This window comes from Flavobacterium sp., from assembly GCF_027533505.1.
GTDB lineage: Bacteria > Bacteroidota > Bacteroidia > Flavobacteriales > Flavobacteriaceae > Flavobacterium.
This window is the reverse complement of the sequence record NZ_JAPZUB010000047.1, coordinates 1-57,671: the sequence shown is the minus strand read 5'-3', so window position 1 is coordinate 57,671 and position 57,671 is coordinate 1. Positions and strand designations below refer to the sequence as shown.

At 41.2% G+C, this 57,671-nt stretch carries 51 protein-coding genes (1 of these 51 running past the window's edge); 39 read left to right on the top strand and 12 right to left on the bottom strand.

Going from position 1 to position 57,671, the window contains the following annotated elements; genetic code table 11:
• The 4 genes from O9316_RS10310 to O9316_RS10295 all read left to right on the top strand — a co-directional run.
• Nucleotides 1-1,117, top strand: partial view of a peptidoglycan DD-metalloendopeptidase family protein gene (locus O9316_RS10310; RefSeq protein ID WP_298205660.1) — the 3' portion only. Its footprint begins 26 nt before the window's first position; the window shows 1,117 of its 1,143 coding nt (coding positions 27-1,143); its start codon lies off the left edge, out of view; the stop codon is at nt 1,115-1,117.
• Between the two features lie 109 nt (nt 1,118-1,226).
• Nucleotides 1,227-2,870 (top strand): glucose-6-phosphate isomerase, encoded by a 1,644-nt coding sequence (gene pgi / locus O9316_RS10305; protein WP_298205662.1) that lies wholly within the window; start codon nt 1,227-1,229, stop codon nt 2,868-2,870.
• 57 nt (nt 2,871-2,927) lie between these two features.
• Entirely contained in the window at nt 2,928-3,392 is a 465-nt protein-coding gene (locus O9316_RS10300) for a hypothetical protein (RefSeq protein WP_298347179.1), read from the top strand.
• Nucleotides 3,393-3,466: 74 nt separating this feature from the next.
• Nucleotides 3,467-3,973 carry a septal ring lytic transglycosylase RlpA family protein gene (locus O9316_RS10295; protein WP_298205666.1) on the top strand — a complete coding sequence of 169 codons (507 nt, stop codon included), beginning with the start codon at nt 3,467-3,469 and terminating at the stop codon, nt 3,971-3,973.
• On the opposite strand, the gene O9316_RS10290 is transcribed toward O9316_RS10295, so the two are convergent.
• Nucleotides 3,965-4,432 (bottom strand): CYTH domain-containing protein, encoded by a 468-nt coding sequence (locus tag O9316_RS10290; RefSeq protein ID WP_298205668.1) that lies wholly within the window; start codon nt 4,430-4,432, stop codon nt 3,965-3,967. The genes O9316_RS10295 and O9316_RS10290 overlap by 9 nt on opposite strands.
• Nucleotides 4,433-4,510: 78 nt before the next feature.
• On the opposite strand from O9316_RS10290, the gene O9316_RS10285 reads away from it, so the two are divergent.
• From O9316_RS10285 to O9316_RS10185, 21 genes are all read left to right on the top strand, one after another.
• Nucleotides 4,511-6,523 (top strand): recombinase, encoded by a 2,013-nt coding sequence (locus tag O9316_RS10285; protein ID WP_298205670.1) that lies wholly within the window; start codon nt 4,511-4,513, stop codon nt 6,521-6,523.
• Between the two features lie 3 nt (nt 6,524-6,526).
• Nucleotides 6,527-7,609: a DNA polymerase IV gene (dinB, locus tag O9316_RS10280; RefSeq protein WP_298205673.1), complete on the top strand. Its 1,083-nt coding sequence runs from the start codon at nt 6,527-6,529 to the stop codon at nt 7,607-7,609.
• Nucleotides 7,610-8,088: 479 nt separating this feature from the next.
• Nucleotides 8,089-8,727, top strand: a complete 639-nt coding sequence (locus O9316_RS10275) for a hypothetical protein (RefSeq protein WP_298205675.1) — start codon at nt 8,089-8,091, stop codon at nt 8,725-8,727.
• 1,147 nt (nt 8,728-9,874) lie between these two features.
• Nucleotides 9,875-11,074, top strand: coding sequence for a HEPN domain-containing protein (locus O9316_RS10270; RefSeq protein ID WP_298347173.1), 1,200 nt, complete (start codon nt 9,875-9,877; stop codon nt 11,072-11,074).
• 190 nt (nt 11,075-11,264) lie between these two features.
• On the top strand, nt 11,265-11,654 hold the full coding sequence (locus O9316_RS10265) for a hypothetical protein (RefSeq protein ID WP_298347172.1): 390 nt from the start codon (nt 11,265-11,267) through the stop codon (nt 11,652-11,654).
• Between the two features lie 447 nt (nt 11,655-12,101).
• Entirely contained in the window at nt 12,102-12,959 is an 858-nt protein-coding gene (locus O9316_RS10260) for a sce7726 family protein (RefSeq protein WP_298347170.1), read from the top strand.
• 4 nt (nt 12,960-12,963) lie between these two features.
• Nucleotides 12,964-13,899: a sce7725 family protein gene (locus O9316_RS10255; protein WP_298347168.1), complete on the top strand. Its 936-nt coding sequence runs from the start codon at nt 12,964-12,966 to the stop codon at nt 13,897-13,899.
• Nucleotides 13,900-13,903: 4 nt separating this feature from the next.
• Entirely contained in the window at nt 13,904-14,929 is a 1,026-nt protein-coding gene (locus tag O9316_RS10250) for an RES domain-containing protein (RefSeq protein ID WP_298347166.1), read from the top strand.
• A gap of 321 nt (nt 14,930-15,250) precedes the next feature.
• Nucleotides 15,251-15,700 carry a hypothetical protein gene (locus O9316_RS10245; protein WP_298347164.1) on the top strand — a complete coding sequence of 150 codons (450 nt, stop codon included), beginning with the start codon at nt 15,251-15,253 and terminating at the stop codon, nt 15,698-15,700.
• A gap of 98 nt (nt 15,701-15,798) precedes the next feature.
• Nucleotides 15,799-16,155, top strand: coding sequence for a hypothetical protein (locus O9316_RS10240; protein ID WP_298347162.1), 357 nt, complete (start codon nt 15,799-15,801; stop codon nt 16,153-16,155).
• A gap of 117 nt (nt 16,156-16,272) precedes the next feature.
• Nucleotides 16,273-16,560: a hypothetical protein gene (locus O9316_RS10235; RefSeq protein WP_298347160.1), complete on the top strand. Its 288-nt coding sequence runs from the start codon at nt 16,273-16,275 to the stop codon at nt 16,558-16,560.
• A gap of 280 nt (nt 16,561-16,840) precedes the next feature.
• Complete coding sequence (locus O9316_RS10230; protein WP_298347158.1) at nt 16,841-17,701, top strand: YicC/YloC family endoribonuclease; 861 nt, start codon at nt 16,841-16,843, stop codon at nt 17,699-17,701.
• 24 nt (nt 17,702-17,725) lie between these two features.
• Nucleotides 17,726-18,301: a guanylate kinase gene (gene gmk, locus O9316_RS10225; protein WP_287784735.1), complete on the top strand. Its 576-nt coding sequence runs from the start codon at nt 17,726-17,728 to the stop codon at nt 18,299-18,301.
• Nucleotides 18,302-18,769: 468 nt separating this feature from the next.
• Nucleotides 18,770-19,132, top strand: coding sequence for a four helix bundle protein (locus O9316_RS10220; protein WP_287784738.1), 363 nt, complete (start codon nt 18,770-18,772; stop codon nt 19,130-19,132).
• A gap of 129 nt (nt 19,133-19,261) precedes the next feature.
• On the top strand, nt 19,262-19,840 hold the full coding sequence (nadD, locus tag O9316_RS10215; protein WP_298347154.1) for a nicotinate (nicotinamide) nucleotide adenylyltransferase: 579 nt from the start codon (nt 19,262-19,264) through the stop codon (nt 19,838-19,840).
• 19 nt (nt 19,841-19,859) lie between these two features.
• Nucleotides 19,860-20,090: a hypothetical protein gene (locus O9316_RS10210; protein WP_287785385.1), complete on the top strand. Its 231-nt coding sequence runs from the start codon at nt 19,860-19,862 to the stop codon at nt 20,088-20,090.
• A 51-nt stretch (nt 20,091-20,141) separates the two neighbouring features.
• Complete coding sequence (locus O9316_RS10205; RefSeq protein ID WP_298347151.1) at nt 20,142-20,828, top strand: hypothetical protein; 687 nt, start codon at nt 20,142-20,144, stop codon at nt 20,826-20,828.
• A 10-nt stretch (nt 20,829-20,838) separates the two neighbouring features.
• Nucleotides 20,839-21,069: a hypothetical protein gene (locus O9316_RS10200; RefSeq protein ID WP_298347149.1), complete on the top strand. Its 231-nt coding sequence runs from the start codon at nt 20,839-20,841 to the stop codon at nt 21,067-21,069.
• Nucleotides 21,070-21,087: 18 nt separating this feature from the next.
• Nucleotides 21,088-21,615 (top strand): hypothetical protein, encoded by a 528-nt coding sequence (locus O9316_RS10195; RefSeq protein ID WP_298347147.1) that lies wholly within the window; start codon nt 21,088-21,090, stop codon nt 21,613-21,615.
• Nucleotides 21,616-21,683: 68 nt separating this feature from the next.
• Nucleotides 21,684-22,847 (top strand): iron-containing alcohol dehydrogenase, encoded by a 1,164-nt coding sequence (locus O9316_RS10190; RefSeq protein ID WP_298347177.1) that lies wholly within the window; start codon nt 21,684-21,686, stop codon nt 22,845-22,847.
• 227 nt (nt 22,848-23,074) lie between these two features.
• Nucleotides 23,075-24,070 carry an NAD(P)H-dependent glycerol-3-phosphate dehydrogenase gene (locus O9316_RS10185; protein WP_298347145.1) on the top strand — a complete coding sequence of 332 codons (996 nt, stop codon included), beginning with the start codon at nt 23,075-23,077 and terminating at the stop codon, nt 24,068-24,070.
• 51 nt (nt 24,071-24,121) lie between these two features.
• Here O9316_RS10185 and O9316_RS10180 read toward each other — a convergent pair whose 3' ends face one another.
• Genes O9316_RS10180 through O9316_RS10170 form a run of 3 tightly spaced genes read right to left on the bottom strand, consistent with a single transcriptional unit; the run spans nt 24,122 to nt 28,829 of the window.
• Nucleotides 24,122-24,568 carry a hypothetical protein gene (locus tag O9316_RS10180; protein ID WP_298205366.1) on the bottom strand — a complete coding sequence of 149 codons (447 nt, stop codon included), beginning with the start codon at nt 24,566-24,568 and terminating at the stop codon, nt 24,122-24,124.
• Nucleotide 24,569: 1 nt separating this feature from the next.
• Nucleotides 24,570-25,940, bottom strand: coding sequence for a DUF5689 domain-containing protein (locus O9316_RS10175; RefSeq protein WP_298205365.1), 1,371 nt, complete (start codon nt 25,938-25,940; stop codon nt 24,570-24,572).
• A gap of 18 nt (nt 25,941-25,958) precedes the next feature.
• Nucleotides 25,959-28,829 carry a TonB-dependent receptor gene (locus O9316_RS10170; RefSeq protein WP_298205364.1) on the bottom strand — a complete coding sequence of 957 codons (2,871 nt, stop codon included), beginning with the start codon at nt 28,827-28,829 and terminating at the stop codon, nt 25,959-25,961.
• Nucleotides 28,830-28,965: 136 nt separating this feature from the next.
• Here O9316_RS10170 and O9316_RS10165 point away from each other — a divergent pair, with 136 nt between their 5' ends.
• The 3 genes from O9316_RS10165 to O9316_RS10155 all read left to right on the top strand — a co-directional run bounded on the left by O9316_RS10165 (nt 28,966) and on the right by O9316_RS10155 (nt 32,296).
• Complete coding sequence (locus O9316_RS10165) at nt 28,966-30,078, top strand: endonuclease/exonuclease/phosphatase family protein (RefSeq protein ID WP_298205363.1); 1,113 nt, start codon at nt 28,966-28,968, stop codon at nt 30,076-30,078.
• Between the two features lie 76 nt (nt 30,079-30,154).
• Nucleotides 30,155-30,685, top strand: a complete 531-nt coding sequence (locus tag O9316_RS10160) for a 3-hydroxyanthranilate 3,4-dioxygenase (RefSeq protein ID WP_298205362.1) — start codon at nt 30,155-30,157, stop codon at nt 30,683-30,685.
• Between the two features lie 57 nt (nt 30,686-30,742).
• Nucleotides 30,743-32,296, top strand: a complete 1,554-nt coding sequence (locus O9316_RS10155) for an aldehyde dehydrogenase family protein (RefSeq protein ID WP_298205361.1) — start codon at nt 30,743-30,745, stop codon at nt 32,294-32,296.
• An 80-nt stretch (nt 32,297-32,376) separates the two neighbouring features.
• On the opposite strand, the gene O9316_RS10150 is transcribed toward O9316_RS10155, so the two are convergent.
• From O9316_RS10150 to O9316_RS10130, 5 genes are all read right to left on the bottom strand, one after another.
• A complete protein-coding gene (locus O9316_RS10150; protein ID WP_298205360.1) occupies nt 32,377-32,949 on the bottom strand; it encodes an alkylphosphonate utilization protein in 573 nt (190 codons plus the stop codon).
• 14 nt (nt 32,950-32,963) lie between these two features.
• Nucleotides 32,964-33,458 (bottom strand): DUF6646 family protein, encoded by a 495-nt coding sequence (locus O9316_RS10145; RefSeq protein WP_298205359.1) that lies wholly within the window; start codon nt 33,456-33,458, stop codon nt 32,964-32,966.
• 59 nt (nt 33,459-33,517) lie between these two features.
• Nucleotides 33,518-34,255 (bottom strand): metallophosphoesterase family protein, encoded by a 738-nt coding sequence (locus tag O9316_RS10140; RefSeq protein WP_298205357.1) that lies wholly within the window; start codon nt 34,253-34,255, stop codon nt 33,518-33,520.
• Nucleotides 34,252-35,400: an ATP-binding protein gene (locus tag O9316_RS10135; protein WP_298205356.1), complete on the bottom strand. Its 1,149-nt coding sequence runs from the start codon at nt 35,398-35,400 to the stop codon at nt 34,252-34,254. Before O9316_RS10135 ends, O9316_RS10140 begins: the two co-directional genes overlap by 4 nt.
• A gap of 134 nt (nt 35,401-35,534) precedes the next feature.
• Nucleotides 35,535-36,404 (bottom strand): aldo/keto reductase family oxidoreductase, encoded by an 870-nt coding sequence (locus tag O9316_RS10130; RefSeq protein WP_298205355.1) that lies wholly within the window; start codon nt 36,402-36,404, stop codon nt 35,535-35,537.
• Nucleotides 36,405-36,567: 163 nt separating this feature from the next.
• Between O9316_RS10130 and O9316_RS10125 the strand changes: the two genes are divergently transcribed.
• The 11 genes from O9316_RS10125 to O9316_RS10075 all read left to right on the top strand — a co-directional run bounded on the left by O9316_RS10125 (nt 36,568) and on the right by O9316_RS10075 (nt 47,612).
• Entirely contained in the window at nt 36,568-37,572 is a 1,005-nt protein-coding gene (locus O9316_RS10125) for a MoxR family ATPase (protein ID WP_298205353.1), read from the top strand.
• Nucleotides 37,573-37,659: 87 nt separating this feature from the next.
• On the top strand, nt 37,660-38,529 hold the full coding sequence (locus O9316_RS10120) for a DUF58 domain-containing protein (RefSeq protein ID WP_298205352.1): 870 nt from the start codon (nt 37,660-37,662) through the stop codon (nt 38,527-38,529).
• A complete protein-coding gene (locus O9316_RS10115) occupies nt 38,529-40,202 on the top strand; it encodes a hypothetical protein (RefSeq protein WP_298205351.1) in 1,674 nt (557 codons plus the stop codon). The genes O9316_RS10120 and O9316_RS10115 overlap by 1 nt, the downstream gene beginning before the upstream one ends.
• The gene (locus O9316_RS10110; RefSeq protein ID WP_298205350.1) at nt 40,195-41,196 is read left to right on the top strand and encodes a VWA domain-containing protein; all 1,002 of its coding nucleotides are present in this window, start codon (nt 40,195-40,197) and stop codon (nt 41,194-41,196) included. Before O9316_RS10115 ends, O9316_RS10110 begins: the two co-directional genes overlap by 8 nt.
• 3 nt (nt 41,197-41,199) lie before the next feature.
• Complete coding sequence (locus tag O9316_RS10105) at nt 41,200-42,246, top strand: VWA domain-containing protein (protein WP_298347143.1); 1,047 nt, start codon at nt 41,200-41,202, stop codon at nt 42,244-42,246.
• A complete protein-coding gene (locus tag O9316_RS10100; protein ID WP_298204673.1) occupies nt 42,233-42,961 on the top strand; it encodes a tetratricopeptide repeat protein in 729 nt (242 codons plus the stop codon). Before O9316_RS10105 ends, O9316_RS10100 begins: the two co-directional genes overlap by 14 nt.
• A 17-nt stretch (nt 42,962-42,978) precedes the next feature.
• On the top strand, nt 42,979-44,730 hold the full coding sequence (locus O9316_RS10095) for a BatD family protein (RefSeq protein ID WP_298204674.1): 1,752 nt from the start codon (nt 42,979-42,981) through the stop codon (nt 44,728-44,730).
• Nucleotides 44,727-45,479 carry a tetratricopeptide repeat protein gene (locus O9316_RS10090; protein WP_298204675.1) on the top strand — a complete coding sequence of 251 codons (753 nt, stop codon included), beginning with the start codon at nt 44,727-44,729 and terminating at the stop codon, nt 45,477-45,479. The genes O9316_RS10095 and O9316_RS10090 overlap by 4 nt, the downstream gene beginning before the upstream one ends.
• A 62-nt stretch (nt 45,480-45,541) precedes the next feature.
• Nucleotides 45,542-45,898 carry a hypothetical protein gene (locus tag O9316_RS10085; protein WP_297515095.1) on the top strand — a complete coding sequence of 119 codons (357 nt, stop codon included), beginning with the start codon at nt 45,542-45,544 and terminating at the stop codon, nt 45,896-45,898.
• 213 nt (nt 45,899-46,111) lie between these two features.
• Nucleotides 46,112-47,131 (top strand): phenylalanine--tRNA ligase subunit alpha, encoded by a 1,020-nt coding sequence (gene pheS, locus O9316_RS10080; protein WP_298204676.1) that lies wholly within the window; start codon nt 46,112-46,114, stop codon nt 47,129-47,131.
• Between the two features lie 73 nt (nt 47,132-47,204).
• Nucleotides 47,205-47,612 carry a hypothetical protein gene (locus O9316_RS10075; RefSeq protein WP_298204677.1) on the top strand — a complete coding sequence of 136 codons (408 nt, stop codon included), beginning with the start codon at nt 47,205-47,207 and terminating at the stop codon, nt 47,610-47,612.
• Nucleotides 47,613-47,847: 235 nt separating this feature from the next.
• On the opposite strand, the gene O9316_RS10070 is transcribed toward O9316_RS10075, so the two are convergent.
• Genes O9316_RS10070 through O9316_RS10060 form a run of 3 tightly spaced genes read right to left on the bottom strand, consistent with a single transcriptional unit; the run spans nt 47,848 to nt 57,652 of the window.
• Nucleotides 47,848-49,716 carry an OmpA family protein gene (locus tag O9316_RS10070; RefSeq protein ID WP_298204678.1) on the bottom strand — a complete coding sequence of 623 codons (1,869 nt, stop codon included), beginning with the start codon at nt 49,714-49,716 and terminating at the stop codon, nt 47,848-47,850.
• A 20-nt stretch (nt 49,717-49,736) separates the two neighbouring features.
• Nucleotides 49,737-50,657, bottom strand: coding sequence for a type IX secretion system membrane protein PorP/SprF (locus tag O9316_RS10065; protein ID WP_298204679.1), 921 nt, complete (start codon nt 50,655-50,657; stop codon nt 49,737-49,739).
• Between the two features lie 32 nt (nt 50,658-50,689).
• Nucleotides 50,690-57,652 carry a fibronectin type III domain-containing protein gene (locus tag O9316_RS10060; RefSeq protein ID WP_298204680.1) on the bottom strand — a complete coding sequence of 2,321 codons (6,963 nt, stop codon included), beginning with the start codon at nt 57,650-57,652 and terminating at the stop codon, nt 50,690-50,692.
• Nucleotides 57,653-57,671: the final 19 nt, after the last annotated feature.

Sequence of the window (57,671 nt, the reverse complement as noted above, 5' to 3'; positions counted from 1 at the left end):
TTTCGGGTTCAATTTTGACGATTTTAATGTCCATTTTGATACGATTCGTAGCCAAGATACTTTTGAGCGCATCTTAAAAAAGCAAAACCTTAACGGACGCAAACCGGCTGAGATTATCGCCAAGGTTAAGGATTCTTTTCCTACTTCTGTGCGGTTTATGAAACCCTACATTTGTTTACGCTCCAAAGACAAGTACCACAAACTACAGTATCTCATTTACCAACCCAACAAAATCGATTACTATTTGGTTGATTTAACCGATTCCATTGTTGGCTACAAAAAATCACGTCCGCTTACGTTTAAAGTTCGCACAATTGCCGGAAAATTAGACGGCTCGCTTTCCACCACCTTACGCGGGATGAAAGTCGACCCTTCGTTATCCAATAAATTGCTAAAAGTATACGCGTGGTCGATTGACTTTTTTAAACTGAAAAAAGGAGACCGTTTTGCCGTTAGTTTTACCGAGCGCTATATTAACGATACGATTTATGATGGAGTCGACAGTTTGCGCTGTGCTTTTTTTGAATACAAAGGCGACAAAATCTATGCTTTCCCTTTTCAACAAGAGCGCAAAGGACGCACCGATTATTATGATGAAAACGGAAAAGCACTTAAGAATTTCTTCCTCAAAGCGCCGCTGAAGTATATTCATATCACGTCGCGTTTTTCCAAAAGTAGGTTCCATCCTGTGCAATTGCGTTGGAAAGCACATAACGGCACCGATTACGCGGCTCCCACCGGTACACCGATTATGACGACCGCTTCGGGGGTTGTCGAGCAAGCAGGATACACCGCCGGAAATGGGAATTTTGTCAAAGTCAAACACGACCGAACCTATGCTACCCAATACCTTCACATGTCGCGCATCTTGGTGCGACGGGGCCAGCGGGTAAAGCAAGGGGATGTGATTGGAAAAGTGGGCAGTACCGGCTTAGCAACAGGACCGCATGTGTGTTACCGTTTTTGGAAAAATGGCGTACAGGTCGATCCACTTCGCATACAACTGCCCAACGCGCAACCTATGGAAGGAAGGAATTTGCCGCGATTTAAGGAACAAATGCGTCCGTTGAAGCGCGAATTGGATAGTGTGGCCCAAGTGGTTTTCAAAGGACGTTAATTTTTTTCCAACGAAAACGATTTCTTAACCTTACCGTTCCCTTTTTTGAAAGACTTTAACGATTTTTCCCCTATTATTTTAGTTAATTTTGTCGGGCAAAAAATCTCTTATGGCATTACAAGCAATTAATCCAACGCACACCGCTGCCTGGGCAAAGTTACAATCGCATTACGATTTCATGCAGCAGCAATCGATCAAAACGTTGTTTGCGGAACAACCCGATCGCGCGCATACATTTCATATTCAATGGGAAGACTTTTTGGTCGATTATTCCAAAAATGCTATTACCCGTGAAACACTACAGTATTTGTTGGAGCTCGCTGACGCAGTGCAACTCAAAGAAGCCATTGCCGCTTATTTTGAAGGGGATTTAATCAACCAAACGGAACAACGAGCGGTATTGCATACGGCATTGCGCAATCCAGCCTCAGCTTCGGTTATGGTTGAAGGTCAAAATGTAATACCCGAAATTTATGCCGTCAAACAGCGCATCAAAACCTTTGCCGACGCGATTATATCGGGAACGCACAAAGGGTATACGGGAAAATCGATTACCGATGTAGTCAATATTGGTATTGGAGGCTCTGATTTGGGTCCGGCCATGGTGGTAGAAGCCTTGCAGTTTTACAAAAACCACTTGAACGTCCATTTTGTGTCTAATGTGGATGGCGATCATGTGCAAGAAGTTTTGAAAAAAATCAATCCCGAAACAACCTTGTTTGTAATTGTTTCCAAAACGTTTACCACACAAGAAACCCTCACCAATTCGGAAACCATTCGCCATTGGTTTTTGCAATCGGCCCAGCCTGAAGATGTGGCCCGTCATTTTGTAGCGGTGTCCACCAATATTCAACGGGTAACGGCTTTTGGAATCCATCCGGAGAATATTTTCCCGATGTGGGATTGGGTTGGAGGTCGTTTTTCGTTGTGGAGTGCTGTGGGACTGTCTATCGCCTTGGCTGTGGGATACGAGCATTTTGATCAACTGTTATCGGGGGCGCATGCCATGGATACGCATTTTAGAACCACTCCATTCGATCAAAATATTCCGGTAGTACTTGCGCTGTTGAGCATTTGGTACAATAATTTTTACGGGGCCGAAAGTGAAGCGTTGATACCGTATACCCAATACTTACAGAAACTTGCTTCCTACTTGCAACAAGGGATTATGGAGAGCAACGGGAAAAGTATTGGTCGTGATGGAAATCCGGTCAATTACCAAACGGGAACCATCATTTGGGGGGAACCCGGTACGAATTCGCAGCATGCCTTTTTTCAATTGATTCATCAAGGAACCAAGTTAATTCCAACCGATTTTATTGGTTTTGTCAAAGCCTTGCACGGCGATCAAAACCATCATGATAAATTGATGTCCAACTTTTTTGCCCAAACTGAAGCGTTGCTCAATGGAAAAACGGAGGAACAAGTTTTGACCGAGTTTGCACAACAAGGGATTTCGGGTGACAAAGCTGCCTTTTTGAAACCGTTTAAAGTGTTTTCGGGTGACCGTCCTACCAATACCCTTCTTATTCAGCAGTTAACCCCAGCCTCATTAGGAAAATTAATCGCGTTGTATGAGCATAAGATTTTTGTTCAAGGCGTTGTGTGGAATATTTTCAGTTATGATCAATGGGGAGTAGAACTCGGGAAACAGTTGGCCAATTCAATTTTGGATGAAATCGAATCGCAACAGGTAAAAACCCATGACAGTTCGACCACCTTCTTGCTGAAACATTTCTTAAAGAACCGCTAAAAGAAGTATAATTTCATGATAAATAACCGTATTCTCCAAGGAGGGTGCGGTTTTTTTATGGTTTTTGCCTATTTTTGTTATCCACTAAAACTAAAATGTAAGTACGAATTTATACAAAAGTTCCACTCTGGGTGGGCTTATATTGTCTTAGCCTTATTGGTTTTCACCGCGATTAACGCCGTAATGGGCCTTAGTTCGGGAAGAGCATTTTCAGCACGCGACCGCAAAATCGGATTGTTTACGTTGATTGCTTCACACGTGCAATTGTTGGTTGGGTTGGTGTTGTATTTTATATCTCCCCTAGGAAAAGCCTTGTTAGGCGATATGTCTAATGCGGAGGCGCGTTTAACGTCTTTAGAGCATCCGTTGACCAATATTATAGCGATTGTGTTGATTACCGTAGGCTGGTCAACCCACAAAAAAGCCACGGAATCGGGCGTTAAGTTTAAAAAATTCGCCATTTTCTATACCTTGGGATTGGTGTTGATTTTATCGCGTATTCCTTGGAAACTTTGGTTGTAAGGCAACCGTTTAGAATGTAATCGATGGCAAGATTTTAAGCTATAGAAGTCTTGAATCGCCCAAAAACAAGTCACATGCGCACAAAATCAATACTTATTTACGGGATTACGCTCGGCATAGGTCTTTTCTTTAGTACCTCATTTTTGGCTCAAAATACGGTGAATCCCGAATTAAAAAAGCAAAAAAATGATACCGTCAAGAAAGAAAAAGTACCAACGGATGTCCCTGTAACCGATACTTTACCCGTAGTCAACGGGAAGTTTAAGCTTTTTAAAAAGAAAGCGCACGCCTCGTATTATTCTGATCGTTTTCATGGCCGCAAAACGGCTAGTGGGAAGCGCTATGATCGCAACAAACTCACCGCGGCGCACAAAAAATTACCTTTGGGGACCTTGGTTCGGGTTACCAATGAAGCCAATGGGAAAACGGTTATTGTTGAAATTACCGATCGAGGTCCGTTTGCTCGTGGTCGAGAAATCGACTTGTCTAAACGCGCTTTTTTCTTGATTTCGGGATCTCGAAATTCCGGTTCGGCTACCGTTACCCTCGAAGTGATTGAAGTCGAGAAGAAATCACCATAATTGAAAAGGATGTTGCGATAGATAGGCGTTGTAATACCGTTTATCGTGCGTCACTTCTTCGCCTAGCCATTCGGGTTTTAGGTAGGTTTCGTTTTCCGATTGCAGTTCAATCTCAGCGAGTATAAGTCCGGCATTTTCACCCTCAAAAACATCCACTTCAATAATATGTTGCCCCGATACCACTTCGTATCGGGTTTTTTGTATCGTTCCTTTTTCACACAACGGCAAAAGCAATTGCGCTTCGGCTACCGTAATCTCCTTTTCCCATTCCAACCGACTGGCACCCGAGGCACTGCTTTTTCCTTTGATGGTTAAAAATCCTTGATTTCCTTTAATGCGCACCCGTACGGTTCGTTCAGGAACAGAAGAGAGGTAGCCTTGGGCAATCGGAATAGCGGCCCGACTTTCGGCTTTGAATTGCTCGTTTCGCACTAGGAATTTACGTTCAATTTCGATCATCGTATTCGAATTTAGGAGCAAGTTAAGAAAAAAATCCCCCGTAACCTGTATCTTTACGTAACGTCAAACACGCCATTTATGCACGAAACCGCCTCGATGACTTCTTTACACAATTGGTATCAACGCCATTTTCAATCGGAAAATACTTCAGATTCTTTGGCTTCTTTGGTTGCCTTGGTGGCCATGTTTCGACCTGCACAACCCAAGCAGGCAGATACCGTGTCAATTGCCCCGCTTTTAGACTTTTTAAGCCAAGAAAATGACAAAGCACAACAAATTGCGCATAGCGTTCAAAAAACACTGCAAAAGCGAAAATTTGCACGCATGTTGTCGGATTCTGGGATTTTAAAAGATTCTGATTTTTGGTATGAAATCAAACAGCGTGCGTGGGCCAAACTATTACCCTATCAACCGGAAGGTGACACTTTAGAGTTTGTATTAAACCAAGTGTTTTACAAAAGCACCGACCCTATTTGGTTGGCCAAAATTCCACTCGAAGAATACCGCGCCTTGTTTACGCATCTTCAACTGCAACCCATATATACTTCGCTCGACGACCAATCGCCTTTGTCGGAATTGCTTACCGCGATGGCTTTATTAATGCAACGCATGAGCGGGCGCGCCATGGAGAATCAAGTGATACAGATGGTTCCCGAATACGACGATTTAGAAAGTCCTTTTCTCGCGTTGGAAACCGAATTTGAAGCCTTGCATCATCGACTTCATGCGCAAGAGGCCCCTTACATTACTCCCGATGATATGCATTATCGGCAGATTTTGGTCTTGCAAAAACAATGTGAAGCCTATGTGGCAAAAGCCTTTCAAAACAGTAGCAAGTTTGGTATTTCTTTGAAAGTCAATCAAAGTTTGTTGCGCATACGACAGCAATTGCAGCGCGTTAAGGCTTTGTTGGGATACTTGGTGGTACCCAAGGTAGCCGATGCCCAATCGCAAACCATTTTGTTGGCGTTGCGCCTCATACGGTACAATTGCCACAAAAACAATATCCGTCAATTGTTTAATGAGAGCACCCAACTATTGGCGTACGAAATAACGCAGCACACCGCACGCACAGGCGAGCATTATATTACCGAAACCCGTTCGGAGTATTTTTTAATGCTTAAAGCAGCGTTGGGCGGTGGTTTTATTGTTGGGTTCCTGTGTATTTTCAAATTGCTTTTTTCCAAAGTCGAGGCCAGTGCCTTTGGTCACGCCTTTTTATATAGCCTAAATTATGCGGCTGGATTTATCTTGATTTATCTTTCGGGGTTTACGCTAGCTACGAAACAGCCTGCGATGACGGCGGCGACCATTGTTCAGGCGATTGAAAATGGGATGCGAAAACCGCGTCAAAAAGACGATCAGAAGCACGAGGCGTTTGCGTTGTTGTTTGCCCGGTTGTTTCGATCGCAATTCATTGCTTTTTTAGGCAATGTGCTCATGGCGTTTCCGGTGGCTTTTGGGTTGATTTGGGGCATTGATTTTCTGTGGGAGACCAATATTGCCGAGGAAAAGGCGTATAAATTATTGACCGATTTATCGCCTATTGATTCACTGGCTGTTTTTCATGCAGCCATTGCGGGCTTTTTTCTCTTTTTGTCGGGAATCATTTCGGGGAGTATTTCCAATAAAAACAAGTACAATAAGATTGCTTACCGTATCCAAGAACATCCCGTGTTGAAGCAAACGTTGGGCACCGCCAAAACAACGCGATTGGCGCAATGGATTACCGACTTTTGGCCGGGAGTGGCCTCCAACGCTTGGTTTGGGGTTTTTTTGGGGAGCACTGCTTCGTTGGGGATATTTTTTGGCCTTGCGTTGGATATCCGGCATATCACTTTTGCGGCAGGTAATTTTGCCCTGGGGTTGTACGGTGCCGATTTTCAAGTGGCAGTTCCCATGATTTTGTGGGCGGTTATCGGAATTGGAGTTATCGGATTTGTAAATTTTATGGTAAGTTTTTCACTTTCCTTGGGACTGGCTTTACGTTCGCGTAATATCCCATTGGTCGAGTTGCGCTTGCTGGTTTGGGCCACGTGGAATTATTTTAAGCGACGACCGATTGCGTTTTTTGTCCCAGTACGCGAGTAAGTTATGGAAACAGAGTGGCGGCAACGAAAAATAATTCACATCGACATGGATGCGTTTTATGCCTCGGTGGAGCAAATGGATTTCCCGGAGTTAAAGGGCAAACCCATCGCCGTGGGCGGAAGTGAAGTGCGCGGCGTGGTGTCGGCGGCCAGTTATGAAGCCCGAAAATTTGGGGTGCGCAGTGCCATGAGCGGCGTACAGGCCAAACGGTTGTGTCCGGACCTGATTTTTGTGCGACCGCGGTTTGATCGCTACACCGAAATTTCCAAGCGCATACGGGCTATTTTTCGGGAATATACCGATTTGGTGGAACCCTTGTCGTTGGATGAAGCCTATTTGGATGTGACGGTAAATAAAAAAGGGAATCCGAGTGCCACCTTAATCGCGCAAGAGATCCGGCAGCGTATTTTTGACGAAATCGGGTTGACGGCTTCGGCAGGGATTTCCAACACCAAGTTTGTCGCCAAAGTCGCCAGTGATTACAACAAGCCCAACGGACAAAAAACGGTGCCTCCCGATGAAGTGGAAGCCTTTTTGGAGGTATTGGATATTAAGAAATTTTATGGGATTGGCAAAGTTACCGCCGAGAAAATGTACCATCACGGGATCTTTACGGGTGCCGATTTGAAAGCACGTTCGCGGGATTATTTGGAGGAGCATTTTGGCAAAAGTGGGGGCTTTTATTACCAAATCGTGCGGGGCATTCATTACAGTGAAGTCAAACCCAATCGGGTATCCAAATCGGTGGCGGCAGAGCATACGTTTGAGGAGAATTTGACTTCGGAGTTGTTTATGGAGGAAAAGCTCACGCATATTGCCGAAACCTTGGAACGGCGGTTGAAAAAATACACGATTTCAGGCAAAACGGTCACGTTAAAAATCAAATACAGCGACTTTACGACCCAAACCCGCAGCAAGACCTTGCCCTATTTCATTAGTGATAAGGGCTTGTTATTGGAAACGGCCAAAGAATTATTGTACCAAGAACGCCTGAAAGAATCGGTGCGCTTGTTGGGGATATCACTCAGCAATTTGAATACCGAGGTCAAAAAAACGGTCGTAGTGCAGTTGAAGTTTGCGTTTTAGAACGGGGTTTGTCGGTACTTCAAGAGTGGATAGACAGGCATGGTGCACTTTGAGTCGTTAGACATTAGTCGTTAGACTTTAGAGTGATTAGTGATTAGTGATTAGTGACTAGACATTAGTCGTTGGACGTTAGAAAAGAAGGTCCTGTAAGCACGCTCATTTATAATTTAAAATGCAACATTTAAAATAACTCCAAAAGGGGTCTTTGCTCTTGCTTCATTGTGTTCGTTTCTTTCGGACCTTGTTCGGACGTTCTTCGGGACTTGTTCGGCAAAATGCCGTTTTTCGGGGGTTTTTCCGAACAAGTCCCGAACAAGTCCCGAAGGAGGTGGTGTAGTTTTAGACGTTAGTCGTTAGACGTTAGAAAAGTCGTAAGTCGGGTTTGGACGAGAATCTTCAAACCGGCAGGCAGGCAGGCGCATCGACTTAAATTCGGACGTTAAGTAGAAAACTGTAAAAATCAATGTTTATATTTGTAAATGCAAAATCATTTAAAAAATGAAATATACAATGTCCTTTCAGGAAAGAGCGAAGTTAGCTATGGAACAATTATCCAATCAATCACCTGTTACCTTAACAATGGCCAGAAAGCAAGCCCAACTCTTGAAAACGACAAGCATCGCAAAAAACAAGAAGCAGAGAGGTTAGAAAATTTTAGCTCTGAACATAATCTTTGGATCAAAGACATCGATTTTTCTCAATATGTTAGTGAAGGTGCCGAACAAAAAGTCTATTTAAGAGATAGTGAGCATGTATTAAAATTGAATGATAGTATTTATTACAGTTCATGGAAAGATTACTTTTATAACTTATTACTTCACAATTATTTTTTTCCAGACACTGCATACGAACTTATTGGATTTACTAAAGACGAAAGCATATTATATGCCATTGTCAAACAGAATTATGTCTCAATAACTTCAAATACAAATCTTGAAAACGTGAAAACATTTCTAACATTGAACGGATTTGAAAACGTGCGTAACAATGATTATTACAATTCAGATTTGGGAATAATATTAGAAGATTTACATGACGAAAATGTTTTGACTAGAAATGAAATATTATACTTCATTGATACCGTATTCTATTTGACGGATAATTTCTGGGAAATTTAAAACCTCCGCTAACAGCCTTTACCCACTTCAGCTGGTTTTCTTGGGTTGCACTTCTTTCTTTACGTAAAATATTATCTTAGCAGATATGGTGATAAGCCCCCTAGCCCCGAAACTTCGGGGGGAATGGTTATTAGTGATTAGTGAATAGTGACTAGTGATTAGTCGTTAGACATTAGACGTTAGACGTTAGAGTGATTAGTAATTAGTGACTAGTGATTAGTCCCGAAACTTCGGGGGTAACTGGTTGGTTAGAACACATTTTCAAATTGCCACATTGACTCATTGCCACACCTGCCTGCCGGCAGGCAGGTCGACACATTGCCACATCGGCACACCTTCCTACCGGCAGGCAGGTTGGCACATTGATAGTCGTTAGCCATTAGACGTTGGACGTTAGAAAGTCGTAAGTCAAAAAGTCGTAAGTCGTAAGTCATTTTTGCGGTCAGCTATCAGCGATTAGCAATTAGTTTCAACATCAATCAACACTTCTTTGCTCTTGCTTCTTTACTCTTTCTTCTCAACTTAAAAGTCGTTAGACGTTAGTCAAGGAGGACGTGTTAGCACGCGCATTTATAATTTAAAATTCAACATTTAAAATAACTCCAAAGCGGTCTTTTTTCTTGCTTCTTTCCTCTTGCTTCTGTAAGGTTGGGGGAAAAAACCGGACCATCTCCGGAAAAATACTTTGAAAAAAGGGGAAAAACCCTAAAGGACATTTGAAATGGATTTTTTATTTTAGTGCACAGGGTTGGCCACGGGCAAAATCGTGTATCGTGGACAATTGGTATAGCTGGGCCTGAAGGGGCCAAAAACGGCAAAAAAGCCCCTTTTTTGTAAGAAATAGTATCGATTTATGGCCTTTTTGGGGTTTTAACAGTGATACTTTATCCATGCTTTAGCTATGCTTTATCTATGCCTTTGCTAGGGCGATGCCCTGAAGGAATGGATTTTTGAGGGGGATTTTGGGGATTTGGTATACATGGAGGGGGAGTTTTGTACGAATGGGAAGCGGTGATGAAGAATTTTTGAAAGTAATAGAAATAATATTAATTAAAGCCTTAGAATTTAGACGTATGCGGCCAATGGGTTGGGTAGGGTTGAAGATTTCAGAGGTGTTAACTAGTTGTGTGAAATTTAAAAAAACGATATGCTAAAATTAGAATACTTAATTTTTATAGATAACGAAGGAATTAAATGCAATGATGAAAAATCATTTAATCATTTGTTGCAATCTAATCCTGATATTGAGGTCAAAAACAATAAAATAAAATATAAAAGTATAACAGTAGATTATGAGTTGACATTTGGTCAAATAGCAGATACTAACAGAACATATTTTCACCTAATTTTTAATTATAATGAAATCGACAAAATTGATATTTATGTTAGTCTTTTAAAGTCAGTAAAATCGGTAATTCATATAATTACAAAAACTCCACAAACTCTATATGACGGAATAAGCATTTATTATTCTAATTTAGCTTATCCGATTATTTCAGACATAGAAAATGTAATGAGGAGACTGATTACTAAATTTATGTTGACTAAAGTCGGTGTTGACTGGATTAAAGATAGAACTCCCGATGATGTAAAAAGTTCGATTAATTCAAGTAATAAGGATTTGACTTATTTACATAATGTTGATTTCATTCAGTTAAAAAACTTTTTGTTTAGTGAAAATTACCCTGTACATAAAGAAAACTTGGTTAAAAAACTAAAAGAAGCAAAAGATATAAGCGAACTTAATCTCGATGATATAAAGGTTTTAATTCCAAACTCAAATTGGGAGAGATACTTTTCAACAAATATATCAATTTCGAAAGAAAAACTTATAAAAAGTTGGGATGATTTATACGATTTACGCTGCAATGTAGCACACAACAAAACATTCAATAAAACCGATTACGAAAAGGTTAAAAGTTTATGTGATGAAATAAGACCACAATTAGTACAAGCTTTTGATAGTTTGTCGAAAATTGAAATTGATAAATCAACACGTGAAATGTTGAAAGAGGAAATAGTTAATAATTTCAATGTTTTATATGGTGAATTTATTTCAAAATGGCGATTAATTGAAAAATGGGTATTTGAAAGTTCAAAAATGTTTATTGATGATGAGGAAAATAATAAAAGACCAACTTTTACATTAGACTTGAGAAAATTAATGCAAACAGGTTACATGGACAGAGAAACATACCAGAGAATTAGAGAATTATACTCTGTAAGAAATGATATTTTTCATAACAGTAGAAATCTGACTGAGAATGAAATTCACGAGGCAATATTTGACTTGTTCCTTGTAATAAGTGAATTAAATATTGATGAAACGAACGAAATAATAAAATAAACTTTACACAATAGTACTTTGGCAAAATGGCGGGTTTAGTGCTAAATTCAACAACTATTATTAGATTAAACATATGTAAAAGAATGAATATATATGCATCGATTTCATTCACTTAGCAAATATATAAATGTAATTCCATTTTATACTAAGATAGTAAAAAGAACCAAAAACGACGAAAACTAAATCGATTATGAAACTTAAAATCTTACTAATTTTTGTGTTTTTAAACATTAATACAAACCTTATTTCACAAGAAAAAGCTAAACCAATGACCAATACTGAAATTATGCGCAATGTTTCGAAAATAGATATTGAGGGTAAAGAGTATGAAAATGTTAAGATAACTTTCAAATCCATATCGCCGGATTATTATTTTTCTGACATTGAAAAAGTAAAAGTCAGTATTGTTGATATGGAAGGTAAAGAAATATGGAAGAAAACTCTCAAAAATGTTTATCTCTATGTTTTTTCAGATGGCCAAATTCAGGTTGGAAAACCTAATTTCAGCAAGATTCTCATTAAGAGAAATGAATCAGGTACATATAATGGAATTATTAGGGAGAAAGAAGGTGTATATTAATATCAATTTAGAAAAAGCTAATAATAGCTACATCAATTGTACGTAACTATCATTTTTTATAAAAATATTGCCTAAAAAATGAAAAACTTAAACCTTTTTTCAAGCTACAGAAAAATTGAGTAAATGAGGTTTCTTTATTTTATAAATAATAATTAAACGAGCTAATTAAAGCGTTTATCAATTGTAAAAATCTTGTCTTTACAACAAATTGAAGCTAAAAAAAGTTAAAAACTCAAGTTAACAAACGAATTTTAAGCGGGGCTGAAGTACAGTTTGGAAGTTTGCTTCGATTTGGCGACTTTGGCTCTAGGACGCTAAAGTAACGATAAATTCCTTCAACATTCAGCGAAACCGTTTGTGCAATTCAAAAAGACAAAATTTCAACTAAAGTAGAAGGAATAAAACAAGATTATAGTAACTTTGAATCAAATACATTTTAGTAAAATAATGAAATACCAAATTAACCAGTTAAGAGATTACTCATCCTTGTTTTCAAGGAGTGAAGCTCTTTCATGGCTAAAAATGGACTTCACTTCTATCAATTATAAAATTGAAAGATATGATGAAAAATGGTTGAAACACCAAAATTCGACTTATTTAGACTATTTAAAATACATATATTCTATTCTAGCAGACAATTATCAAAATGAATACATTTTTAAAAATGAATTCTTAAATACTTGGCTAATAAAAGAACTTGGTGAGACAAATTCTCAAATATTTAGTGAGTTTAGAGTTGGTAACTCTATAGCAGATTTAGCTATGTTCAACGGTTGCTCAAAAATTTTTGAAATAAAAACAGAATTTGATAGTGATTCCCGATTGACTTTACAACTTCAAAACTACGAGAAGGCATTTAATCAGATATATCTAATTATTCCTAAATCAAAGTTAAACATCTACGAGAAACAAGAAGCTTCAATTGGAATTATAATATATGACACAAAGAGCGACAATTCATTTTCACTTTATCGTAATGCAAATGCAAATTTTGAAATAGAGCCTTCAACTATTATGTCAATATTGCACACAAATGAATATAAATCCATTGTTAAAAAACATTACGGTTCTCTGCCTCAAATGACAAGCTTTAATCAGTATAAAGTTTGTAGCGAATTAATTAATGAAATTCCTTTAAATGAATTAAATAAGCTTTTCATTTATACAATGAAAAAAAGAAGCTCAAGCAATGCCTTATCATCTAGATATTACAAAGAGTTTAATCAGTTGTTTTTAGCTCTTAGAATGAATCGAAACTCAAAAGATAAAATGATAGAATCATTAAAAACAACTATTCAAATTTAAATATATGTACTATCCATTTTTACGAGCAAGACAATTTGAACTAATAGCTTTAAGGGAGTTAGCTACAGAAGGGGCTACACAAGGAGTCATAGTTCCAATTTTAGAACCTGTAAAAGAAACGCACAACAATTTAAATTTAGCACATAAGGTTTTCCAAGAAAAAGGTCAAAGTGCATATCTAGTTGTTAACCCAAAGTTCGGTGAACTTGCAGGAGATAGCCAATTTTATATTGAATATCTCGCTACGTTTAATTATGAAGTATTTCTGCCAGCATTTCATTACAGGAATAATGCTGAATATATAAATCAAAGCATTGAGCAATTTGGTCTAACCAATTGTATGCTTATATGTGAGAACGACATTGAAGGAGATGATACAAATTTTAAATCTATAGCAGAATTACAGGCAGTAAGTCTTATTACAGTTAACGATCCTGGAAGAAATAGGTCATTAAATAGGTATATAAGAGGTTTACAAAAAGGTTTCGTTAGACTTGATGACTTATTTGAGAAAAAAGATAGAAACAGCGATTTCCTTGACGTAACAGAACATAGGTTTTCAGAGGAACATATTCATTATTCCACCGAAGGTTTTGAAGGGTTTTCAGATTATACTGTTTTACCAAGTGAATATGTTGAAGGAGGTAGTACACCTAGAGCAGTTGTAATTCATTTGACGTATTTAAATATTCAAAATGAAATTTGGATTAGACATTTCACATCAGAAACCAATGACTCAATTGCCAATGTTCAAGGTAAGTTTGCAGAAGCTGCAGCCAAGGCAGTAAATTATTGTAGGCAGAATGGGCTATCTAATTCAGCAATTACTGAATTAGAAACATATTTTGACACTCAACATTATCCCGGGTTAGGAACTGTGAAAAAATTATCTATCAAGAATCATTTATTGGTTCTAAGTAATTTTTTAAGAAATAGATAATTTTATGAAGGTTTGTGTAAATTGTTTTTCTGACAGAGAGCTTAAAGGATTTATTTCTTCATCATCCGAATTTGGAGACTGTGTTGTTTGCGAATCTAAAAATCAACCGCTTCTAAACGTTTCTGAGCTATTTGATTTTTTCCAAGAATTAATAGATAACTTCAAAGTTTATGAAAATGGAATGCCATTAAGTTCTAAAATTCAATCCAATTGGAGTTTTTTTAGTTCCCTCGGTTCAGCCAACAAAATTCTTAATTATGTTCTTCCAAACTTACATACAGAAATAATTTCATCAAACATAAATGTTGAATACACTGATGATATAATAGAAAATTTTAATCATTGGGAAATTCTGAAAGAGGAGTTAAAGTGGAAAAATAGATTTGTAATTAACATTGAACGATTAGAAGAACTCGGTTGGGATGGATTTTTTAACACACAATTCAAATTAAGTAAAGAAACACCTTTATTTCGTGCTAGACTGCATCATCAAAGTGGTATGGTAGTATTTAAACCTGATGAAATGACTTGTCCTCCGAAAGAATTTGCAGGCGGCGGAAGAGCTAATCCATCAGGAATTCCATTTTTATATTTGAGTGATAATCCAGAGACTATTCTATATGAAGTTAGAGCATCCTATTTAGATGAGTTGAGCGTGGGAACATTTGAATTAAATTCTGAATTGGAATCAATAAAATTAGTTGATTTTACGGAAGACACTACTCTTTTTCAACCAAATTCAAGTTCGATAAACAAAACTATAAAAGCTAAATTGTTGAGACAAAAAATTAGTAGTGATTTATCAAAGCCAATGCGGAGGTATGACAGTGAATTAGAATATATACCTACGCAATTTATCTGCGAATTCATTAAAGTTTTTACAGGTGCTTTTGGTATTCGTTTTAATAGTTCATTACATCCGAAAGGAAACAATGTAGTTCTGTTTGACCAAAACTTAATGACTTGCATATCTGTAAAGAAAGTGAAAATAAATTCTGTCAATTTACAAGGTATAGAATTAAAGCACTAGCCGATAACAGCACTTACCCAAAAGACGAAGCTCTATGCTCATAGCTAAGTTTGAATTTTTATCTCCAACTACGGTGTGATACAAATTTCGACTCGGTCAATCCATTCACTTAAGAGTATGAATATAAATTAAAACAGTTCATAATTTTCGCACCAAAAAAATATGTAAATATTAAGGAATACTGAAATAATAAAAAACATCAACGTATAAAAGGAATTAATATGGATACAACACGGGGTGTAATCTTTGATTGCAAATTTGTATCATTGGGTAATCAATATGTACCAGTTTTAATTTAAAATCAACTAATAAATTTAAGTAATGAAATATATTGTTTTGTTTTGTTTGACATTTGGCATTCATTGTTTTTCACAAGAACTCCTATTCAATGAATCCAATAATTTTTTTGAGTTTTCAAAGATTGTTTCAACTCAGGACTCATTGATATTAAACAAATTTGAAAAACGGTTCAAAGAAATAAATTTAACGGGAATAGAAACTGAACAAAACAGTATTTATGGTTACGGATTTACCAACCATTTAGTTGGTGGATTTGCCACTGTTGAAATAAAATATAAAGTCAAAATTGATTTTAAAGAGAATAAATACAAAATTACAATTACTAATTTTATACTTACAGACTTGAATGGAAGTAATCCACTTGAAGGAATGAGAAGTTATAAAAATAAATGGATTCGGATAATTAATAAAAAACTTCCTTCAATTTTAAGTAATATTGAAAACATTCACAGTGATACTGATAAATGGTAATTTTAATGCCACTTTGTATAAGTGTTATCAATTAATGATTTGAAAATACTTGAACTAAGACTATGAAGAACTTTTAACATTTAACAATGAAAAAAAACATGGAAAAAAAAATCTTCTTTTTGTTACTTTTTAGTGTTTCAAACTTCTTTGCTCAATCACAAGAGGTTGATACAAGAAAAAATTATATTAATGAAGTAAATTCCCAAACTTTTTTATCTTTAGGTAATAATGATATAATGTATTATGAATGTAAAAATGAATGTTTTGACGTAGAAATTTTTATTTCTGAAAAATATTGGAGAGGTATTAAAACTTCAAAAAAACAAAAACAAGAATTGGGTAAAACATTAATAGAGCAATATACTTATTTGTTTTATTCAAAGGGGTTTAAAACGATAACGGTAAATATTGAGGGGATTGAACCAATTACTAAAGAGCTTAAGTTAAACAGATAAAACTACTTTTTTAGGGTTTAATGATTTTCATCTGTAATTCTCTAGCTTAAATAACGCATATCTTCATATTGATGTTACCATGAAGTTATCTGAATCTAAATTTAAAAATACAATTCCATGAAAAACACGATCTATTTGCAAAGCATGAAGATTTCAAGTGAATCATTTTTTACCCAACTTATCATTTACATTATTCTCTTTGTTGTTGCGGTGTATATCACCCGTTGGATTTTTGGTATAGATAAAATCATTGAAAATCAAAATAAAACAAATACATTATTACAAAATTTATTAGATAAAACAGCGCACCCCCACCAAACCCAAAAAAGCACTTCTTCAGATGCTAATTCTGGGGATGTAAACAATCCAAACGCTTTGAATGATACTTTTGATAAGCTTAAGTAAATAAAAAATATTGCTCTTGTCTCTTTGCTCTTTTTTCTCAACTTAAAAGTCTTTAGTCGTTAGACTTTGGACGTTAGAAAGTCGTAAGTCAAAAAGTCGTAAGTCAAAAGTCGAGTTTGAACTCCAATCTTCAAATTAGCATATTACCTCATAAATCCACCGGCACCCGCCCCAGCGATAGAAGCGGCATCCCCGTAACGCAGTGGAGGGATATAGCGGATAGCGCGGTGGCTTGCCAGGGGCCAGAAAAAAAAACTATCTTTGCCCCTTTACTTTACCTATGATACAATCCATGACTGGTTTTGGGAAGGCTTCGTTGCAACTGCCCACCAAGAAAATAACCGTTGAAATCAAATCGTTGAACAGTAAGGGGCTGGATGTCAATACGCGGATGCCTTCGTTGTATCGGGAGATGGAATTGGGGGTGCGGAACTTACTTTCGCAACGCCTGGAGCGCGGGAAGGTTGATTTTTCGCTGTTTATTGAAATTACGGGCGAGGAAACGGCTTCTAAGATCAATGCTCCCATAGTAAAGGGCTATATCGCACAAATGCGGGAAATTCTGCCCGAGGCTGATGCCACCGAACTCATGAAAATGGCCGTGCGCATGCCCGATGCCTTAAAAACCGAACGCGACGATATTGACGCGTCCGAATGGACCCAGATTCAAACGGTGATTGACGAGGCCCTGAGTGCGATGATTCACTTTCGCTGTGATGAGGGATTGGCGCTGGAAAAAGAATTTACACAACGCATTGCCAACATTCGCACGCTAATGCAAGAGGCTGTCAGTTATGACGCGGAACGTATCGAAACGGTGAAAACGCGTTTGCGTACCGCTTTGGAAGAACTGGAAGCCAATGTCGATGAAAACCGCTTTGAGCAGGAACTTATTTACTACCTCGAGAAATACGACATTACGGAAGAACGCGTGCGCCTCGATAATCACCTCAACTATTTTCTGGAAACCCTTGCCGGGAAGGAAGCCAACGGACGTAAATTGGGCTTTATCACCCAAGAAATGGGCCGTGAAATCAATACGATGGGGTCAAAATCGAACCATGCCGAAATGCAAAAATGCGTGGTTTTGATGAAGGATGAGTTGGAAAAAATTAAGGAACAGGTGCTAAATGTTTTATAACTATTTGCACGCTATACAACACCCATGGCAACAGGAAAATTAATCGTCTTTTCGGCACCCTCGGGATCGGGGAAAACTACTATTGTACGTCACTTGCTGGGCATTCCCGACTTGAACTTGGAGTTCTCGGTGTCGTGCACTACCCGTGCCCCACGCGGTACCGAAATTCATGGCAAAGACTACTACTATATCAGCATTGCCGATTTTAAACAGCACATCAAAGCGGAGGATTTTGTGGAATGGGAAGAAGTGTACCGCGACAACTTTTACGGCACCTTAAAAAGTGAGGTGGAACGCATTTGGGCCTTGGGTAAAAATGTGATTTTTGACATCGACGTGGCAGGTGGGTTGCGCATCAAAAAGAAATTTCCCGAGCAAACCTTGGCCGTCTTTGTGAAACCGCCAAGCGTAGACGAATTGAAGCGCCGCTTGAAAGAGCGCTCTACCGAAACCGACGAGAAAATCAACATGCGCATTGCCAAAGCCCACGTCGAATTGGCCACAGCGCCCCAGTTTGACAAAATCATCAAGAATTATGATTTGGATACGGCGAAGCAGGAGGCGGTGGAGCTGGTGAGGGGGTTTGTTGGGGGTGATTAGTGACTAGTGACTAGTGATTAGTGACTGGTGACTAGTGACTGGTGATTAGTGACTAGTGACTAGTGATTAGTGACTGGTGACTAGCCTCGAAACTTCGGGGGTGACTAGTGATTAGTGATTAGTAATTAGTGACTAGTGACTAGCCTCGAAACTTCGGGGGTGACTAGTGATTAGTAATTAGTGACTAGTGACTGGTGACTAGCCTCGAAACTTCGGGGGTGATTAGTGATTAGTGATTAGTGACTGGTGACTGGTGACTGGTGACTAGTCCCGAAACTTCGGGGGTGACTAGTGATTAGTGACTAGTGATTAGTGACTAGTGACTAGCCTCGAAACTTCGGGGGTGATTAGTGATTAGTGACTAGTGATTAGTGACTAGTGACTAGCCCCGAAACTTCGGGGGTGATTGGTGATTAGTTGGTGATTAAGGTTGAAATTTATATATTTGACTCTTAAATTTAAGCCATTATGAACTCAATTAAAAGCCACAAGGATCTCCATATCTGGAGAAAAGGAATGGACATAACTGAATCCGTTTACCTACTCGTAAAATCATTTCCAAAAGAAGAAAAGGATATTTTAATTCATCAAATGAAACGAAGTGCTCTTTCTATTCCATCAAATATAGCAGAAGGATTTGGAAGAAACTCTAACCGTTCTTTTGTGTACTTTCTTGCCATTGCTAGAGGTTCGCTATATGAACTGGAAACTCAATTACTACTTGCAGAACGTTTTCGCTTCATCACTGATATTGAATTAATGAATTCCATTCTACATCAAATTCAAGAAGAAGGTAAAATGATAAATGCATTTTCAAAATCATTACATTAAAAAAAGTTCTTACTTTACATCATTAAATTACTGGTTACTAGAAATTCCGATTATATCGGAACTAGTCACTAACCTGCCTGCCGGCATAAGCAGGTCACTAATCACTAATCACTAGTCACTAGTCACTCTATGAAAATAGGTCTTTACTTCGGCACCTTCAACCCCATTCATGTGGGGCATTTGATTATTGCGAATCATTTGGCGGAGTATTCCGATTTGGATCAGATCTGGATGGTGGTGACGCCGCATAATCCGCATAAGGAGAAGCGCACCTTGCTCGACGATTACCAGCGCTTGCATTTGGTGCATTTGGCCACAGAGGCCTATCCGAAAATAAAACCTTCGGACATTGAATTTAAGTTGCCGCAACCCAACTATACCGTGACTACCTTGGTCCATTTGGAGGAGAAATTTCCCCAGCATGAATTTGCACTGATTATGGGCGAAGACAATCTGAATTCGTTGCACAAATGGAAAAACTACGAATACATCTTGGCGCACCATGCGATTTATGTCTATCCCCGCATAGCGGCGGGGGAGGCCTTACCTGAATTGCTACAGCATCCACACGTGCATAAAATTAACGCACCCGTAGTCGAAATCTCGTCGACTGCGATACGCGAGGGCATTGCCCAACAGAAGAATGTTCGGCCACTCCTACCCGAAGCGGTATGGACGTATGTGGATGCGAATTTGTTGTATCGGTAAACCAAAAACAACATTAGACATGAAATCATCTCCAAACAATCCTCCTGCGAATGCTCCAAAGAAAACTTTCTTTACCTTCCTTCGTTCGCAATTGCGTTTTATAGGTTTAATTATCCTTTTTGTGGGGGCTATGATTCAGCTGGGGGCTAAATTCATAGATAAAGATGCTCCTACCTATACCACCTTATTTTATATCGTTGGCTTGGGTTTGTTTTTAGTCCATCGATGGCTTGTAAAAAAAGAAAGATAGCCTACAGGGTTTGGATTTTGGCTTCGTAGTTGTACTTTACGATTTGTATCTATGAGATTAATTTTGACGTTTACGCTTTTCCTTTTGACTTCTTTTTGTGTGGGGCAATTTGCCGTTGTTCACGATAAAGATAGTTTACTAAATGTTCGAGAGGACGGTTCAAAAAACAGCAATGTTATCGACCGATTGGGTAAAGGTCAATTGGTTTATTGTTTTGAATCTAAAGGGAATTGGACGAACATCGATTATACGATTGACAATAATGAACGAAATGGCTACATTTATAAGAATAGATACCGTTTGATCTCAAGTTTCCCCGCATTTACCATTTCAGCACAGACCACGACCTCAATTACTCTAAAAAAAGACGCTATAGTAGTAACGCTACGTCAATGCAATTTTGACAAGGATAAGCATACTTTCACGTATGTCGCTAAATATCCCAAACAAATTGAATTCATTGATAATCAACGCTATTGGGGAACTGATGGCGGTATGCCCAATACTGAATTTGAAAACATACGGATTGATATTGGGGCGCAAACAATACCCGTGCCTAAATCGGCCTTAAAGGGACTTTATGAACCTAATTTAAACAGTGCAAAAGTTAATTATGACGCGGCAACAGACACCTTATACATTCAGACCGAAAACGGTGATGGTGCGGGAGGTTACATCGTAATTTGGAAAATTGAAAAGGGTGTTTACAAAGACCGATTGGTTGTTTATGGATTCTAAAAACCGAGGAATGCATTGTATTTTTCCGAGTAACGATTTTGAACTAACAGAACGAAAAGGAGCACGTTCCTGTTTTTCGCCCAAAAAAATTGCCGTTTTTAAGATGAGAATGAATGTCAATTTGTATGTAACTATTTCCGCTACTGCGATACGCGAGGGCATTGCCCAACAGAAGAATGTTCGGCCACTCCTACCCGAAGCGGTATGGGCGTATGTGGATTCGAATTTGTTGTATCGGTGAGCATAAAAACTATTTGAGATGACCCTACATTTTAGTCTTTTCCATCCCCTTCCTGAACCAAAGTTTGACTGGAAAAAATGGATTCTACCACAACGTTTTGACTTTTTTTTTGGTGGACTTTTACTGTTTTTTATCGGGGTAATTGTGCATCTCTACTATTCGATTAAGGAACTTGAATCTCCAACGTTTATTCCCTATTTTTTCGTAGTTGGTTTTTTCGCCTTTATAATCCACCGCTACCTTAATCATATTGAGTATTGTAATGATTCGGGAAACTTCGAGGGTTACATCCGTTTTGATTATGAGGGTTTTGAGTGGAATGAAACGCGTTATTCCAAAAATGATTTTGTAATGGTTTCCTATGCTATTGACGATTATTCAGGAAAAACTATTGGTGCAAAGTCATCCAAAGTTGTACTTAGTTCGGGTACTTCCAATTATTTCACGTTCAAAACCGCAGACGCTACCCATCGATTACAATTTCGTATCCCTTCCGAAAACTATCTTCATCCGTTAAGAGATGTACTGCAAAGTTATATTCCCTGAACCTTAACATTCCCTTACCACCCGTTATAAGGGGAATGAATTACCTTTGGACTTTAATTTTTTGAATGATGAATAATTTTGAACTATACAATCCGGTCCATTATATTTTTGGCCAGGGACAAATCGCTAAATTGGCGGAAGTAACGCCCAAAAACACCAAGATTTTATTGGCGTATGGCGGCGGAAGTATTTTTAAAAACGGCGTATACGACCAAGTGAAAGCGGCGTTGGCGGGTTATGAATGGGTCGAATTTGGGGGTGTCGAACCCAATCCACGCTACGAAACCTTGATGAAGGCCGTGGAATTAATCCGTGCTGAAAACATTGGTTTTATCTTGGCCATCGGCGGCGGAAGTGTCATTGACGGGGTGAAATTTATTTCGGCGGCAGTACACTATCCGGGTGATGCGATTGAAATCTTGAAACAACGCATTTTATTTAAAGATGCCTCGGTTTGTGTGCCTTTTGGAACGGTGTTGACGTTGCCCGCAACGGGTTCGGAAATGAATTCGGGCGCCGTAGTCACCATTGAGGCAACCCAAGAAAAATTAACCTTGGGCGGTAGTGCATTGTTCCCTAAATTCTCGATTGTAGACCCTACAGTGATTGCTTCGTTACCGAAACGGCAATTGCAAAACGGGGTGGTCGATGCCTTTACCCACGTCATGGAGCAGTACGTAACGTATCCGCACGATGCCATGTTGCAAGACCGTATTGCGGAGAGTATTTTGCAAACCTTGATCGAAATTGGTCCTTCGGTCGTTGAAAACCCAACCGATTATAAATTGGCCTCCAACTTTGTGTGGTCGGCGACAATGGCCTTGAACGGGTTGATTCAAAAAGGAGTGCCTTCCGATTGGGCGACGCACATGATTGGGCACGAATTGACCGCGTTGTATGAGATTGACCATGCGCGTACCTTGGCGATTATCGGGCCGAATTTGTACCGTGTGATGTTTGAGACGAAAAAAGAGAAGTTGGCACAATACGGGCAACGCGTTTGGAATTTGACAGGAACCACCGAAGAAATTGCCACAGCTGCGATTGACAAGACGGTTGAATTTTTCCACACTATGGGCATGAAAACCCGTATTTCGGAAAATGCAGAAAATTGGGAAAATACGGCCGACTTTATTGTGCAACGCTTTGAAGAACGCGGCTGGTTGGGACTCGGCGAACGTCAAAATGTAACGCTCGAAAAAGTACGGGAAATAGTTACCCTCAGTTATTAATTCATTTTACTTAAAACACAAAAGGCGTTCGATATTATACCGAACGCCTTTTTTTCAACCCAAAACAAAAATTCACTAAACTAACCTTTGCAAGGATAACGAGGGTAAAAACATGAAATTGTAGTTTGCTGTGTTAAAATAAACGTTAAAGTTTTACGGCGCTGTTTCGGTGGAATCTTGGGTAGCCGAAATAAATACCCTATTTTTGAAAAATCAAACCCACACACATGCAAAAACAACCTAAAATAGCGGTTATCGGTGGCGGCAGTTGGGCCACAGCCATTGCCAAAATGCTATGCGTTAACTTGGACGAAATTGCCTGGTACATGCGCAACGAGGCGGCTATTGACCATTTGAAAGCCTACAAACACAATCCGAACTATTTGAGCTCGGTGGAATTTGATATTACTAAATTACGCTTAACACAAGACATCAATGAAGCGGTCGCTTATGCCGATTATGTGATTTTTGCCATTCCTTCGGCCTTTTTAAGCCGCGAATTGGAAAAGTTGACCGTGCCCCTGGAGGATAAGATTATCTTCTCGGCCATCAAAGGTATCGTGCCCGAAACGTTCTTAATCGTCGGCGAACATTTTCATACCACCTATGGGATCCCTTACCACAATATTGGAGTAATCACGGGGCCGTGTCATGCCGAAGAAGTAGCTTTAGAGCGTTTATCGTATTTGACTATTGCCTGCGGGGACACCAAAAAGGCACGGGTCATGGCCAAGCTATTGGCGGGGAATTATATTAAAACCAAAACCTCTGATGACATCATTGGGACCGAATATGCGGCCATGTTGAAAAACATTTACGCCATTGCGGCGGGAATTGCGCATGGTTTGGGCTATGGTGATAATTTCCAATCGGTGATAATGAGTAATGCCATTCGGGAGATGAAGAAATTCATTAAAAAAGTGCACCGCATGAAGCGCAACATTAACAACTCGGCCTATTTGGGCGACTTGCTCGTGACGGGCTACTCGGTTTTTTCCCGCAACCGTATGTTTGGAAACATGATTGGAAAAGGGTATACGGTCAAATCGGCGATGATGGAAATGAGTATGGTGGCCGAAGGGTATTATGCCGTTAAGAGTGCCTACAAACTCAACCAGGATTATAAAGCAAAAACACCCATCATTGATGCGGTGTATGCCATCTTATATGAAGGGAAAGATGCCAAAAGCACGTTTAAGAAATTAACCGAACAATTGGATTAAAAAAAAGAGCCTCAATGTTGAGGCTCTTTTTTTTGGGTTTATTTTCATTGACTATACCTTAGTCATTTTTAGGTAAACCAATTGATTGGAACTATTGGTGAACGCTACCACTATTTCGGTATAGGTTAATGACACAATCGTTAGCGATTGGTTAACCACTTGTGGCGTACCCCCAACATTGGTTGTATAACGCAACGTTAGATTGGTCGACAAGCGGTTGTACGTTCCCGAAATCGATTGGTTGGTACAGGTTCCTGAATTCACAAAATCGTTTTGTTGGTACGTAAGGTCAGCATTGAAGATATAATTGTCTTTATCACAATTGGCGTCATTCACATAATTGGTATAATTGATGGCGCCTTGTGCATTCATAGTACCTGTTTGCGAAATTTCCCATTTGCCCACGAGGTAATTTTGTTGCACAAACGTCTCTTCGTCTTCTCCACAAGCGGTAAAAAGCAAGGGGAGTGCCATTAAAAGGAATACGAACTTCTTCATCTTATTGTGCAATAACTTCAATGTTGTCAATTTGGTAAGTCGAGGTAATGTTGTTGGTTCCTCCTACATATCGGAACGAGATGTATACTGTTCCGGTATACGCTGATAAATCCACATCACCTGAACTGGTAAAGTTGGTTGGGAAACTGCTCGTCTGTGGTGCAAAAGTAGCCGGCAATTGTGTCCAAGTAGCAGCATTTACATCTGCAGCCAATCCTGAACCATTATAGTTGGTCGAAATCCAAACTGTTACCGCTTCACCATTGGCAAAACCAATTTTAGACCCAAAACGCAAGAAAGCTCCGGTGGTACCTGTCAAATTGATACCCGGTGTAATTAAACGCGTATCTACGTTATTTTCTGCTGGCGTTAATCCAAAAGGGGAAAACTGCGCATATTTATTTCCACTGAAGATACGAGCTTCCCAACGTTCATTTCCACTATTCATTGATACGTTACTCCATCCGGGTAAAGCAATGAATTGGTTGTTTCCTGTGTTGGCAATTCCTTCGAAATTTTCAGAGAACAAAGGCACCAAACGAGGTCCTGTCAATTTAATATCTTCTTCTGTACGGGCAACAAACTGGTAGTCAGAACCAAATTTTGTCAAAATTCCACGCACTTTTCCACGGCCAGAAGCTACAGGACGTGAAGCAAAGTTGGCAAAACTACTGGTACGGAAAATTACTGTTTTTCCATCGGCGTCTACCAACAAGTGATTGGTAGCCCCCCCTAAGTCATTATTGGCATCATAGTAGGTTGTTGAAATCGCTTGGTTGGAGAACTGTACATTATCCAACTCCACCAATGTATTGATGTTGGCATCGTTCAACAATTGCGGAATGGTCAAGGTGCGTTTTAATTGATCTTCAGGAACAATAGTACATGCTTTGTTTAAAACCGTACGGTATAACGCAGGTGCCAAACGACCCACTGAGGCAGTTCCGGTAGAATTTACAAACAAACCTCCAAAACGACGACCTCCATTGCTTACGTCGGTGTATAAATCTTTCATTTTGATCAATACTTTGCGTCCGGGTTCAAACGTAATAAACGTTGACGTCACATCTACAGGGACACTGAACGCTGAAGGAACGGGATTTGCTGTTGTAGGAATCGTTTGGAAAGAAATGGATTTAAAGAAGTTACCCCCTTTATCCGAAGAAACTACATAGGCCTCAATCACATCGTCTTGTGTATACTGAGCTACCGTAGAACCGGCCGTAATATCGGCAACTTCTTTGGTTTTCACCAAGGTCGTTTCGATACAATTGACCTGAGGAGTATCGTAATTGTCGTCGTTCACACAACCGACAAAAGTACTTGCTAAAAGCGTTAGCGCAAGAACGGGTTTAAAAAAAGTTGTTTTCATATAGTGCTTTTATTTTTTTTAGAAATTAATGTAAAAATTGAAGAAATAGGTACGACCGAAACCGTAGAAGTAGCGGGGTGCAAAAGCAGGAGTTCCACTGGATACATCTTGGTTTAATTCACGGAAATTGGCATTACGTGCTTGTTCAAATCCGCCGGTTTTGTACCGTACATCAAAGATATTATTTAAAGTGGCAAATAATCCCAAGGTGATTGGGTTTTTACCTGAAATTCTCCACGATTTTCCTCCGGTTAAGTTCACAAGCGTATAGGGGTCAAATTTTTCTTGTTTCAACAACTGATCCACGCGTTCTTGAGTCGCTTCGGGGAATTGGAATCCATTGGCATCTTGTGGATTGCGCAAGAAACTGTTGGTGCGCAATACAGAAGAAACATCCAAATACGTATCGGCCAAGTAGTTTACATTGGCACCTACCCACCAAAACTTCGGATCGCGGTATTCTAAACCAACGGCATACGCTTGATTTGGGATTCCCGGTTGACGGTAGTTTTTCAATTTAGCTTCTCCTAAGTTCACTAAGGTCGATAACCCATTGGCTGCACGGGTATCATCGTTCAACACAACATTCGGATTGCTGTTGTACGTAAACTGTCCGTAAGAAGCGGCAGCCGTAGCTTTAATGGTTGAGGTAATTTGGTATTCCAACCCTAACTCCGCTCCGAAATTCAATTTATCCAATCCGGTTACAATCTCCGCTACGAAAGCATCGCCTCCATCGCCATCGTTATCTTCAAAAGCACCTTCGGCAAAGAAGAAAGACGTTTCGGTAGCGTTTTGAATGTTGGCATAGTAGGCAGTAATACGGGCTTTGAAGGATGGCGTTTTGATGGCATAACTCAAATCCAAGTTGGACACCCGCTCGCTTTGTAAGTTGCGGATAGGCGTATTGCTTAAACGGGCATTGAAAAACACATTACGCATGGATGGCGCTTTGGTCATGAAAAGACTGTTCATGGTCAAGAAGTGCTTACCCGTCACTTTGTACGTTAACCCTCCTTTGAATCCAAAGTTGTCAAAATCTACTTTGTCACTTTTTCCAAAAGAAGAGTTGGCATAAATTCCGTTGCGGTATAATCCCTCGCGTTGGTAGGTTTTACGGCTAAAAGATTGTGCCAAATAGAAATCTACTTTTTTGTAGGTAAATTTAAACTGTGTAAAGGCATCGATATGATCGGCAAACAAGTTGTAGTTGTACCCGTATTTATCGCCTTCTACCACACGACGGTTGGGGTTGTTTAAGTCGGGTTGTTGTGCTGTACCGGTTTGAAATGGATCGATATCAACTAAATGAGACCCTCCCAATAAGTCGGTCAACATTTGGAAGTTGGCCGATTTCAAACGGCTGTAGCTTGCGCCTCCATTCATCACAATGTTGTCTGACAATTGAGAGCTTAAAATAGTGTTGGCTACAAACAAGTTGTCGTCGGTACGGTCTTCGTATAATACGTATTTACTCTCAGCGGCTTGACGACCGATTTCATTACCGTTGGCATCCAAGATAGGCGTGGTGTTGGCGCGGTACATGGCATTCCAATCGATTTGACGTTGGGTAAAGAACGGTGCGTCCATTGCTCCTACTAGGTTGGGCGTAAAAACACCTCCTAAACCACCGGGTTGGTAGGCCGAAGCGGGAACCACTGAAGGGTCATTTTCATACAATGATGTAAAGTAACTGGGTAAATTTTGGTAGTATGTTGGATCGGGATTCGCAGCGTTTACAAAGTCCAAACGCGAGTTTCCAATTTTACCAAATTGGTACATTACATTGGAGGTCAAGCGTGTTTTATCGCTTAATTTCCAATAGTGCGTAAGCATTAAAATGGGTTCGTCTACTTCACGATCACGGGAATTCCGTTTTTCCCCATCTTGCCAACCCCAGAAAGAGTTGTAGTTCACTCCCGCAATGCTGTTGATTTCATCGGTATTGGAAGAGTTACGTCCCCGACGGTTTTGCGCATAAATGGTGGTTAAGTTCAAACTATGGTTGTCGTTGATTCGTTTTTCAATGCTGGCAAAAAGCGAATTTGCAGAATAATCGGTTCCTTCAAAATATGCTTCTTGTGCCCAACGACGGGAGGCTGAAATTACAAACGCCCATCCATCGGCATTCATTCCTGAAGCATGGGTGGCCATAGCACGCCAGTTGTAGTTGGTGTTGGTCCCTGCATACGACAAACGGGTCCCTTTGCGGTAAATTGATGCGCGGGTATTGATTTCTTGTGTTCCTAAAATTCCCCCAAACGTATAATCCGAAGGTGCTGAACCCATGGTAAATTCTTGGTTACGCGTGGCATCGTTCAATCCCCCCCAGTTCCCCCATTGTGGACGGTTGTCCAACAATTTATTCATCACTACTCCATTAATCATGGTAGTCGCATATTCATTGTCTAAACCACGAATACGGAAACGAGCTTGTCCCCAGTTGAACGCGGCGGCTTGTTGATACGTATCCCGCGACGCTTGCAACAAACCAGCCGTATTTTCAGAACCGCTGTTGTCGTCATTCAAGTCGTTTTCAAGAATCGTAATCAAGTTGATTTGCTGCTCCAAGGTCACATCCTCTTCTAGAATAATCAATCCTAAATCAGAAATTTGACCTTTGGCTACTTCTACACTTAGAAGTTGGTCTTTAAATCCGGTACTACTCACTTTTAAAAGAACAGCCCCTGGATTTAAATCGTTGAATACAAACTCCCCCTCGCGGTTGGTCACTTGGGTAAAGTTGGTGTTCTGAATAGAAACGATGACGTTTTGCAAGGCCTTGTTCGTCTTCGCTTCCACTACTTTACCTTTCACTCCGCTTCCAGATTGCGCTACGGCAGCCCAGCACTGAAGGAGCAGTAAAGTAACATAAACAAGTTTTTTCATAAATAAAGCAATGTTAATTTTGATATAAAAAAAGTTAAGATAAACTTAACAGGCAGCAAAGGTACATTTTTTCATTATAATATTTACTTTTGGCGTGAAGTTTGCGTAAGCTTAACTTTAATTTAAATTGACTAAAATGAAGAAAATTAAAAATATCGTATTTGTTTTTGCCATATTAGCAACAAATACGCTTTTTGCTCAAGGAAAATTCGAACTCCATACCGTTGCCTTTTACAATTTCGAAAACCTCTTTGACACCATTAACCAAGAGAATAACGACGAAGAATGGTTGCCCAATGGGGCTCAAAATTGGACGCATAAAAAATACCGTCAGAAATTACACAACTTATCGAAAGTGCTTTCAGAAATTGGCACTGGGGAACAACAAAGCAACAGTCCTGTACTTATTGGGGGTTGTGAAATTGAAAACCGTGGGGTTTTGGAAGATTTGGTGAAACAACCCTTGTTAGTCAATAAAGATTACGGTATTATCCATTTTGATTCGCCCGACAAACGCGGGATTGATGTGGCTTTACTATACCAGAAAAAACACTTTAAACCCACCAGTTACACCAGTATTCCCCTTTATATTTATCGTAGTATGGAAGGAAAAGGCGATAAAGAAAAAGATAAAGACAAGGAAAAAGAAGAATCCGACGATAAGGTAGAAGCCGATAAATCCTCCAATCGCGTGTATACCCGTGATCAATTATTGGTTACTGGATTGTTGGACGGTGAAGAAGTGAGTATTATCGTGAATCACTGGCCTTCCCGATCAGGGGGTGAAAAAAAGAGCGCGCCGTTTCGTGAGGCTGCCGGTTTATTGAACCGAAAGATTATGGATTCGTTGTTTGCCATTAATCCCAAAGCAAAAATCATTACCATGGGGGATTTGAATGACGGTACGTACAATAAAAGCGTAAAAGAAGGCATTGGTGCCAAACGCAAAAAAGAAGAAGTAAAGGAGAAAGGCATTTACAATCCTTTTGAAGAAATGTTTTACAAAGGGCACGCCACCTTATTCCACCGTGATGCGGGTGACATTTTTGATCAAATCATGGTTTCGGAAGCCTTTATTGATAAAGATTACAAGAAGTTCCAATACTGGAAAGCGGGGATTTACAACAAACCCTATATGATTCAAAATTTTGGCCAATACAAAGGCTATCCTTTGAGGCATACGCTCACCGAAATTGGTTATAGCGACCACTTTCCGGTATATGTTTACCTCGTTCGGGAAGTAAAATAAAAGCAAAAGTCAGCGGCGGCTGACTTTTTTATTTTGTACCTTTCGTGTCCTAATTTGTATCTTAAATTGAATCCCTATGGCAGCGGCAAAACCCTTTAACCTTCCGCAATGGATTGCAAACAACAAACACCTTTTGCAACCTCCTGTAGCCAATAAAAATCTGTACGTCGATTCCGAAGACTACATCGTCATGGTCGTTGGGGGTCCCAATGCCCGCAATGATTTTCATTACAACGAAACGGAAGAACTTTTTTACCAATTGGAAGGACATATCACAATTTACATTCAAGAAGAGGGTGAAAAAAAGGCTATCGCTTTGGGACCTGGAGACCTGTTTTTACTTCCTGCGCGCACACCGCATTCGCCTGCCCGTACGGAAGGCTCTATCGGTTTGGTGATTGAACGAAAGCGTGAAAACCAGGGGTATAAAGATGGACTACTTTGGTTTTGTAGCCAATGCAATCATAAACTCCATGAGGTCTATTTTGAATTGACCAATATTGAAACCGATTTTTTACCCCATTTTAAGGCTTTCTACACCTCCGACACCTTGCGGAAATGTACCCAATGCGGCACAGAAATGCCGGTGCATCCGAATTTTATATAATAGCTTTTTTTTACGCGAGAATCCGTTATTTTTGACCCAACAAACAAACTAGAATATATGGCAACTATTGCACAACAATTCGGCATGACCGAAGCCTTGGAACTTTTAGGAATTAAAGCGGTAAACGAAGGAACTTCCACGGGAACCCAGTGGTTTTCAGGAGGGGAGTTAATCGACAGTTATTCGCCCGTAGATGGCCAATTAATTGCTAAAGTGAAAGCATCCACCGAAGCCGATTACGAAAAAGTAATGCAAGCGGCTACCGAAGCCTTTAAAACCTTCCGTTTAATGCCCGCTCCAAAGCGTGGCGAAATTGTGCGTCAGTTTGGAGAAAAATTGCGTCACTATAAAGAGCCTCTTGGGAAATTGGTTTCTTATGAAATGGGAAAATCGTACCAAGAAGGTTTGGGTGAAGTGCAAGAAATGATTGATATCTGTGACTTTGCCGTAGGGTTATCCCGTCAATTACACGGTTTAACCATGCACTCGGAACGTCCTTCCCACCGTATGTATGAACAATACCATCCACTAGGCGTGGTCGGTATTATTTCGGCCTTCAACTTCCCAGTGGCCGTTTGGTCGTGGAATACGGCTTTGGCTTGGATTTGTGGTGACGTTTGTGTTTGGAAACCCTCAGAAAAAACACCATTGTGCGGCGTGGCTTGTCAAAACATTATCGCCGAAGTATTGCGTGAAAACCACTTACCCGAAGGAATTTCCTGCTTGATCAATGGCGATTATAAAATCGGACAGTTATTAAACCGCGACACCCGCGTTCCTTTGGTTTCGGCTACGGGTTCGACCCGTATGGGTAAAATTGTAGCGCAAGAAGTAGCGGCACGTTTGGGTCGTTCGTTATTGGAATTAGGCGGAAACAATGCGATTATTGTCACGCCCGACGCTGATATTAAAATGACGGTTATCGGGGCTGTGTTTGGTGCTGTAGGAACAGCGGGGCAACGTTGTACCTCAACCCGTCGATTAATCATCCACGAAAGTATTTACGACAAAGTAAAAGATGCGATTGTAGCCGCTTACGGGCAGTTACGCATTGGGAATCCTTTGGACCAAAACAATCACGTGGGGCCGCTTATCGATACGCATGCCGTAGAACAATACAACAAAGCCTTGGCACAAGTCGTGGCTGAAGGCGGTACAATTTTGGTTGAAGGTGGCGTACTTACCGGCGAAGGATACGAAAGTGGTTGTTATGTGAAACCTGCTATTGCAGAGGCGAAAAACGACTTTGCCATTGTACAACATGAAACGTTTGCTCCAGTCTTGTATTTGTTAAAATACAGCGGAGATGTGACCGAAGCGATTGCAATTCAAAACGGTGTGGCCCAAGGATTGTCTTCAGCTATTATGACGAATAACTTACGAGAGGCCGAGGCATTTTTATCGGCGGCCGGTTCAGACTGTGGTATTGCGAATGTAAATATCGGCACCTCGGGGGCTGAGATTGGCGGTGCTTTTGGTGGTGAAAAAGAAACTGGTGGCGGCCGTGAATCGGGTTCTGATGCCTGGAAAGTCTATATGCGTCGTCAAACGAATACGATCAACTATTCTACGAGTTTGCCGTTGGCACAAGGAATCAAGTTTGATTTATAGTTTCTTTTTAGAGAAAAGAAGCAAGAAAAAAGAAAAGCGTCCTGTAAAATTGGGACGCTTTTTTGTTGTATCAAATAACGTTACTTGGTTTTCTTCACATACTGGGTAAGAATCACGATGTATTGTCCTTCTACCCGACCTTCAATTTGGTCGGCGTTGTCCCAAACCAATTTGATGTTGTGCACTGCGGCGCCGCGTTTGGCGGTGAAATTGGCGCCTTTCACATCCAAATCTTTAATTAACACCACCGAATCGCCATCGTTAAGGATATTTCCGTTGCAATCTTTGTAAATGATTTTGCCTTCATCTTCCTCGCCTTCACCGGTCGCTTTTGCCCATGCTAAGGCTTCTTCATCGAGGTACATCATTTCGAGTAAATCGTGGTTTTTCAAGCGGGCCAACATGCGCCAAGAAACGATTTGTACCGGCAGCTGTTCGTTCCACATACTATCGCTCAATCCGCGCCAATCGTTGGGATCGGTCGTTTCTGGATTATCGATTTGATCTTTTAGTTTTTTAGCAATAAGAATGCTGTTTTCTAAACTTTCTGTAGTTTTGGGTGCTACGGTATAGACCACTAAGTCTTCTGTAGCTCCACTAATTTCGCACACTGCTCCACTGCGGTCGTGTAATTTTTTTTCAATAGGAGTCATTCGCTTCGGCGGAATTATAAATTAAAGGACGCGCCGATATTGAACAAAAACTGATTGTTGTAGTATTCGTATCCCACTACGTCTGAATCGTATCGGGAAAAAGGAGCGCTAAATTCAGTATACAATCCAAAGCCATTGGTGAAGAAGTACCGCACGCCTAGATGTCCTCCGAAATTGCGTAAGCCCAAACTTAAGCCGGGATAGATGTCTAGTTTTTCATCTATTTTGAAAACGTTCCCAATATTGGCATTAAAACGCAAGCGCACATCGGCTCGGTCTTCAAAACGGGGTTTAAAACTCAAATCGCGTTCTGCATTTAAAATATAATTGGTCATGATTCCCAACGAGATGTTTTCTCCGATACCGAAATCGGCCGTCACAGCGATACCATTACCTCCGTCTTGAAAAGTAGCACCCACCTGCCCTTTCACATCGCCTTTTCCTTTAAATGCTTGTGCTTGTAATCCGAGTGTAGCCCCTAAGGCTACGATCATAAGTAGTCGTTTCATAATTGAGCGTTTTGAAGGAACAAAGATAGAAATTCCTAACTGCCACGGTGAAAATCGAGTTAATTTCTTCCTTTTTCGTTGGGATACAACTGCGGTAGGGGTTCGCTTTGCCAAAATTCTTTGCTATCGACATCAAGGATCGTTAGCGGTCCGGTAAAGGCTGCTCCCGTATCGACATTCCAAACCCCTGCTTTGTGCACGGGAACCGTTTGTCCTATTTTGGTCACGGGGGTATGCCCAATGTAGATTTCGGCATACAAATTCAACCGCCGCGGATAGAACACACTTTCCTTGGATAACTCTTCCGGCAAAGCCAATGCGGTTTCCCACAGCGTTCGATCCCAATACAACAACCGGGGATAATATTCATAATCGATTCCATTCATATTGGTAAAACCCGCATGAACAAACAATCGATTCTGGTCGTCTAAATAATAATCCTGCAAACTTTTTAAAAAAGCAATATGGGCTTGCTTTTGTTTTTCAGAAACCTTTTCATAGGCTAAAACTGTGGCTTCTCCGCCGTGTTTGTACCATTGGGTTTCATCAATATTTTCGTGGCGTTGCGCTAACCAATTCAAGAGTAATTCATCGTGGTTCCCCCGAATAAATATACAATGTTGATGGTGTTGGAGTTCGATCAAAAAATCCAACACTTCGGGCGACTGACTCCAGCCGTCGACATAATCGCCCAAAAAAATTAAGGTGTCATGCGGCTGCATTGCGGCGCGTTCCAGAACTTGGTGTAACGCGCGCAAACCGCCGTGTATGTCTCCGATAACTAGTGTTCTACTCATAAATCTTTGTTATATTTCACTTTTCGCAACACCCGCATGGCTTCTTTGAAGTTGGTATATACTTCGGAGCGACGGGTTTGTTTAAATAGGGGTTTGGCATCGATTAGTTTTTGTTTGGCCTCTTCAAAACCATTTAAAAAACAAAGCATCAGGGTGTACGGTAAATTTTCCAAGTCCCGAAATTCACGCTCAGATAATTCGAGTCCCTTTTGCATTTTTGCCAACAAAGATAAGCCCGCATTGTAAATATGATACAACATTTTGCGGTTGTATTGCGGTGGCTCAAACAACATTTGGGTTTCAATTTTATAATATCCGTTATCGAAAAACATCAGTTTTTGTTGTTCCAATGGATAATAGCTCGTTTTATCGTTTAAGCCTAATGGCACATATTCGGTAATGGTAAACGAACTTTCATCGAAGGTAATCGTGACAACATCTTGAGCCGAATAAAACAGTTTAATTTGTTCGTTCACCAATTCAATGTCGACCCGGGAAAGAAATTGTTTATCTCTGATTTTTTTGGAATTCCCCGACCAACAAATGACAAAAAGTTCGCGAAATACCCGGTAGTGCGACGGCATATCCCGATGGCGGTTGTTGACAAAATCAATCACACTGTCTAACGTATGTGCGATGCTGTTGCGCGAATTGTTTTCGATTCGCAATACGGTCTCAATATTTAACTTGGTATACGGGATTTTATCTTCCGTAGGGACAGAATTACTACCAATACGAACAAATGCAGCTTGGGCGGGTATCGTGTGAATTCCTTTTTTAAAAAACGAAGGTTTGGATTTGGGTCGGATGGTCACCAAACCGACTACGCGATCTTTGGGCAAATTGGGGAAAGGGACGTTTTCGTACTGAATTTTGGGCGGATTCTCTAAAAAAGCGTTGACTAGGTTTTGAATATGACTGTCGTCAAAAAAATCATCGCCCACTATTTCATTCGACTCGTCTTCAACCCCCACCACGATATACGAATTGTTGGAGGGATTGGAATTGGATAAGGCGCAAATGTGCTTCAAGAACTTGGCTTTCCCTTCTTTGGTATGCAAATTCAGTTGTCTTTTTTTATCATAGAAACTACTCTCATCATTATGAGCAAGCAAATTTCGAATCAAAAGACGTTTGTTAATCATGAAACTGAATTACTGAACACTGATTACTGAATACTGATCACTGAACACTGATTACTGAACACTGATCCCGACCCTTCGGGGCTGAACACTGATCACTGAACACTGTACACTGTACACTGTATACTGTATACTGATTACGGCACCTTATTCCCCATACTTTCCGTCCAAATAGCAAACCAATCCAAATCGGTCAGCGGCAATTCAACGGCTTTCATCAGTTGCTGAATCCGGGCAATATTTACAGTTCCGGCCACAGGAATAACCCCTGCGGGATGCTTCAAGACCCATGCCAACAACAACGTATCTGACCCAACTTCATATTTTTCAACCAATTGCACCAATAGTTTTTTCAAACGACGGGTTTGCTCAATATCCTCCCGAAAAACCGTTCCCAATGGGTTCCAAGACATTGGAGTAATTTGATGCAATTGCATGTAATCCAAACTTCCATCCAACATGGGTTGGAAATGGGTGGCCGAAAATTGAATTTGATTGTAATGGACTTCGGTACGTTGGCGAATTAACTCCGTTTGGGTGGGTGTAAAATTAGACACCCCAAAATCGCGGATTTTTCCTTGTGCATGAAGTATTTCCACTGCTTCAGCAATTTCATCGGGTTGCATCAACGGACTAGGGCGGTGCAACAACAAGACATCCAGGTAATCGGTTTGTAAGTTTTTGAGCGAATTATCTACACTCCAAAGGATATATTCTTTTGAATAATCATAATGTTTCAGCGTATTGGGTCGCCCTTGGGTATGTTGTATCCCACATTTGGAAATCAGCTGAATACGATCGCGCAACAACCCACTTTGCGTAAACGCTTGGCCAAACTCAGCCTCGGTAGTATAGCCGCCATAAATATCGGCATGGTCAAACGTAGTGATTTGATTGTCAACACAAACGCGAATCAAATGCGCCATTTCGGTAGTGTTGAGTTTTTTATCCCACACGCCCCAATTCATCGTTCCTGCAATCACAGGAGAAAGCACTGTTTTTTTCATAGCTTCTTAAAAGTCTAAAAATAGTAAAATGAAATCATAATTCTAGCTTAATACTATGGAAAATAAGGAACATTTAACGCATCATTAACATCGGTTTGGGGATTAAATCTTCAATTTTGAATTGTTAAAATTTAAAGGTTATATTCGCAAAAAAATAGCATTTATGGAAGAAAATTCAACGGCTTTGGATATCCGAGCAATTAATGAAAAAATTGAGCGGGAAAGTGCCTTCATCGACTTGCTGACCCTAGAAATGAACAAAGTAATTGTAGGACAAAAGACGATGGTCGAGCGCTTACTGATTGGCTTGTTGGGACAAGGACATATTTTATTAGAAGGAGTGCCTGGTTTGGCCAAAACCCTCGCCATCAATACCTTGTCTAAAGCTGTTCAAGGATCGTTTAGCCGAATTCAATTTACTCCTGATTTGCTTCCGGCCGATGTGGTGGGTACCATGATTTACAACATCAAGCAAAACGAATTTTCCATCAAAAAAGGGCCCATATTTGCCAATTTCGTCCTTGCCGACGAGATAAACCGAGCCCCTGCTAAAGTCCAATCGGCCTTGCTTGAAGCCATGCAGGAAAAACAAGTGACTATTGGTGAAACCACGTTCCCCTTAGACAAACCGTTCTTGGTCTTGGCTACGCAAAACCCTATTGAACAAGAAGGAACCTACCCGCTCCCCGAGGCACAAGTAGACCGCTTTATGTTGAAAACAGTCATTGACTACCCCAAAATCGATGAAGAACGTTTGGTGATTCGTCAAAATTTAAAAGGGTCCTATGAAACGGTACGCCCCGTAGTTACGGTGGAACAAATTTTGCGCGCACAAGAGGCTGTTCGGGAAGTGTATATGGATGAAAAAATTGAAAAATATATTTTAGACCTCATCTTTGCCACTCGTTATCCTGAAAAATACGGCTTAGAAAATCTAAAACCTTTAATAAGTTTCGGGGCCTCGCCACGGGGAAGTATTAATTTGGCTACCGCGGCCAAATGTTATGCTTTTATCAAACGTCGTGGCTACGTCATTCCTGAGGATGTGCGCTCGGTTGTGCATGATGTCCTTCGCCACCGTGTGGGCGTAACGTATGAAGCCGAAGCCGAAAACATCACTTCGGTTGACATCATCAACAAAATTGTCAATCAAATCGAAGTGCCCTAAATCAGTTGACAGTTTGCAGTGACAGTTTGCAGTTTACTAATTAGTAACGATTGACTTACGACTTCATTGACTTACGACTCCAAATCCATGGATACCAAAGAAATTTTAAAAAAGGTTCGAAAAATCGAAATCAAAACCCGTCGTCTGAGTGACCATGTGTTCTCGGGGGAATACCACACGTCGTTTAAGGGGCGCGGTATGACCTTTTCAGAAGTGCGTCAATATCAATTTGGCGATGATGTTCGGGCTATTGATTGGAATGTAACCGCACGATACAACGAACCTTATGTCAAAGTTTTTGAAGAGGAACGAGAATTGACGATGATGCTTATGGTGGATGTATCCGGTTCGGAAAACTTTGGGAGTCAACAGTATTTAAAGCGTGAAATCATCACTGAAATTGCGGCAACCTTGGCCTTTTCTGCGACACAAAACAACGATAAAATTGGTTTGATTTTATTTACCGATCAAATCGAATTGTATATCCCGCCTAAAAAAGGAAAATCACACGTTTTACGGATTATACGCGAACTTATCGAATTTAAACCCCAAAGCAAACGCACACATTTGGGACAAGCCTTGCAATTTTTGTCGGCTACCCAAAAGAAAAAAGCGATTGTCTTTGTTATCTCCGATTTCTTGTGTCCCGATGATTATGAAAAACCGTTGAAAATTGCCAGTAAAAAGCACGATGTAACGGGTTTTCGAATTTATGATCCGCGGGAAGCCGAACTTCCTAATATAGGTATTGTAGAAACGCTCGATGCCGAAACAGGGCAAATCGCCATCATCGATACCGGAACAGCGATAGTTCGGCAACGGTATGCCGCTTTGTATCGCGAAAAAGTGGCGCGCTTCAAAGAATTGTTTTCCCGTTGTGGCGCGGGTACCGTTCAATCCCGAGTGGATGAAAGTTATGTTACCCGATTGTTAAGTTATTTTAAAGCCCGAGCGTAATGAAAAAGTGGATTTTTGGATGTCTTTTAACCTTAGGGTTGTTGGAACCGGCTTGTGCGCAACGCGTGGAGGCTTCCATGGACTCGGTACGCAAAAAAATTGGGTCGGAATTTTTGCTTACGCTTCGCACACAAGTAGCTCCCAATACACGGGTACAATTTCCGAAAGGTCAACAATTTGGTCCCTTGGAAGTGTTAGAATCCTATCCAATAGATACCCTAAAAAAATCCGATCGCTGGGAATTTGTCAAAAAATATGGGCTTACCCAATTTGATTCTGGACAATACATTCTTCCTAAACTCGCGGTGAAAATTGCGAAAAAAGACGTTTACACCCAACCGATTACCGTCGAAGTGATGCCTGTTCAGGTGGATACGTTGAAGCAAAAAATGTACGATATCAAAACCATCGTGGCGGCGCCTTCCCCCAACATTGGAATTTGGTGGTGGATTATCTCGGGAATAGTAGGCGTACTTGCTGTGGTTTTTATCGTGTACCGAATAGTAAAACAGCGAAAAACCACAACGCCAAAAGTCACCCCCGAACCTCCAGTAAAACCCATTGAAAAAGCGACGCAGAAACTTATGGCTTTGGATGCTGCGCAATGGGTATCCAAAGGGGAAGTAAAGCATTTTTACTCAGAACTTACCGAAATCGTTCGAACCTATCTCGAGGAAGAAATCGAAATTCCTGCGATGGAACGCACGACCTCTGAGCTTATTGCTATCTTGGAATTGGTGAGTCAAAATAAGAATTTGCGTCTGTCGCGCGAGACTATTGCTACGCTTGAACAGGTATTGCGCCAAGCAGATCTGGTGAAATTTGCCAAAGTTCGTCCCGACATTCAAGCGATTGAATCGGATAAAAACCGTATTGCAGCTACGATAATTACCATCAATAAAGCGATTCCCGAAATCGAAGCGGTTACCGATGAACTGGAGGCTTGGAATGCCCAACAACGCGAATTAGCACGTCAAAAACAAGAAGCGAAAGCCCGTAAACAAAAACAACTTCGCATTGCCATCGCCAGTGTTGTAACCGTTGGGATTCTCTTGGGCGGGTCGATCGCTTATTTTGGGATGGACACTTTGAAAGACGCCATTTTGGGCAATCCTACAAAAGAAATGTATGAGGGCGAATGGATTACAAGTGCGTATGGTGACCCTAATGTAGAACTCGAAACCCCTAAAGTACTTACCCGCGTAGACTCCGAAAAATGGGCAAAAAACACGTACGCGGTCGTCAAGGAAATGCGCACCTTCACGCAAGGATCGTTACAGGAACCCTTGTTTGTGTTGGTGGGAACGAATTATTACAAACAAGAGAAAAATCCGTATTACGACAAAGAAACGACTCAAATTGATTACGACAAAGTGTTGGAAGGCATTACCAAAAGTTGGGAAAGTCAAGGAGCGCGTAATATTTTGTATAAAAATGACGGAACATTTGAAATTGCCGAAGGAGTGAAGGGCATTCGCGCTTATGGCACCATGACCGTGGAAGACAAAGACGGCGAACAACACCGACGCTATTATGAAATTTTGCTGTTTAACCAGAATGGTGGGTTGCAGCAAGTGGCCGTAAGCTACCGTGAAGACGATCCGTTTGGAAAGAAAATACTTGAACGCATACAAGGTTCTATCAAATTACAATTATTTAATTTCAATGGATAAGGTGAGCTTTTTACATCCTGAGTTTTTGTTGCTCTTGGCGTTATTGCCGATCGTAGGGGTATGGCTTTACCGTTCGCGAAAACAACAATCGGTGACGTTGACCTTGCCCGCTGTCTCCGGTTTGGAGGGATTGGTCAATTGGAAAGTCCTACTCAAACCCTATCTACTGGTGTTTCGGTTGGTTGCTTTAGCGCTAATTATAATTGGATTGGCACGCCCTAGAACCGTTGATGTAAGTAACCAAACCAAAACGACACGAGGTATTGACATCGTTATGGCGGTGGATTTATCGAGTAGTATGTTGGCCAAAGACTTGGAACCCAACCGTATGGAAGCCTTAAAAAAAGTGGCTGACCGTTTTGTCGATGACCGACCCAACGATCGAATTGGCATTGTCGTCTATGCTGGGGAAGCCTACACCAAAGTGCCCGTAACCACCGACAAAGCTATTGTAAAGCAAATGTTGCAAGAACTGAATTACGACCCAACCGTTGATGATGGCACCGGAATTGGGATGGGGCTGGCTACCGCAGTTAACCGATTAAAGGAAAGCAAAGCCAAGAGTCGGGTGATCATTCTCTTGACAGATGGAATTAATAATGCAGGTTTTATCGAGCCCGAAACCGCCGCCGATTTGGCGAAAGAATACGGCATCAAAGTGTATACTATCGGATTAGGATCCAACGGCATGGCGCCCTTCCCTGTAGGATATACCCCTGATGGTGCCTTAGTTTATCGAAATATGAAGGTGGAAATTGATGAAAAACTGATGAAGTCCATCGCCAAAAAAACAGGGGGAACGTATTTCCGAGCCACCAGTAATAGCCGTTTGGAAGCCATTTATGGTGAAATCAATCAGATGGAAACTACCGAAATTGAAGAATTACGGTATTATGATTATGAGGAACAATTTCGCCCTTTCGCCCTTCTTGCCTTGGTGCTCTTAGTGTTGGAAGTGGGGTTGCGTCAAACGCTTTATCGCTCGTTTATATAGCTTATGTACGAATTAGAAAAGAAACTATATTTCTATGCTTTGGTACTCGTCCCGGTGTTTCTGGGACTTTGGGTATACAACCGGTATTGGAGACAGCGAAAACAACAGGAATTTGGACTGCCCGACAAAATCAGTTATCTCAGCCCTGAGCGTTCTACCTTTAAGCCCGCGTTAAAATTTGGATTAAGCTTGTTTGGGATAGTTTTGCTCATCATTGCATTGGTCAACCCAAAGATTGGAACGACAACCGAAAAAGTGAAAACCCGTGGGGTCGATTTGGTCTTTGCCATTGACGTTTCCAAAAGTATGCTCGCCAATGATGTCGCGCCCAACCGTTTGGAAAAAAGCAAACAAATTGTATCGCAACTCATCAATCGCTTGTCGGGTGACCGCATCGGACTCATAGCGTATTCAGGAAGTGCGTTTCCTGTGTTACCCATGACTTCTGATTATGGGGTGGCCAAAATGTTTCTGCAAAGCATGAGTCCAGAGATGATTTCGGCACAAGGAACCTCCATCGATTTGGCCATTCAATTGGCAGCGACACGGTATTTTAACGAAAAAGACAAAACCAATAAAATCCTAGTCATCCTTTCCGACGGAGAAGACCATAGCAATAATGCTGTCGCGGCCGCCGAGATTGCCAAAGACGTTAAAATGCGTATTGTAACGGTCGGTATTGGCACCGAACAAGGGGGGCCGATTAAGTTGATTGAAAACGGAAACGTACAATACCTTCGCGATTCCAATAATGAAGTGGTGCACACCAAACGAAATTCAAAAATTTTGGAAGAAGTCGCCCAAATTGGAAACGGAGGCTATGTCGATGGGAACACGACCAAAACAGCCGTTGATTTTGTGAAAAAACAACTCGACAATTCGGAAAAAACCGAATTTGGAGAATCATTACTTGCTGATTATCAATCGCAATTTCAATGGTTTTTGGGATTTGCGTTTGTCGCCTTATTTTTGGATCTTTTGATTCGGGAACGACGTACAGCGTGGTTGCGTAAATTAAATTTATTTAATGAAAAAAATGAAACGAAATAACGTCTTTTGGTGTTGGATATTGGTATGGGTGACCTTTGTCTCATGGGGACAAGAGGCCGATACGCAATTACCAAAAGGAAATGACGCTTTTTCGGAAAAAAAATACGCTGAGGCGGAAGCACTTTACCGAGAATCGGCAGCAAAAAATCCGAAAAAAGCAGCGGCTTCTTATAACTTAGGCACCTCAATATACAAACAAAAACAAGGGGGTGAGGCCAAATTCAAGTTTTTACAAGCCGCTGAAAATGCGAAAACCAAAGCGGAAAAACACAAAGCCTTTCACAATTTAGGGAATGCCTTAATGCTGGAAAAAAAATACGATTTGGCCGAACGCGCTTATAAAGATGCGTTGCGTAATAATCCGCGGGATGAGGAAACGCGTTACAATTATGCCTTGGCTAAAAAAATGAACAAAGAAAATCCGCCGCCAGAAGATGGAGGAAAAAAGAAGGACGATAAGAGCCAGCAGAAAGAAAAGAATCAACGTCCCGACGATTCCAAAGGGAATCAAAAAAATAAAAGTCAAGAAGACAAGCCCGAAAACAAAAGCGGTCAAAATCAAGAACCCGACCCGCAACCGCGTCCTTCGGGGAATAATAAACAACGCATTGACAACTTGTTGGACGCTGTCAATAATGAGGAGAAAAAAGTCCAATTAAAGCGCAAAGAGAAAAGTGCCCAAACGGCTCCCGGAAAACCCGAGAAAGATTGGTAACCTTTTGTCATTGAACGATGAAACGAATTGTAACCTTAGTACTGTTATGGATTTCTCTTACGGTATCGGCCCAAGTTAAATTTGAAGCCGACGTGAGTAAGGCCACTGTAGCTGTAAACGAACGGTTTCGTGTGGAGTTTACAATGAATGTGGATGGCGATAACTTTGAAGCACCCGACTTTGAAGAGAGTGGCTTTTCGGTTTTTTCTGGACCCTCACAAAACATTCGTGAAATATGGGTGAATGGTAAAGGGATGTTTCAAAAAACCTACACCTACTTTTTGATTGCAGAAAAGAAAGGTACATTCACCATCAAGCCTGCCGCCATCGAATTCAACAACCGTATTTACCGCAGCAACACGGTCAAAGTTACCGTAACACCCGCCGTTGACCCCGCCAACGATCCTAATTTGGCACCTGTGGCTCGAAACTCCACCATGTATTTGGTAACCGAAGTGTCTAACAGCAATCCCTATGTGAATGAGCCCATTACGGTAGTCCAAAAGCTGTATTTCAACTACAACACGGATATCAATGACGCCCGGGATATTCAAAAGCCTCGTTTTAATGATTTTTGGAGTCAAGAAATAGAGACCGATAATTTTGAACCCGAGCAAACCGTTTATAAAGGGAAACGCTGTCTTTCGGTAGTGCTCAAAAAAGCCGTTTTGTATCCGCAGAAATCGGGGAGTCTTGAGATCGATCCTTACATTTTGGAGGTAGATTGTCGGGTGCCTACGGGTCGCATGACCATTTTTGGTGAAATCATCACGATGGACGACAGTCGTCGATTGACCTCCTCGGGAAAGACAATTACTGTAAAAGCGTTGCCTGAAACCAACAAACCCGAGAAGTTTAGCGGAGCTGTGGGTGACTTTGGCTTTGCCGTTATTCCCTCTAAAACAACGCTAAAATTTGGCGAATCACTTGATTTGACGCTGAAAGTTTCGGGTCAAGGAAACCTAAAGCTTTTTCAAATTCCGCGTTTAGAATTGCCTGAAAATTGGGAAGTTTATGACCCAGAACATGTAGAAAATGTCACCACGCCGCTGTCGGGAATGACGGGTTCGATTGCTGACCGCTACACCGTAGTACCCCAAGCCAAAGGAACGTATGTGTTAAAAGACCTACGCTTTAGTTATTTTGATTTACGCAGTAAACAATACCGTACACTTACAAGTCCTCCGATTACCGTTACCGTAACCGACGGCCCGGGATTACCTGCGGGGGGCTATGCGACTAATGCACGTCAAAAAAGGGCGCGTGAAGCCTTTGTAACATCGCCTAAAGAAGGTGCATTATCTTCGATTGATCGTCGAGACTTCTTGGGTTCACCCTTATTTTACAGTTTGTTACTTATGCCTTTTTTAGCGATTCCTTTGTTTGTTTTTGTTCGTCGTCGTAAAGCGGCTGCAGACGCAGATACCGTAGGTAAATCGATACGAATGAAAAAGGCATTGGTAAAACGCTATCTTTCAGAAGCGGGAACCTACTTGCAGTCGAAAGGACCATTTTATGATGCGTTGGAACGGGCGTTACATAACTTTTTAAAGGCCAAATTATTCTTGGAAACCGCTGAAATGCAAAAAGAAACCATTCGAGAACTGTTAGCACAGCGGAAGGCTGACCCCACAACCGTAGCCGAATTTATACAACTTCTTGAGAGTTGTGAAATGGCGCGTTTTGCTCCATCTTCGGCTACTGCGATACAAAATGATTACGACACCGCGATACGATTGATTACCGAACTAGAAAAACAATTGTCATGAAGTTAAACCTTGCTTTTTGGGGGCTGCTTTTGGTTTGCCTTGTGGGTCATGCACAAGATGCTTTTGACGCGGGAAATAAGGCTTACCGTAAAGGAAAGTATGCTGAGGCGATTTCGTATTATGAAAAAGAAGTAGCGGCAGGAAAAACAGGGGCGGCTCTTCATTTTAATTTAGGTACAAGTTACTACCAACAGCAGCAAATTGCCCCTGCCATATATCATTTAGAAAAAGCCCGTTTGTTGGATCCTACCGATAATGCAATAACAACCAATTTAGGTTATGCGCAAGAACGCTGTAAAGATACGTTGCCACAACTTCCACAAGTGGGTTTTGAAAAGATGTTGCACGAAGCTACCACAGTGCTGTCGTATGATCGATGGGGAATGGTAGCGATTGGATGGGCTTTGGTGGTATTCGTATGTTTTGCGGGCTACTATGTTTCGGGTTCGCCGGTTAAAAAACGACGCTATTTCACGGGCATGTCGCTTTCGTTATTGTTGGTTTTGGGATGTCTTTTTGCGGGGTTTTTTCAAAAAAACGAAGTGAATTCCGACCGTAGTGCAATTGTTTTTCAAGACCGCACTGAAGTTTGGAGCGAACCCCGTATGGGCAGTGAACCAAAAGTAAAATTGCGTGAGGGCGCTAAGGTTTGGGTGCTTTCCAAGACGGCACAGTGGGCAAATGTTCGTCTTTCGGATGCGGGAACGGGATGGGTAAAACGTACATCTATTCGTGAATTGCAACCGTAATCGTAGGTAATGTTGTATTTTTGCGCGATTAAAAAATAACTATTCTTTATACCTATTCTACCTTGTCTAGAGACGAAACTTTAAAACGCCGTTGGGAGGCTGTCGTTCAACTATTATCCGATCGTTTTACCGATGGAGAGCCTTTGGATTTGGACGGCATTATTTACCTTATTGGAATTCAAGAATTGGGTAAGGTGCACCAAAAATTTCAAAAAGACGACAAAGTCAATTTGATGCATATTGCCATATGTCGCTTGTTGGTGCCTTATGGCTATTATGAATTTGATTATGTTGACCGTGACGGTTGGCCGCATTTCAAAGCCAAAGATGCTTTACCTGCGTTGAAAGCTGGGGAGCAAACGCTATTAATGAAGGAGGCGGTTGTGGGGTATTTTTTAGAAAACGGATTGATTACGTAAGGGCGATCTTAAAAATCGTGTTTTGAAATACACACCTTTATGGCTAGCCCGGGGTGAAGCGGCAGCGCCCGAGGGACGAGGGACTATAGCGGAACACCGGAGGGAGGTTATGAAAAAAGGCGGGGTTGTTGCTTCAAAAAAATAAAAACGAAAAGCGGATATGTGTCCCCAATTGGGCGGAAAATCCTATTTTTGCAGCAGAATTACAGGACCATGATTGAGAAAATAAAACAACATATTGAAGAGGCTAAAGCGTTCAACGACAAGAACAAAGAGGCGTTGGAAGCGTTCCGAATTAAGTATTTGGGGAGTAAGGGGTTGTTAAAAGCGTTTTTTAACGAGTTTAAAAATATACCGAACGACCAGAAAAAAGAGTTTGGACAGGTGATCAATACGTTGAAAGCTGTGGCCGAAGAAAAGGTACGTAGTTTGCAGGAATCGTTGGAAAACGGTTCGGATAGCGAAGGAAAATACGGCGATTTAACACGTCCAGGGATGCCTTTTGCGGTGGGTGCGCGTCATCCGATATCATTGGTGAAAAATCAGATTATTGATATTTTTTCGACGATTGGATTTAATGTTTCGGAGGGGCCTGAAATCGAAGACGATTGGCATAATTTTACGGCGTTGAATTTGCCCGAATACCATCCGGCACGGGACATGCAGGATACCTTTTTTATTCAAACGAATCCCGATGTGTTGTTGCGTACGCATACCTCATCGGTACAGGTGCGGTATATGGAGAGTCACAAGCCTCCGATTCGGACCATTTCGCCAGGGCGGGTGTTTCGTAATGAGGCGGTGTCATCGCGTTCGCATTGTATTTTTCATCAGGTAGAGGGTTTGTATATTGATAAAGACGTTTCCTTTGCCGATTTGAAGCAAACCCTGTTGTATTTCACCAAAGAAATGTTTGGCAAGTCGAAGATCCGTTTACGTCCCTCGTATTTCCCTTTTACGGAGCCCAGTGCTGAGGTTGATATTTATTGGGGATTAAAAACGGAAACCGATTACCGCATTACGAAAGGAACGGGTTGGTTGGAAATTATGGGTTGCGGGATGGTCGACCCGAATGTATTGAAAAACTGCGGGATTAATCCCGTCGAATACAACGGATTTGCTTTTGGTATGGGGATAGAGCGTATTGCGATGTTGTTGTATCAGATTGGTGATATTCGGATGTTTTATGAAAATGATGTACGCTTTTTGGAGCAATTCAAAACGAGTATTTAAATATAGTAAGCCGCAGCGCGAGAGCCATGCGGTTTTTTTGTGGATCACACTTTGAGCATAACACGAGGTTAAAATGAGAGCAGATATTGTAATTCCGAAAGTTGAAAATGTATTTATGGCGGCCGTTCAGGAGTGGAACGACGACTTTATGGATAAGGTGTGGTATGTTTTTTTGATCAACGATTCGGACCATGATTTGGAGAGCGTGATGGTGGTTTCGAAGGCTTTTGGTACCCTTGACGGGGAGATGAAAAAAACGTCGTTGTTGCGGCATGCGTATGTCAAAGTTCCTTCGGTTTCAGCAGTGAAGATTGAAATGATTGAGCAAAGTGTGTTAGCATTGAATAATGAATTCATGGTAACGTATTTTATTGGGAACACGTTGTATGACAAAAAGTTTATTTTCCGTAAGAATACGATTAATGAACGGGCGACAGAGGAAGTGCCGATTTTGTGGCAGCGGGGTGTGGTGGTGAAATAAGTTTATTTTGCTTCGCTACTACAGTCGGCTAAAGCCATGTGTTGGGTTTGATGTTTCCTGAAGGTGCCTTGAAAGAGGCAGGGAGGGTTTAACTTTTCCTTTTGCACGCAAATGAAGCGTTTTAAGCGCAATTTATTTCCTAAACACATCTTAATTGGAATGTCAATTAATTGGCGTTAAAAACAAAAAAGACAGCCTTTTGAGCTGTCTTTTTGGTATTGTATTTTGTAGTGGATTATTTCTTCACGATTAGGAATTCTGAACGACGGTTTTGTGCGTGTTCCGCTTCGGTACATTGGTCACAAGCCACTTTGGGTTCGGTTTCACCCATTCCTTTTCCTGAAATACGAGCGGCATCGATACCTTTAGAAATGATGAACTGTACGGTAGCTTGTGCACGACGTTCAGACAAATTCATGTTGTATTTATCGCCTCCACGACGGTCGGTGTGTGATTTGGCGAAAATAACCATATTGGGGTTATTTTTCATGACTTGAACAAGTTTATCCAATTCGAAGGCGCCTTGTTGGGTGATGTTGCTCTTGTCAAACTCGAAGTAGATAGGATTCAAGACCACTTCGGTATCGGTTACAATGACTTCGATTGGGTTCAACGGTGCTTTTACATCGGCTTTGGGTCCTTTGCTTTTAGCGACAGGGAATGCATTGCCTTCAAAACCGTCTTTCGATGCCTGAATGGTGTATGCTTTGTCGCATTCTACACGATAGGAAACTTCGCCTTTGTCATTAGAAGTTTCGGTAGCGATGACATTGTTTTTATCGTCTAAGATTGAAACTTTGGCATTGGAAAGAATTTCTCCCGTTTTGGCATTAGAAACTAACACAAGTACATCCACACCACAGATTGGGGTTGCGCTGAAAATATCATCGTTTCCATTACGGTTACTGGAGAGGTATCCAATGTTTTTGTCTTTGTTAAAAGTAAAGGCAAAATCATCTTTTTCTGTGTTGATAGGTTTACCCATATTCACAGCTTCACCACCTTTGGCAAGGTCAATCATATACACATCATAACCTCCTAATCCTTGGCGTCCGCTTGAAGCGAAATACAATGTAGAATTATCATCGGAAATGTATGGGAAACTTTCGTTGCCCTCAGTATTTACTTTTGGTCCTAAATTCTGAGGGGTTCCATAGGTTCCATCAGCATTAACAGTAACTTTCCAGATGTCTACACCGCCAATGCTGCCGGGCATATCGGATGAAAAATACAGTGTTTTACCATCGCGTGAAACGCTTGGATTACTAATAGAGAATTCGCTAGTATTAAACGGTAATGATTTAACGTTACCCCATGTATCACCAGATTTAGTGGCAACATATAAATTGTTTCTACCTAATTTGAGTTTATTCGCCTTGTCCTTTTGAAATGATTTTTCACGGAAACTATCGGAGGAAAAATACATTGTATTTCCATCGGCTGTAATCGTTACAGGACCATCATGGAATTTTGAGTTAACCTCTGTTACTAATGTTGGCTCAGCTAAAGTTCCATTGTCACTTCGTACGGATTTATATACATCAAGATACGGTTCATCGTTCCAACCGTAGTTTTTACGAGCACCGTTTCGAGCACTAGTAAAATAGACCTCATTGTTGTATAAAACAGCTCCGAACTCTGATTTATCCGAACTCAACGTAGTATTATCTACTGTATATTCTACTCGTTTACTTAAAATACGAGGAACATAGTTTGGATTTTCCTTAAAGGCTTTGGCACGTTGATCATTGGGTGCTTTGGCTGCAAATTTGCTCATTTGCTTATTGGCTTCTTCATATTTGCCATTGGCTTTCAGCATTTGAGCATATCGGAAATAGGTTTCAGCATCCTGATCTGTTTCGACGGCTTTAGCGTACCATTTGGTGGCTTCAGCTGAATTAAACATGTTGAAATAGGTATCGGCTAATTGTTTATAAACATACCCATCTGCTTTCCCATTATCTACCAATTTTTGATATTCTTCAGCAGCTTTTACATATTCATAACGATTGAAAAGTTTATCCGCAGTCTTAGTGTCTTTATTTTGAGCACAAATAGTACTGCTGATGGCTGCAAAACTTAAAGCTATATATAGTTTTTTCATTTTGAAAGTTAGGTTTAAGATTAGAAATAACGTGGAGACTGAGAAACTTTTTTCGGGAAGTTCAAGTCAAACAACAAGATGACCTCGTGCGAAGAAGGTGTCGTCACTTTTAAATCCGAAACGATGTGATCGTAAGCGTACCCGATGCGTAAATTAGGAGTAATTGCATAATTTACCATTGCACCAAAGGAATCTTCTCTTCGGTAAGTTGCCCCAATTTCGAATTTATCATTAAACAAGAAGTTGGTAGAAACATCAAACGATACTGGCGCTTGGAAAGCCGTTTTTACCAAGGCAAAAGGTTTAAATTTAACCGTTGGTGATAAATCAAACACATACCCCCCCGTTAAGAAGTAGTGTTGTGTTTCGGTTCCAAACTGACGCCCGTTAAAGTCAAGGTGTTTTGATTTTAACATATTCGGTACTGATAAAGCTACATAGAACTTGTTTGTATAGTAGAAAAGACCCGTACCTAAATTTAAATAGGTACTATTGGTATTTTCTCTAAATGCAGGGTCGTTCGGGTCGGGTACATTATTAAACACCTCGCTAAACAAACCAACTTTATGAAAAGTAGCTCCTGCTTTAAGTCCAAACGCTAAGCGGCTTTCACCTCCTAAATTCAAGGTATAAGAGAAGTCGGTGTAGATGTTATTTTCTTCTACTGGACCAATTTTATCGGTAATCGCAGAAATACCTAACCCCACATTTTTTCCAACGGGACTGTGTAAAAAGAAAGTACCCGTGGTAGGAGCATCCTCTATTTCAACCCACTGCTTACGGTACAATAAACCTCCAGACATGTTCTCTTTGGATCCAGCGTAAGCAGGGTTAATTACACTCATATTGTACATATATTGGGTGTAATGTGGGTCTTGCTGCGCACTAGCATCGAGAACGGCAAGCAGTGCAAAAGCGGTTAGGAAATATAGTTTTTTCATCGTTTTGAAATTTTTCATTTATTATTTGTTTGTTATTTCACTTCTCTGTTGATGTAAATCCATCCTGTCTTGGTGGACTGACCGTTATTGAACTCAATCACATAATAGTAGGTTCCGTCAGGTAATTCATTATCATTATCGGATTGACCATACCATTGGTTCGTGTAGTTAGCACGGCTGTATACTTTGGTTCCATAACGATTATAGATGCTCAACTGCTTCACATTCTTTTGTTCCAGATCAAAGAAATCATTTAACCCGTCACCATTGGGTGAAATCCCTTTTTGAATGTCACAATAAATAGAGGTTAACACAACGGTGTTGAATTGTGTACAGCCCTCGGCATTGGTTACAGTGACACCAAAAGTAAGCGGTAATTCCTCTACTTGAGTGGTTGAATTCAAATAATCGGTTACATTAAAGGTCGCTTGATTGGCTCCTACAGGAGTTGAAGTGCTGCCATTAATCCATACCCAGTCGAAACTTGCTCCACCGATGTCAAATGTATTATTTATCGCTTGAACTTCCAAGACATATTCATCACCATTACATCCTGCATCAATTGTAAAGTTGAATGAAGGGACAAATACAACCGTTCCACTCGCAGAAGTACTCGTACAACCTGTGGTAGTATCGGTAATTGTAACACTATATGTTCCAGCTACAGTGGTAGAGAAATTTGCTACGTTTCCTGGGTTGGTAGCCCCTGCTGGAACCGTCCACACATAAGTGTAAGAACCTGCAGCTCCTGGTGTAGCCGTAACATCTGCTGTTGAGCCTGAACAGATAGTTTCACCCGTTACAGTTACCGTAGGTAACGCATTTACTGTGAGCGTTCCCGTTGCCGATGAACTAGAACAACCAGTAGCAGTGTTAGTAATCACTACAGAGTAAGTTCCTGCCACTGTTGCTGTAAAGCTATTTACATTTCCAGGGTTAGTTACTCCCGACGGCACAGTCCAAGCATAGCTGTAGGTGTTTCCATCTCCTGGGGTTGCCGAAATAGTAGCCGATTGACCTTGACAAACGGTAGCTGAATTTACTGTAACTGTAGGTAGCGGATTAACGGTTACTGTTCCACTAGCACTATTGCTTGTACAAGTTGTACTAGTATTCGTAATAATCACACTGTATGTTCCTGCAACGGTTGTGGTAAAGGAAGCTACATTTCCAGGATCGGTTACTCCTGCAGGTACAGTCCATGCATACGAATACGTTGAAGAATCTCCTGGGGTTGCCGTAACTGTAGCAGTTTGACCATCACAAATAGTAGCACTTGAAACGGTTACTGTAGGCTGTGCATTAATAATAACTTGTACTGTAGTACTTCCACCCTCTTGACAGTTGGCCGTGTTTTGAGTGATCGTATAGGTTACATTATAGGTTCCCGGTTGCGAAGCTGCAACATTGATTACACCTGTTGTTGCGTCAATACTCAAATTCGGTGAATCAGCGGTATACTGTCCTCCTGCTGTAAATCCAGCAATTGAGGTGTTGGGTGTTAATGTAGACACTGCATTAGCACAAACCGGACTAGTATAGGTAATTCCTGTAACAGCTGGTTGTAATTGTGGCGTGTCAATAGTGATGGTGACAACTTGTGAAACACATCCCGTAACCACATCGCGAACAATTACCGTATGCTGTCCTGGAGTTAGACCCGTAAAGACAGGGCTAGTTTGGTATGTCCCATTATCAACAGCATACTCATATTGGCCTGAAGTAGCTGGAGTAAAGTTACCTATACCCGTGTAGTCGTTATTTGCACAATTAGCAAGACCGCTATCTACAAAATCAACAACAGTCCAATCGGCGTTATTGTATGTTGTATTTGGCAATGTAACATTATTAAGTCGACGGAAAGCGGCTCCTTCAGTTCCAATAATTGTGGTTGGCGCCCAATTGTCTGAACCAAATACACCCCAACTATCCACTAAAGTAGTTCCGTTGAAAAGTGCAATATGATCATGTCCACCATTACTAAAGTTAACCGAACCGGTTCCGCTTGATTGAGCGGCTAAAGAACCGTCAGCACCTGGCGTAGAAGGACAGAAAGTATCGTTTCCTAAGGCGATAACATAAGTGGCTCCTGGTGCTAAACTCACATTATTCAAAGGCAGTGTAAATCCATAAGTGGTGTTTCCATTGCTTGCCGTTTGAATGGAATATGTACCCAGATTGATTGAATTCGCTGTCGCATTATACAATTCAACATACGATAATGAACCCGCATTAGAATCTGTTACTTCCGAAATAAACAAATCGTTAGCAACCGTTCCTGAACTAGAAACTGGAGAAGTTATCGTAATTGTTCCTGTAGGTGTTGCACACGTTGCTTGTTGTGTGATCGAAACAACGGGAGTTGGTGTACTATTTACAACAACATTGATTGAAACAGTCGCTGCACACTGACCTGCATCGGGTGTAAACTCATAATTCACCTGACCCGCAACACTAGTGTCGATTGTTGCTGGATTCCAAGTTCCTGTAATTCCATTGGTAGAAGTAGAAGGTAATACAGGAGCGGTAGCATTCAAACATAAGGCTGCAATAGGATCAAACAATGGCGTCTGAACTGGGTTTATGGTCACTTGTGCTGTAGCCGTATTACCAACACAATTGGTTACCGTATCGGTAATCGTAACGGTGTAGGTACCCGAGATTGTCGCATCAAATGTACTCACATTACCTGGGTCAGTAGCTCCTGTTGGAACCGTCCAAACATAGGAGTACGTACTGTTTCCAGAAGGTATTGCAGTAACGGTTGCTGGATTGATAGCACATACCGTTACATCACTCACACTTACAGTAGGAGGAGTAGGATTAACCAATACAATTGGGGTAGCATTTGGCAAAATACATCCATTCACACTCACGACGAAATTGGAATACGTTCCTGCTGTTAATCCCGTAATCAAAATAACCCCTGAATTGTCAGAAGTATAGGATGTTGGTGGATTAGGTAACGCGAAGGTATAGCCAACATTATACGATGTATTGGGCGCTAAACCTGAAATAGTAATGGTTCCATCACTACCGCCACACGTCGTTGGATTGGTGCTTGCATACACCGGTTGTGATTGGAGGGTATACGTAGCAATAAAGTTTGCTCCTCCATTATTAATCAATTGGGTATCGTCACATTGGGAAGGTGAGTTTACATCTCCCGTTAATTCATAATACACTTCAACATTATAGTCCCCAGGAGGGAAAGTGGTAAGGTCAATTGGTGATTGGGCATCACTCAATACGCGTTGCCATTTTTGGTCGCGAGCGTTACAAGCCCCCCCTGTTGGGAAAGTATCTACTGAACCATTGGAGTCACTATCAATTGTACAATCATCAAAGAATGGTAAATCGATTGAGATAAAGGTTCCTGGGGTACCTGCCACAGGATAAATTCGATAGAATAAACGTGCGCTACAAACATTGGCTGTGGCCGACTTGAACGTTTTTACTTCAGCCCCTCGTAATTTTAATGAACCTGAATTTTGAACATAGGTTCCTAAATCACTATTAGGGAAAACGTTTTGCGCTGGACCAATAATATCGGTTCCTGTTCCCTGCGTGTTAAAGAAGTTAGACGTTTCACAATTAGTCAACCAAACGGCATTGGCATAACTACCAAAGTCACAACTTGGTAAAACCGTAATGGTCAACGTAACATTAGAAGCACATTGTCCTGGATCAGGAGTGAATTCGTAAGTTCCTGTAGCCGTGTTGCTTACTGTAGCTGGATTCCAAGTTCCAGTGATACCATTTCCAGAAGTGGTTGGTAGTACCGGTGCTGGAGCGCCGGGACAAATAGGTGATGGAGTCACAAACGTTGGTGTGACTCCCGGATCTACCGTGATAGACAACGTTGTTGGATTGGCACAAAACGTTACATCAGGAGTAAAAGTATAGGTTGTAGTTCCCTCCACGTTACTCACTACAGCGGGTGACCACGTTCCCGTAACACCATTCGTAGATATTGTTGGCAATGTTGGAGCTGTTGTTCCAGCACAGAAATTGGCTACTGGATTAAAGTTGGGCACAAAGAAATCAACAACAGTAATCGTTTGTGTACTCGATGCCGATTGAGGACAGTTAACATTTCCTGCGGTTGAGGTCGCTGTAATATCAAATGTCCCAACGCCTGGAGGAGTAAATACAATGGAAGTACCTGTAGTTGAACTTAAACTTCCTGATGAAGTTGTCCATGTAAACACGCCATTACCGCCCGAAGCGTTTAAAGTCGCTGTTTGACCCAAACAGATGGTTGGTGTTGTGGTATTTGTTGATGTTGTAATTTCAACAGGAGCTTGAATCCCCGAATTTGAAGCAATAACATAATCACAAACGTCACCTGCAAATCCATCAATCATGATATAGTAGGTTTGTCCTACTGTTAATCCTGTCGCAGTTATCGTTGTTGAACCTGCAGGAACATTCCCAGGGCTCCAACACGTATATTCGGTAACTGGACCTGAACCACAGTTGGCTGCGCCGAATACCATAATCTGAATACCATTATTGTCTTCACTACTAGTCACCCATACATCAAAAGAAATTGTAGTTTCAGAAGCCACAAACGATAAGAAAGAGTTGTTCTCTAGAGAACCACAGAATTCTGCCGTTAATTCGGGCCATGAATCTGACGTATAGGATGCTGATGTATTTCCACAATAACCATTCAAGTTACATATTGGTGTTGCTACAGCACAGGTATTCCCTGCCGGTGTATTGGTAATACAGCTTGGCGGGGGCGTTGGGGTTCCTATACAAACTTGGAAGCTTGATGTTTGGTTGGGTGTTGCTGTCCAAGAATAAATGCGCACATAATAGGTTTGTCCTGGAGTCAAGTTATTGGCGATACTATTGTTAGGGTCGCTACAATAAATTTGCGTCAAAGCGCCACAAGTCCCTGAATATAATACATGGAACAAATCGGTAGTTCCACCAGTTATGTTATTCAAGTTAATTGTGTGTGTTGTACTGGTCGCTGTAAAGCTAAACCAAACATCATCGTCATCAGTACCACCACAAGTGTTGGGCTGTGCTGAAGCCGTAGCTCCAATCAAACTTCCACTTGAAAATACAGTACACGTATTGGTTGTATTTACAGGTGTAACGGTTGCATTAATACATTCATCATTAGCGATTACAGTATTAAAGGCTCTTACATTAGACCACAAACTGATATCTGAAGGCGAACATAATGATCGAACATAAACAACATATTGGGTGGCAGGATTTAATCCTGTAGCAATGTATGGGTTAGAACTTGTAACAATTCCTGTAGATGCAGCAGTAGGAACGGGTGAACCCGCGGGTAAAATCAATACTTCCCACTGTGTGGCAGTTCCTATCTCGGTCCAAGAAATTTGGGCTGTAGTAGTAGTAGCGTTGCTCACAATTACATTGGAAGGTTTTGGACAGGTTGGCGGAGGAGCACAAGTTACATTCGCGATCCATCCAGGGGCATTGACCGAACCATCACTTCGGAAACGGAACGTTAAACATCCATTGGCACTTGAAGCTGTAAATGGACCCGGTAAATTGGCCCCTGTTAAGTTACCCCAATACGAACCGGGTAAACCGCCAGGCACATTCCCTGCTCCATTGGTACTTGCTAATTGCTGTGCTGCAATTGAGTTCCCATCAAAAACATACAGACCATCCCAGTTGGCTTCGGTATTAAATTCAGTAAAGGTTACCGTTACTTGCTCTCCTGGAATAGTAGGGCAAATAGTAACTGTATAATCTGTTCCATTAGCATAGTTTGCGGTAGCGCCCGCAGGGTCAGTAAAAATTCCTCCACATTGCGGCGGTGCAATTTGTGTGGTTATAGTTCTTGGACCAACCCAGTTACTTAAATCACCAGGACCACAAACCGCTTGAACATATAAATCATAACAGGTGTCTGGTGTCAATCCTGTAAACACATGAGGGTTGGTGGTGGTTACGGTAAATCCTGTCGTAGCAGCTGTTGGAGCTGGAGAACCACATGGAAGTGCAATCACATTCCAAGTCGTTGCGGTATTAGGGTTATTCCATGCTAAAGTTGCACTATTTGAGGTAACGGCTGAAGCTACTAACGTATTTGGATTAGGGCAAGTTGGTGGTGGTGCACATACTACGTTGGCTAACCATCCTGCTGCATTAACAGATCCATCACTTCGGAAGCGGAATGTGAGACATCCACTTGGATCGGTTGAAGTAAACGAAGGTAAATTCGCTCCTGTTAATGTTCCCCAAAATGAACCCGGCACACCGCCAGGCACATTACCTGCACCATTCGTGCTGGCAATTTGAGGTGATGCAATTGTAGATCCATTGAATACATACAATCCATCCCAATTGGCTTCGGTGGCAAACAAAGTGAAATTCACTGTGACTACATCTCCTGCATTTACAGGACAAATGGTTACGGTTGAATCGGTATTGTTGGCATAGTTTGCGTTTCCTCCGGGATCGGAGAATACTCCTCCACAGGCTGGCGGAGCTACTTGCGTAGTAATCGATGCAGGACCTGCCCAGTTGCTCAATTCTGATGCTGAGCAAACGGCACGAACATACACGTCATAGCAAGTTAATCCCGATAATCCGGTCAATTGGAAAGGACGGGTATTGGCTACAGTAAATCCTGTAGTCGCTGCATTGGGTGCAGGCGAACCACAAGGTACCGCGATAATATGCCACTCGGTTTCGGTGCCTCCAGCCGTCCAGTTGAATGTAGCTGAGGTTCCTAAAACGATGGTTGGTGCTAATGAGAAAGGCGCAGGACAAGCGGGAGGTGCCGCACAGGTAACATTGGCTACCCATCCTGTAGCTGTGGTTGTACCATTACTGCGGAAACGGAAGGTCAAACAGCCATCAGGGCTAGATGAAGTTACCGTACCCGGACTGGTGGTTCCCCAAAACGCTCCTGCCAATCCACCAGGTACTGCTCCAGCAGGGTTTGGACTAGCAATTTGAGGTGCTGATGTTGAGTTTCCATTGAATACATACAAACCGTCGTTGGTTGCCTCT

Bases quoted from the DNA above. Each gene is read 5' to 3' on its own strand.
- pgi (WP_298205662.1), top strand. From the start codon at position 1,227: ATGGCATTACAAGCAATTAATCCAACGCACACCGCTGCCTGGGCAAAG.
- O9316_RS10300 (WP_298347179.1), top strand. From the start codon at position 2,928: ATGGTTTTTGCCTATTTTTGTTATCCACTAAAACTAAAATGTAAGTAC.
- O9316_RS10295 (WP_298205666.1), top strand. From the start codon at position 3,467: ATGCGCACAAAATCAATACTTATTTACGGGATTACGCTCGGCATAGGT.
- O9316_RS10290 (WP_298205668.1), bottom strand. From the start codon at position 4,432: ATGATCGAAATTGAACGTAAATTCCTAGTGCGAAACGAGCAATTCAAA.
- O9316_RS10285 (WP_298205670.1), top strand. From the start codon at position 4,511: ATGCACGAAACCGCCTCGATGACTTCTTTACACAATTGGTATCAACGC.
- dinB (WP_298205673.1), top strand. From the start codon at position 6,527: ATGGAAACAGAGTGGCGGCAACGAAAAATAATTCACATCGACATGGAT.
- O9316_RS10275 (WP_298205675.1), top strand. From the start codon at position 8,089: ATGCAAAATCATTTAAAAAATGAAATATACAATGTCCTTTCAGGAAAG.
- O9316_RS10270 (WP_298347173.1), top strand. From the start codon at position 9,875: ATGCTAAAATTAGAATACTTAATTTTTATAGATAACGAAGGAATTAAA.
- O9316_RS10265 (WP_298347172.1), top strand. From the start codon at position 11,265: ATGAAACTTAAAATCTTACTAATTTTTGTGTTTTTAAACATTAATACA.
- O9316_RS10260 (WP_298347170.1), top strand. From the start codon at position 12,102: ATGAAATACCAAATTAACCAGTTAAGAGATTACTCATCCTTGTTTTCA.
- O9316_RS10255 (WP_298347168.1), top strand. From the start codon at position 12,964: ATGTACTATCCATTTTTACGAGCAAGACAATTTGAACTAATAGCTTTA.
- O9316_RS10250 (WP_298347166.1), top strand. From the start codon at position 13,904: ATGAAGGTTTGTGTAAATTGTTTTTCTGACAGAGAGCTTAAAGGATTT.
- O9316_RS10245 (WP_298347164.1), top strand. From the start codon at position 15,251: ATGAAATATATTGTTTTGTTTTGTTTGACATTTGGCATTCATTGTTTT.
- O9316_RS10240 (WP_298347162.1), top strand. From the start codon at position 15,799: ATGGAAAAAAAAATCTTCTTTTTGTTACTTTTTAGTGTTTCAAACTTC.
- O9316_RS10235 (WP_298347160.1), top strand. From the start codon at position 16,273: ATGAAAAACACGATCTATTTGCAAAGCATGAAGATTTCAAGTGAATCA.
- O9316_RS10230 (WP_298347158.1), top strand. From the start codon at position 16,841: ATGATACAATCCATGACTGGTTTTGGGAAGGCTTCGTTGCAACTGCCC.
- gmk (WP_287784735.1), top strand. From the start codon at position 17,726: ATGGCAACAGGAAAATTAATCGTCTTTTCGGCACCCTCGGGATCGGGG.
- O9316_RS10220 (WP_287784738.1), top strand. From the start codon at position 18,770: ATGAACTCAATTAAAAGCCACAAGGATCTCCATATCTGGAGAAAAGGA.
- nadD (WP_298347154.1), top strand. From the start codon at position 19,262: ATGAAAATAGGTCTTTACTTCGGCACCTTCAACCCCATTCATGTGGGG.
- O9316_RS10210 (WP_287785385.1), top strand. From the start codon at position 19,860: ATGAAATCATCTCCAAACAATCCTCCTGCGAATGCTCCAAAGAAAACT.
- O9316_RS10205 (WP_298347151.1), top strand. From the start codon at position 20,142: ATGAGATTAATTTTGACGTTTACGCTTTTCCTTTTGACTTCTTTTTGT.
- O9316_RS10200 (WP_298347149.1), top strand. From the start codon at position 20,839: ATGCATTGTATTTTTCCGAGTAACGATTTTGAACTAACAGAACGAAAA.
- O9316_RS10195 (WP_298347147.1), top strand. From the start codon at position 21,088: ATGACCCTACATTTTAGTCTTTTCCATCCCCTTCCTGAACCAAAGTTT.
- O9316_RS10190 (WP_298347177.1), top strand. From the start codon at position 21,684: ATGAATAATTTTGAACTATACAATCCGGTCCATTATATTTTTGGCCAG.
- O9316_RS10185 (WP_298347145.1), top strand. From the start codon at position 23,075: ATGCAAAAACAACCTAAAATAGCGGTTATCGGTGGCGGCAGTTGGGCC.
- O9316_RS10180 (WP_298205366.1), bottom strand. From the start codon at position 24,568: ATGAAGAAGTTCGTATTCCTTTTAATGGCACTCCCCTTGCTTTTTACC.
- O9316_RS10175 (WP_298205365.1), bottom strand. From the start codon at position 25,940: ATGAAAACAACTTTTTTTAAACCCGTTCTTGCGCTAACGCTTTTAGCA.
- O9316_RS10170 (WP_298205364.1), bottom strand. From the start codon at position 28,829: ATGAAAAAACTTGTTTATGTTACTTTACTGCTCCTTCAGTGCTGGGCT.
- O9316_RS10165 (WP_298205363.1), top strand. From the start codon at position 28,966: ATGAAGAAAATTAAAAATATCGTATTTGTTTTTGCCATATTAGCAACA.
- O9316_RS10160 (WP_298205362.1), top strand. From the start codon at position 30,155: ATGGCAGCGGCAAAACCCTTTAACCTTCCGCAATGGATTGCAAACAAC.
- O9316_RS10155 (WP_298205361.1), top strand. From the start codon at position 30,743: ATGGCAACTATTGCACAACAATTCGGCATGACCGAAGCCTTGGAACTT.
- O9316_RS10150 (WP_298205360.1), bottom strand. From the start codon at position 32,949: ATGACTCCTATTGAAAAAAAATTACACGACCGCAGTGGAGCAGTGTGC.
- O9316_RS10145 (WP_298205359.1), bottom strand. From the start codon at position 33,458: ATGAAACGACTACTTATGATCGTAGCCTTAGGGGCTACACTCGGATTA.
- O9316_RS10140 (WP_298205357.1), bottom strand. From the start codon at position 34,255: ATGAGTAGAACACTAGTTATCGGAGACATACACGGCGGTTTGCGCGCG.
- O9316_RS10135 (WP_298205356.1), bottom strand. From the start codon at position 35,400: ATGATTAACAAACGTCTTTTGATTCGAAATTTGCTTGCTCATAATGAT.
- O9316_RS10130 (WP_298205355.1), bottom strand. From the start codon at position 36,404: ATGAAAAAAACAGTGCTTTCTCCTGTGATTGCAGGAACGATGAATTGG.
- O9316_RS10125 (WP_298205353.1), top strand. From the start codon at position 36,568: ATGGAAGAAAATTCAACGGCTTTGGATATCCGAGCAATTAATGAAAAA.
- O9316_RS10120 (WP_298205352.1), top strand. From the start codon at position 37,660: ATGGATACCAAAGAAATTTTAAAAAAGGTTCGAAAAATCGAAATCAAA.
- O9316_RS10115 (WP_298205351.1), top strand. From the start codon at position 38,529: ATGAAAAAGTGGATTTTTGGATGTCTTTTAACCTTAGGGTTGTTGGAA.
- O9316_RS10110 (WP_298205350.1), top strand. From the start codon at position 40,195: ATGGATAAGGTGAGCTTTTTACATCCTGAGTTTTTGTTGCTCTTGGCG.
- O9316_RS10105 (WP_298347143.1), top strand. From the start codon at position 41,200: ATGTACGAATTAGAAAAGAAACTATATTTCTATGCTTTGGTACTCGTC.
- O9316_RS10100 (WP_298204673.1), top strand. From the start codon at position 42,233: ATGAAACGAAATAACGTCTTTTGGTGTTGGATATTGGTATGGGTGACC.
- O9316_RS10095 (WP_298204674.1), top strand. From the start codon at position 42,979: ATGAAACGAATTGTAACCTTAGTACTGTTATGGATTTCTCTTACGGTA.
- O9316_RS10090 (WP_298204675.1), top strand. From the start codon at position 44,727: ATGAAGTTAAACCTTGCTTTTTGGGGGCTGCTTTTGGTTTGCCTTGTG.
- pheS (WP_298204676.1), top strand. From the start codon at position 46,112: ATGATTGAGAAAATAAAACAACATATTGAAGAGGCTAAAGCGTTCAAC.
- O9316_RS10075 (WP_298204677.1), top strand. From the start codon at position 47,205: ATGAGAGCAGATATTGTAATTCCGAAAGTTGAAAATGTATTTATGGCG.
- O9316_RS10070 (WP_298204678.1), bottom strand. From the start codon at position 49,716: ATGAAAAAACTATATATAGCTTTAAGTTTTGCAGCCATCAGCAGTACT.
- O9316_RS10065 (WP_298204679.1), bottom strand. From the start codon at position 50,657: ATGAAAAAACTATATTTCCTAACCGCTTTTGCACTGCTTGCCGTTCTC.